The organism is Arcicella sp. (genome assembly GCF_964672035.1).
Genome location: NZ_CBABQS010000020.1, coordinates 1 through 57,671, shown reverse-complemented (window position 1 = coordinate 57,671; position 57,671 = coordinate 1). Strand labels below are relative to the sequence as shown.

General features: G+C 36.1%; 48 protein-coding genes (1 of these 48 running past the window's edge). 26 read left to right on the top strand and 22 right to left on the bottom strand.

Annotated features, from left to right (window positions below):
• From gloA2 to AC1W31_RS07975, 8 genes are all read left to right on the top strand, one after another.
• Positions 1-87 carry the end of an SMU1112c/YaeR family gloxylase I-like metalloprotein gene (gloA2, locus tag AC1W31_RS08010; protein ID WP_481733903.1) on the top strand. It extends 303 nt beyond the left edge of the window, so only the last 87 of its 390 coding nucleotides appear in the window; its start codon lies beyond the left edge, outside the window; it ends in the stop codon at positions 85-87.
• A 29-nt stretch (positions 88-116) separates the two neighbouring features.
• On the top strand, positions 117-461 hold the full coding sequence (locus tag AC1W31_RS08005) for an RsiV family protein (RefSeq protein WP_481733902.1): 345 nt from the start codon (positions 117-119) through the stop codon (positions 459-461).
• A 511-nt stretch (positions 462-972) separates the two neighbouring features.
• Positions 973-1,311, top strand: a complete 339-nt coding sequence (locus AC1W31_RS08000; protein WP_481733901.1) for a tRNA-binding protein — start codon at positions 973-975, stop codon at positions 1,309-1,311.
• 73 nt (positions 1,312-1,384) lie between these two features.
• On the top strand, positions 1,385-1,720 hold the full coding sequence (locus AC1W31_RS07995) for a hypothetical protein (RefSeq protein ID WP_481733900.1): 336 nt from the start codon (positions 1,385-1,387) through the stop codon (positions 1,718-1,720).
• Between the two features lie 218 nt (positions 1,721-1,938).
• Positions 1,939-2,691 carry a hypothetical protein gene (locus AC1W31_RS07990; RefSeq protein ID WP_481733899.1) on the top strand — a complete coding sequence of 251 codons (753 nt, stop codon included), beginning with the start codon at positions 1,939-1,941 and terminating at the stop codon, positions 2,689-2,691.
• Positions 2,692-2,770: 79 nt separating this feature from the next.
• Complete coding sequence (locus AC1W31_RS07985) at positions 2,771-3,205, top strand: SRPBCC family protein (protein WP_481733898.1); 435 nt, start codon at positions 2,771-2,773, stop codon at positions 3,203-3,205.
• A 74-nt stretch (positions 3,206-3,279) separates the two neighbouring features.
• Positions 3,280-4,515 carry a dicarboxylate/amino acid:cation symporter gene (locus AC1W31_RS07980; RefSeq protein WP_481733897.1) on the top strand — a complete coding sequence of 412 codons (1,236 nt, stop codon included), beginning with the start codon at positions 3,280-3,282 and terminating at the stop codon, positions 4,513-4,515.
• Between the two features lie 125 nt (positions 4,516-4,640).
• Entirely contained in the window at positions 4,641-5,312 is a 672-nt protein-coding gene (locus tag AC1W31_RS07975) for a thiamine diphosphokinase (RefSeq protein ID WP_481733896.1), read from the top strand.
• A gap of 75 nt (positions 5,313-5,387) precedes the next feature.
• On the opposite strand, the gene AC1W31_RS07970 is transcribed toward AC1W31_RS07975, so the two are convergent.
• The 3 genes from AC1W31_RS07970 to AC1W31_RS07960 all read right to left on the bottom strand — a co-directional run bounded on the left by AC1W31_RS07970 (position 5,388) and on the right by AC1W31_RS07960 (position 8,944).
• Positions 5,388-6,920, bottom strand: a complete 1,533-nt coding sequence (locus AC1W31_RS07970; protein ID WP_481733895.1) for a glycoside hydrolase family 32 protein — start codon at positions 6,918-6,920, stop codon at positions 5,388-5,390.
• A gap of 66 nt (positions 6,921-6,986) precedes the next feature.
• Entirely contained in the window at positions 6,987-7,781 is a 795-nt protein-coding gene (locus AC1W31_RS07965; RefSeq protein WP_481733894.1) for a UDP-2,3-diacylglucosamine diphosphatase, read from the bottom strand.
• A 134-nt stretch (positions 7,782-7,915) separates the two neighbouring features.
• Positions 7,916-8,944, bottom strand: a complete 1,029-nt coding sequence (locus AC1W31_RS07960; RefSeq protein WP_481733893.1) for a GntR family transcriptional regulator — start codon at positions 8,942-8,944, stop codon at positions 7,916-7,918.
• A 390-nt stretch (positions 8,945-9,334) separates the two neighbouring features.
• Here AC1W31_RS07960 and AC1W31_RS07955 point away from each other — a divergent pair, with 390 nt between their 5' ends.
• Both AC1W31_RS07955 and AC1W31_RS07950 read left to right on the top strand, forming a co-directional pair.
• Complete coding sequence (locus AC1W31_RS07955; protein WP_481733892.1) at positions 9,335-10,150, top strand: hypothetical protein; 816 nt, start codon at positions 9,335-9,337, stop codon at positions 10,148-10,150.
• A 31-nt stretch (positions 10,151-10,181) separates the two neighbouring features.
• Positions 10,182-11,351, top strand: coding sequence for a trans-sulfuration enzyme family protein (locus tag AC1W31_RS07950; RefSeq protein WP_481733891.1), 1,170 nt, complete (start codon positions 10,182-10,184; stop codon positions 11,349-11,351).
• 96 nt (positions 11,352-11,447) lie between these two features.
• Here the strand turns inward: AC1W31_RS07950 and AC1W31_RS07945 are convergent, their stop codons facing one another.
• Positions 11,448-12,866: an APC family permease gene (locus AC1W31_RS07945; RefSeq protein ID WP_481733890.1), complete on the bottom strand. Its 1,419-nt coding sequence runs from the start codon at positions 12,864-12,866 to the stop codon at positions 11,448-11,450.
• Between the two features lie 265 nt (positions 12,867-13,131).
• Between AC1W31_RS07945 and AC1W31_RS07940 the strand changes: the two genes are divergently transcribed.
• The 6 genes from AC1W31_RS07940 to AC1W31_RS07915 all read left to right on the top strand — a co-directional run bounded on the left by AC1W31_RS07940 (position 13,132) and on the right by AC1W31_RS07915 (position 20,113).
• Positions 13,132-15,342 carry a DUF5916 domain-containing protein gene (locus tag AC1W31_RS07940; protein WP_481733889.1) on the top strand — a complete coding sequence of 737 codons (2,211 nt, stop codon included), beginning with the start codon at positions 13,132-13,134 and terminating at the stop codon, positions 15,340-15,342.
• 74 nt (positions 15,343-15,416) lie between these two features.
• Complete coding sequence (locus AC1W31_RS07935; protein ID WP_481733888.1) at positions 15,417-16,724, top strand: 3-deoxy-D-manno-octulosonic acid transferase; 1,308 nt, start codon at positions 15,417-15,419, stop codon at positions 16,722-16,724.
• A 44-nt stretch (positions 16,725-16,768) separates the two neighbouring features.
• Positions 16,769-17,692, top strand: a complete 924-nt coding sequence (gene rsgA / locus AC1W31_RS07930; protein WP_481733887.1) for a ribosome small subunit-dependent GTPase A — start codon at positions 16,769-16,771, stop codon at positions 17,690-17,692.
• Positions 17,693-17,714: 22 nt separating this feature from the next.
• The gene (locus tag AC1W31_RS07925; protein WP_481733886.1) at positions 17,715-17,984 is read left to right on the top strand and encodes a DUF2934 domain-containing protein; all 270 of its coding nucleotides are present in this window, start codon (positions 17,715-17,717) and stop codon (positions 17,982-17,984) included.
• 60 nt (positions 17,985-18,044) lie between these two features.
• Complete coding sequence (locus AC1W31_RS07920) at positions 18,045-19,076, top strand: thioredoxin family protein (RefSeq protein WP_481733885.1); 1,032 nt, start codon at positions 18,045-18,047, stop codon at positions 19,074-19,076.
• 137 nt (positions 19,077-19,213) lie between these two features.
• Positions 19,214-20,113, top strand: a complete 900-nt coding sequence (locus tag AC1W31_RS07915) for an ROK family protein (RefSeq protein WP_481733884.1) — start codon at positions 19,214-19,216, stop codon at positions 20,111-20,113.
• 114 nt (positions 20,114-20,227) lie between these two features.
• Here AC1W31_RS07915 and AC1W31_RS07910 read toward each other — a convergent pair whose 3' ends face one another.
• On the bottom strand, positions 20,228-21,577 hold the full coding sequence (locus AC1W31_RS07910) for an ABC transporter permease (RefSeq protein WP_481733883.1): 1,350 nt from the start codon (positions 21,575-21,577) through the stop codon (positions 20,228-20,230).
• Between the two features lie 4 nt (positions 21,578-21,581).
• On the opposite strand from AC1W31_RS07910, the gene AC1W31_RS07905 reads away from it, so the two are divergent.
• The 4 genes from AC1W31_RS07905 (at position 21,582) to AC1W31_RS07890 (ending at position 26,231) form a co-directional block, all read left to right on the top strand.
• Positions 21,582-22,730 carry an exo-beta-N-acetylmuramidase NamZ family protein gene (locus AC1W31_RS07905; protein ID WP_481733882.1) on the top strand — a complete coding sequence of 383 codons (1,149 nt, stop codon included), beginning with the start codon at positions 21,582-21,584 and terminating at the stop codon, positions 22,728-22,730.
• A 72-nt stretch (positions 22,731-22,802) separates the two neighbouring features.
• Positions 22,803-23,756 (top strand): hypothetical protein, encoded by a 954-nt coding sequence (locus AC1W31_RS07900; RefSeq protein WP_481733881.1) that lies wholly within the window; start codon positions 22,803-22,805, stop codon positions 23,754-23,756.
• A gap of 71 nt (positions 23,757-23,827) precedes the next feature.
• A complete protein-coding gene (locus AC1W31_RS07895) occupies positions 23,828-24,766 on the top strand; it encodes a hypothetical protein (protein WP_481733880.1) in 939 nt (312 codons plus the stop codon).
• Positions 24,756-26,231, top strand: a complete 1,476-nt coding sequence (locus AC1W31_RS07890) for an MBOAT family O-acyltransferase (RefSeq protein WP_481733879.1) — start codon at positions 24,756-24,758, stop codon at positions 26,229-26,231. The genes AC1W31_RS07895 and AC1W31_RS07890 overlap by 11 nt, the downstream gene beginning before the upstream one ends.
• On the opposite strand, the gene AC1W31_RS07885 is transcribed toward AC1W31_RS07890, so the two are convergent.
• Both AC1W31_RS07885 and AC1W31_RS07880 read right to left on the bottom strand, forming a co-directional pair.
• Positions 26,212-26,598, bottom strand: a complete 387-nt coding sequence (locus AC1W31_RS07885) for a glyoxalase (RefSeq protein ID WP_481733878.1) — start codon at positions 26,596-26,598, stop codon at positions 26,212-26,214. The genes AC1W31_RS07890 and AC1W31_RS07885 overlap by 20 nt on opposite strands.
• Before the next feature lie 119 nt (positions 26,599-26,717).
• Positions 26,718-28,358 carry a sodium:solute symporter family transporter gene (locus tag AC1W31_RS07880; RefSeq protein ID WP_481733877.1) on the bottom strand — a complete coding sequence of 547 codons (1,641 nt, stop codon included), beginning with the start codon at positions 28,356-28,358 and terminating at the stop codon, positions 26,718-26,720.
• Between the two features lie 248 nt (positions 28,359-28,606).
• On the opposite strand from AC1W31_RS07880, the gene AC1W31_RS07875 reads away from it, so the two are divergent.
• Positions 28,607-29,239 carry a DUF4230 domain-containing protein gene (locus AC1W31_RS07875; RefSeq protein ID WP_481733876.1) on the top strand — a complete coding sequence of 211 codons (633 nt, stop codon included), beginning with the start codon at positions 28,607-28,609 and terminating at the stop codon, positions 29,237-29,239.
• Positions 29,240-29,421: 182 nt separating this feature from the next.
• Here AC1W31_RS07875 and AC1W31_RS07870 read toward each other — a convergent pair whose 3' ends face one another.
• The 7 genes from AC1W31_RS07870 to AC1W31_RS07840 all read right to left on the bottom strand — a co-directional run bounded on the left by AC1W31_RS07870 (position 29,422) and on the right by AC1W31_RS07840 (position 42,024).
• Positions 29,422-30,861 (bottom strand): TolC family protein, encoded by a 1,440-nt coding sequence (locus AC1W31_RS07870; RefSeq protein WP_481733875.1) that lies wholly within the window; start codon positions 30,859-30,861, stop codon positions 29,422-29,424.
• Positions 30,851-34,045: an efflux RND transporter permease subunit gene (locus AC1W31_RS07865; RefSeq protein WP_481733874.1), complete on the bottom strand. Its 3,195-nt coding sequence runs from the start codon at positions 34,043-34,045 to the stop codon at positions 30,851-30,853. The genes AC1W31_RS07870 and AC1W31_RS07865 overlap by 11 nt, the downstream gene beginning before the upstream one ends.
• 29 nt (positions 34,046-34,074) lie before the next feature.
• Positions 34,075-35,157, bottom strand: a complete 1,083-nt coding sequence (locus AC1W31_RS07860; RefSeq protein ID WP_481733873.1) for an efflux RND transporter periplasmic adaptor subunit — start codon at positions 35,155-35,157, stop codon at positions 34,075-34,077.
• 829 nt (positions 35,158-35,986) lie between these two features.
• Entirely contained in the window at positions 35,987-37,534 is a 1,548-nt protein-coding gene (locus AC1W31_RS07855) for an NFACT RNA binding domain-containing protein (RefSeq protein WP_481733872.1), read from the bottom strand.
• A 198-nt stretch (positions 37,535-37,732) separates the two neighbouring features.
• Complete coding sequence (gene porD / locus AC1W31_RS07850) at positions 37,733-38,644, bottom strand: type IX secretion system protein PorD (protein WP_481733871.1); 912 nt, start codon at positions 38,642-38,644, stop codon at positions 37,733-37,735.
• Positions 38,645-38,809: 165 nt separating this feature from the next.
• Positions 38,810-40,012: a bifunctional phosphopantothenoylcysteine decarboxylase/phosphopantothenate--cysteine ligase CoaBC gene (coaBC, locus tag AC1W31_RS07845; RefSeq protein ID WP_481733870.1), complete on the bottom strand. Its 1,203-nt coding sequence runs from the start codon at positions 40,010-40,012 to the stop codon at positions 38,810-38,812.
• A gap of 107 nt (positions 40,013-40,119) precedes the next feature.
• Positions 40,120-42,024, bottom strand: a complete 1,905-nt coding sequence (locus AC1W31_RS07840; RefSeq protein ID WP_481733869.1) for a beta-N-acetylhexosaminidase — start codon at positions 42,022-42,024, stop codon at positions 40,120-40,122.
• Between the two features lie 137 nt (positions 42,025-42,161).
• Here AC1W31_RS07840 and AC1W31_RS07835 point away from each other — a divergent pair, with 137 nt between their 5' ends.
• A complete protein-coding gene (locus AC1W31_RS07835; RefSeq protein WP_481733868.1) occupies positions 42,162-42,515 on the top strand; it encodes a BlaI/MecI/CopY family transcriptional regulator in 354 nt (117 codons plus the stop codon).
• Positions 42,516-42,622: 107 nt separating this feature from the next.
• Positions 42,623-44,566, top strand: a complete 1,944-nt coding sequence (locus tag AC1W31_RS07830) for a M56 family metallopeptidase (protein WP_481733867.1) — start codon at positions 42,623-42,625, stop codon at positions 44,564-44,566.
• Positions 44,567-44,633: 67 nt separating this feature from the next.
• Here the strand turns inward: AC1W31_RS07830 and lpdA are convergent, their stop codons facing one another.
• The 5 genes from lpdA to AC1W31_RS07805 form a co-directional block, all read right to left on the bottom strand.
• The gene (gene lpdA / locus AC1W31_RS07825; protein WP_481733866.1) at positions 44,634-46,034 is read right to left on the bottom strand and encodes a dihydrolipoyl dehydrogenase; all 1,401 of its coding nucleotides are present in this window, start codon (positions 46,032-46,034) and stop codon (positions 44,634-44,636) included.
• A 191-nt stretch (positions 46,035-46,225) separates the two neighbouring features.
• A complete protein-coding gene (locus AC1W31_RS07820; RefSeq protein ID WP_481733865.1) occupies positions 46,226-46,348 on the bottom strand; it encodes a hypothetical protein in 123 nt (40 codons plus the stop codon).
• A 65-nt stretch (positions 46,349-46,413) separates the two neighbouring features.
• Complete coding sequence (locus tag AC1W31_RS07815) at positions 46,414-46,638, bottom strand: hypothetical protein (protein WP_481733864.1); 225 nt, start codon at positions 46,636-46,638, stop codon at positions 46,414-46,416.
• A 69-nt stretch (positions 46,639-46,707) separates the two neighbouring features.
• Complete coding sequence (gene odhB / locus AC1W31_RS07810) at positions 46,708-48,288, bottom strand: 2-oxoglutarate dehydrogenase complex dihydrolipoyllysine-residue succinyltransferase (protein ID WP_481733863.1); 1,581 nt, start codon at positions 48,286-48,288, stop codon at positions 46,708-46,710.
• A 54-nt stretch (positions 48,289-48,342) separates the two neighbouring features.
• Positions 48,343-51,093: a 2-oxoglutarate dehydrogenase E1 component gene (locus AC1W31_RS07805; protein WP_481733862.1), complete on the bottom strand. Its 2,751-nt coding sequence runs from the start codon at positions 51,091-51,093 to the stop codon at positions 48,343-48,345.
• A gap of 249 nt (positions 51,094-51,342) precedes the next feature.
• Here AC1W31_RS07805 and AC1W31_RS07800 point away from each other — a divergent pair, with 249 nt between their 5' ends.
• On the top strand, positions 51,343-51,903 hold the full coding sequence (locus AC1W31_RS07800) for a hypothetical protein (RefSeq protein ID WP_481733861.1): 561 nt from the start codon (positions 51,343-51,345) through the stop codon (positions 51,901-51,903).
• Between the two features lie 56 nt (positions 51,904-51,959).
• Here AC1W31_RS07800 and AC1W31_RS07795 read toward each other — a convergent pair whose 3' ends face one another.
• Positions 51,960-52,412, bottom strand: a complete 453-nt coding sequence (locus tag AC1W31_RS07795; protein WP_481733860.1) for a DUF1801 domain-containing protein — start codon at positions 52,410-52,412, stop codon at positions 51,960-51,962.
• Positions 52,413-52,450: 38 nt separating this feature from the next.
• On the opposite strand from AC1W31_RS07795, the gene AC1W31_RS07790 reads away from it, so the two are divergent.
• Both AC1W31_RS07790 and AC1W31_RS07785 read left to right on the top strand, forming a co-directional pair.
• Positions 52,451-53,680, top strand: coding sequence for a thioredoxin family protein (locus AC1W31_RS07790; protein ID WP_481733859.1), 1,230 nt, complete (start codon positions 52,451-52,453; stop codon positions 53,678-53,680).
• A 157-nt stretch (positions 53,681-53,837) separates the two neighbouring features.
• Positions 53,838-55,178 (top strand): thioredoxin family protein, encoded by a 1,341-nt coding sequence (locus AC1W31_RS07785; protein ID WP_481733858.1) that lies wholly within the window; start codon positions 53,838-53,840, stop codon positions 55,176-55,178.
• An 84-nt stretch (positions 55,179-55,262) separates the two neighbouring features.
• Here the strand turns inward: AC1W31_RS07785 and AC1W31_RS07780 are convergent, their stop codons facing one another.
• Both AC1W31_RS07780 and AC1W31_RS07775 read right to left on the bottom strand, forming a co-directional pair.
• A complete protein-coding gene (locus tag AC1W31_RS07780; protein WP_481733857.1) occupies positions 55,263-56,261 on the bottom strand; it encodes an NADP-dependent oxidoreductase in 999 nt (332 codons plus the stop codon).
• An 88-nt stretch (positions 56,262-56,349) separates the two neighbouring features.
• The gene (locus AC1W31_RS07775; protein WP_481733912.1) at positions 56,350-57,600 is read right to left on the bottom strand and encodes an MFS transporter; all 1,251 of its coding nucleotides are present in this window, start codon (positions 57,598-57,600) and stop codon (positions 56,350-56,352) included.
• Positions 57,601-57,671 lie beyond the last annotated feature (71 nt).

Sequence of the window (57,671 nt, the reverse complement as noted above, 5' to 3'; positions counted from 1 at the left end):
GAGATTAGAATTGATGAATTTACGGAGAAAGCCTTCTTTTTTATTAATGACCCAGATAATTTACCAATTGAGTTTTATCAGAAGTAAATTGTTTGCCACTAAGCACCAATTTGTTTATGGGTGGAAATCATTCCATCACCATGGAATATTATTACGTGTATAATCGCAAAGAATTTAAAAGAATTACGTTGGATGATTTGTTTAAGAAAGGATACGACCAAAAAATTTTGATGATTGACGAAGAGAATTTTAGAAAACAAGAAGGGCTTAAACCTGCGGATAAATTAAGTGAAGAAGTAGGGTATTTCTTTGATAACCAGTGGTTTATCTTGAATGATAATTTCTTGCTTACTGAAAAAGGAATCAAATTTTTGTTTAATGTGTATGAAATAAAACCCTACGTTGCAGGAATTACGACTTTGGAAATTCCGTATCAACAATTGAAAGAAATCCTGAAATAAAAAAGAAATAAGCGGTAGTGTAATCATTTTGAAAGATTACACTACCGACTGTGTTGGTAAGCGGGAATTTAGGGTGAACAACTATTAATTTGCGATTTTAACACGTGAATGAAGGATTATAACTCGGATTCACTAAGTGCTTTCTGCTAAAAAAAGCGTTTTTTAGTAGAAAAAAATCTAATATTTATACCTAAGACATTCAGTAGAAGATATGCACCAAACGCTAAGAGACTGATAGCTAATATAGGAATGATGATATACATTTCTTAGAGATAAATTTATAATGCAAAGAAAACAACTTTTTTTAAAGAATTTTAGCGTAGAATTACCTAATTTACACTAAGAATATTAGCAAATAAATTATATTACCATTTGATAATTCTCAATCAGACAGTTAAGGATTGAACACTATACTTTCTTAAAAATTTGAGTGTCCGTTTTGAATAAAACCAGTAAAACGAATACATTCAGTTTGAAATTTATCTTTAATATTTTGTAAAAATTAATAAGCATGGAAATAATTACTTGGCAGGATTTTGAAAAAGTTGAACTTAGGGCAGGAACAATTATTGAGGTTAATGATTTTCCAAAAGCAAAAAAGCCAGCTTATCAGTTGAAAGTAGATTTGGGCGAAGAAATGGGTATTAAACAATCTTCCGCACAATTAACTAAACTTTATTCAAAAGAAGAACTTTTGGGCAGACAGATTTTATGCGTAACAAATTTTCCACCCAGACAAATTGCCAATTTTATTTCTGAAATCTTAGTAACAGGCTATATTTTACCAGAAGGTGAAGTTGTTTTATCATCTATTGAATGTGCCGTACCCAACGGTACAAGATTGGCGTAAAATTTCAGCATAAATTGTAACAATCTATTACTTAGTTAGTTATCTTTGCAGGAGATTTTAAACCTCAATTAAAATGAAACACAAACTGCTCTACACATTTTTCTTTTTTGTAATATTGACCACTACAACAGGCTTTGGTTTCTTGGAGTCTTCAACGATTATCCATGGACGTGAAAATCGTCAAATTAAAATTGATTCACTCAAAAATGCTTCCTACAATCTTCAATTTTCCAACCATCATTCTCTCGTAAAAAAAGAAGTTGAAAAACCTACAAGCGATCAAATTGCAAAATCTATTATCCAGTCGATTGTGAATTTGGTTAAAAATGTTACGCAAATCATAATTAATATTGTGGTTGAAGCGGGCAAGGTTATTTTAATGGCAATAATCAAGTTTTTTATTGGCTAAAACGCTTAATAACTCCTCTGTTTTTAGTTATAAAGCTTTCATAATCAAGATGGTGGCATGGAAATTGTAGTCTCTATTTGTTATGAGTCGTTTTGTCGTGTATCACGAAATAAGTTTCGTAAATTGGCGTTATTTCATGGGCAATAAGTTGTTAGTGTTGAGAAATACTTACTCTCTGAAACCAGTCAAAATTTATCATACACTAACATCACCGTTTTATGAAACTTCTATTTTCATATATATTGGTCATATACGTTACGTTCCCAATATTCGCTCAAAACCCCGAAGTTAAATTTGCTGGAGAACTTCGTAAAATAATGCTCGATGCTGATTTATCGACTAAAATTCGCTTAGATACACTCCCCCGAGAAAACCTTTTTGCTATCGGCGTAGTTGATAGTTTACAGGGAGAAATTTCCATTATCAATGGAAAAGCGCTTATCTCTTCGATAAAAGATACTTACATAAAAACGGATACTTCTTTGAATCATGGAGCGGCCATGTTGATATACGCTTATGTGAAAAATTGGAAAGTTATCACAATTGAACAAGATGTAAATGGTTTGGAAGAATTGGAATTATTAGTAAAAACATTGGCTTCTGAAAACGGAATTGATGCTTCCAGACCCTTCCCATTTATGGCAAAAACGTGGGTAAAAAATATGAGTTATCAGGTAATTGATTGGCAATCAGGCGTTTTACATACATCAGATACCCACAGTCAGTTTGCTCATGAATTGTGGCATTCTGCTTCTACTATCATGTTGGAGGGTTTTTATTCGGAGAATCATAAAGGAATTTATACAAATTACAATAGTAAAATTAATGTTCACGCAATTACCTCGGACCCGTTGACAGCAGGACATTTAGAAACGATTGAAACTTTTGGCAAGATTGCTATTTACTTTCCAGATTATTCTGGAATATCAAAGAATATTGCTGTAGAGGCGATGAAATTACAGGAATATTAAATGATTTGGGATTTTTGATTTAGCGATTTTGGATTTGCCATATATCGTTATTTAAAAATCGTAGATCGTAAATCAAAAAATGAACATAAAAATATCGACAAAAGTCAATCAGAGCCTTCCCAAAGTTTGGGAAGGCTTTAATTTAGCCTTATTTTCAAAATTAGCTCCGCCATTTCCTCCCGTAAAAGTCAAAGCATTTGGCGGATGTTTGAAAGGTGATAAAGTGCATTTGGAACTTAATTTTCTGCTTTTTAAGCAAGATTGGATTTCGGATATTATCGACCAAAAGCGAACAGAATCTGAAATTTATTTTATTGATGAAGGTACGAAGTTACCCTTCTTTTTGAGTTACTGGCATCATCGCCACGGCATGGTAAAAGATGGAGAAGGAACTATTATTATTGATGATATTACCTTCAAAACCCCCACTATCTTAACGGATTACCTATTTTTTCCATTGATGTATTTACAATTTTTATATCGAAAACCAATTTATCGTAAGGTTTTTGAGTAAAAACACTCGGTTTGCAGTACAAGCAGATAATGGTTATATTTGTTGAAATTAGCAATCAACCAATCTAAAAATCAATGAAATTAAACATTACCTGGAAAATCTTTATCGGCATGTCGCTTGGTATCATTGTTGGCTATATTCTCAACAAAACCTACCAAGACAATCCTGACTCGCTCAATTCTGCAAGTACTTATTTGAATCTTTTGAGTAAAATTTTCCTCAGAATGATTAAAATGATTATTGGACCACTAATTTTCTCAATTTTGACCGTTGGAATTGCCAAATTAGGCGATTTTAAATTAGTCGGAAGAATTGGCGCAAAAACGTTAGGGTATTTTTATTTCGCCACACTATTATCACTTTTGACTGGACTAATTGCCGTAAATATCCTTCGACCAGGCAGAATGATGCGCATTGATTTGCCATCGGTTGGAGCGGATACGGGAATTGAAGTGAAGAAAATGACGATGGAAAATTTTATTACGCACCTTTTCCCTCAAAGTTTTTTTGAAGCTTTAGCTACGAACGAAATTCTCCAAATTGTTGTATTTTCAGTATTCTTTGGAATTGCCACGGCTGCGATTGGCGACCACGGAAAAATCATCATCAAAGGGTTAGATGCCGTTTCGGAAGTGATGTTCAAAATTGTTTCTTACGTAATGGGATTTGCTCCTTATGGCGTTTTTGGTGCTGTGGCAGCGGTAATTGCCCAAAAAGGATTAGGCATTTTAGGTGGATATTTATATTTGATTGTTTGTTTTTTCGCTACGTTGGCTTTCTTTATTTTGGCAGTACTACCCACCATTTGTTTGTTCGTAAAAGTGCCTTATTGGAAACTTTTAGTTTATGTAAAAGACGCCCTTTTCTTATCTTTTAGTACCGCAAGTTCAGAGGCTTCAATGCCTTTGCAGATTGAGCAGTTAAAGAAATTTGGTGTATCTGAACGCATTGTGAGTTTCGTGTTGCCCTTAGGATATTCATTTAATTTGGATGGTTCGATGATGTACATGACCTTCGCTGTGGGCTTTATTGCACAGGCGTATGGCATTGAATTGACGATTGCGCAACAGGTTACGATGATGCTTACGCTCTTGGTAACGAGTAAAGGAATTGCGGGTGTGCCACGTGCTTCGCTGGTAGTTATTGCAGGAACGATGTCGATGTTTAATCTGCCTTCAGAGGGTTTAATTCTACTTTTTGCGGTGGATTGGTTATTGGATATGGGGCGTTCAGCAACCTCAGTAGCTGGAAATGCAGTAGCAACGGCAGTTGTAGCAAAGTGGGAAGGGGAATTGAATATGGTAGATTAAATATATAGCTCAAGTTAGACCACGGATTGTACAGATTTAACGGATTTACACGGATTAAGCATAAAAAATCTGTTGAAATCTGTTAAATCCGTGTCATCCGTGGTCTATTATTTTGTAAATAAAATATGTCATCACATCACGTTATACGGGACGAACAGGAGCCTGCTTTAATCATTGCCAATGGCGAAGCGTGCAGTTTTGAACTCATGGGCGAATTATTGGAATGGTCGCCGTTGGTGATTGTTTTGGACTCGGCGATTCATCGAGTATTAGAATTGAATATCAAGGTAGATGTGCTTTTAGGGGATTTTGATAGAGATTTTGATGCTGAAAATATTAGAAAAGAGCAGTATCCGATTGAAATCGTTTATACACCCGACCAAGACAAAACTGACCTTGAAAAAGCCTTTGAGTATCTTATCGGCCGTGGATTTCCTGCTGCAAATGTAGTTTGGGCAACGGGCCGACGAGCCGATCACACCATTACGAATATTACGAATATCGTCCGTTTCAGAGAGCAACTCAAAATTGTGATCATTGATGACTACTCGAAGATTTTTTTACTGCCGAAAACTTATGAAAAATGGTATCCAAAAGGTACGCCTATTTCATTAATACCCGTTGGAATAGCGACTGGAATTACAACTCAAAATTTAAAGTATTCTCTTGATAATGAAAACCTTACGATTGGTTATAGAACTGGAAGTAGCAATGAAGTTGAAGAAGATGGAATGATTAAAGTTATCTACGACGAAGGTGATTTATTGATGATGGAATGTGTGGATTTTGATGTTTGATGCGACCGTTGCACGGTTCGTAATTCGATGTTCATTTCCTGACATCGAACATCGAATTACGAACATCGAAAATCACTACTTCGATAAATCCATAATTTTCAAATATCTAACCTTCACTTTGCCGCCATTTGTAAACAAAGAAAAAATATTCGCTTTTTCGTCTGGATATATTAAACTCGTCATCGCAATTTGTCCATCATTGGCGAATACTTCTACCGATGATTTATCCACTAAAATCTTCAATTTCAAGGTTTTATCTTCAAATTTTAAATCAGCTTTTTCTATGGAAGGGAAATTTTCTTTAATAATTTGCCCCGATTTTCTTCGGTCAATGTATAATTGATGACTCACTACATCGTAACCAATAATGGTCTCTTGCAAATTTTTTTTATCATCCTTCTTGTCTTTTTTTTGTGCGATTTTTAATCCAAAATCTTTGGTAGATTTTATGCTAAATTCAACTTCAACCATGTAGGAATTATTGGCAAAAAGTGATGTGCCACTGATTTGCTTTTCTTTGGAAAGTACAAAATTTTCTTTCTCGAAAGTTAAATAATCTTTCTTCGGTTTTAAGGTTGTAATAGGTTCTTGAAAAAGCCTCAAACCACTGGGTGTTGACCGTAAATTTATATCTCTTGGAATGGCCATTTGCCCTTTCCAAGGAAATGTGGGCATCGCATCAGCATATTGCCAACTTGACATCCAGCCCAACAATATTTTCTGATTATTTGGAGCGTTGGTATAGGGAATTGCGGCATAAAAATCTTTGCCATAATCTACGTATAATTTCGTCTCGGGCGTATTGCTATTTTTGAATGTTGTTCCGTTAAATTCACCCACAAAATACTGCATTCCTTCAAATTTATCGTGTACGCCATTGGTTGAAACAAATAGTAACCATCTGGTATCTTGAGAATTACCATCGACTGGCATTTCAACTAAGGCAGGACATTCCCATATTTTACGCATCTCTCCCTGATTACCAAATTCACCCGTTCGAGTCCAATTTTTTAAGTTTTTTGAGGTAAAAAATATTACCTTAAATTCTTTTGGAAAAACTACACTCATTACCCATTGTTGGGTTTTTTCATGCCAAATTACGTGCGGGTCACGGAAGTCGGTCATTTGTAAATCGATGACTGGATTACCCGCATATTTGGTCCAAGTTGTACCATTGTCGTTGGAATAGGCAAGATATTGAGCCTCCTTTTTCCCATCGTGATAATCGGCCGTATAAAGGGCAACCCTACAAGGTTGATTACCTGTTTGAAAGCCACTTGAATTGTTCTTGTCAACCACCACACTTCCCGAAAAAATCCAAACGGAATCTTCTGGAATTGCCAAGGGAAGATGTTCCCAATCTACGAGATTTTTGCTTACAGCGTGTCCCCAACTCATGTGGCCCCAGTTATTTTTAAAAGGATTGTGTTGATAAAAAAGGTGATATTGTCCTTGATGATAAACTAAACCATTGGGGTCATTGGTCCAGTTTTTAAGGGGAGAAAAATGATAATTTGGTCGCCAATGCGGGGTTTCTTTGGGCGTTTGACTAAAAGACAAAAAGGGTAAAAAAGGTAAAAATAGGGAAAGTAGGTATGATTTTTTCATGTTAGATTTTACTCATGGCATGACTCAAAGTCATGCCATGAGTTGTTTAGTATTAAAGATTTACTTTTATAAATATTTTTCAACAACTAATTCTACCCCATCAAAAACCGCAAAATGATAGCTATTTTCATCATCATACGCCCACTGACCGAGGTTTATATATCGACTATTGTCACTCACGGGTAAATCTAACAACAAATGTCGATGCCCAAAAATGTAGAAATCGTGGTGTTTTAGGGCTTCTTGTTCTTTGGCAAAACTCCACAGCCATTCGCTATCACCCCTAAATTGCAATTCTCGTTTGATGCGTTCTTCGTCTTTTCTACTGCCCGACCACCACGTAGCCAACGAAATCCCTACTTGTGGGTGAATCCAGCCAAAAGCCCATTGCGAGAGTTTACTTTCAAATACTTTCTTTAAATATTTATAGCCAAAATCGCCAGGCCCTAAACCATCTCCGTGAACGATATAGAAAGTTTTGGGTAGAAGGCCTACATTACTGCCAACCGAATACTCCTGAAAATCTCGATAAACCTTTATGCCCATTTCTTTCGTAAAATAATCGAACATCCAAATATCGTGATTACCCGAAAAAATAATGATTTCTATCCTTAAATCTGATAATTCTGCCAATTTACCCAACAAACGGACGTAGCCTTTTGGAACAACATTTTTGTATTCGAACCAAAAATCAAAAATATCTCCTACTAAGAAAATGACTTGTGCATCATTTTTAATAGCCTCAAGCCAGGCAACGATTTTTCGTTCACGGGCGAGACTGGATTGATGGTCGGGATAGCCCAAATGGAAATCTGAGGCAAAATATATTTTTTTATCTTTCTGTAAATTAATAGAAGTCATACATTTTTTATGGCTAAAAACTGGATAATTGTCCAATCTTTCATGCCCAAAGATACGGAAATTTACTGGTGCATAAAAAAGGGAGATTTCGTAAAAACGAAACCTCCCGAATCATAACTTAAATAGGATTTTTTTTAAAGTGATTTTCTCAATATCATTTCCATCGAAACGTTCACACTTTGGCGTTTGCCACCGAGAATCATTTCTGCGGCTAATTTGCCAATTTCTTTTGGCTTTGAAGAAATAATACTGATTCCTCCCGCCAAAATTTCTTTATAACAAGAGTCATTCAACGAAATTATTCCTACTTGTTTTCCTAATTCAAATTCCTGATTTTGAACAGATTTGATGACTGCTACTAAATCGGCATCATCCATTGTGAGATAAACGTGGCCTTCTTCAACTTCTTCATCTTGGAAACCATCCAACACTTGAAAATCATAGTGATTGATTTCACAGAAATTTCTAAAACCTGTCATTAATGCTGAATCAAAATATTCTTCTTCCGTCAACACTAAGTTCAAAGTTTTATATTTTTTGAAATGTTTGGCATTTTGTTGTAAAACATTAAAAAGTTCATCCCCCGAATTACATAAAATAGAAGAATTTATATGTTGTAAAGCCGGCATTGATTGTTCAAGAAAAATCAATCTTTCGCCCGTAATCTTCTTTAAACACTTTATATTTTCTTCGGTTTCCTCAATTAGGTGAGGCATAATGACATAGTAATGATAATTGCCAAGATGATTATTGATGATTTCCCTAAAATTTTCGCTTTTATAATTGTACGTAAAAATATCAACGGCTACTTCTTTACCCGCAAAATTGACAAACGCATTGAAAATAGCTTTATTATTTTCCGTAATTTTTCCGACTAAAAACAAAATTTTGGTCTTGGTTTTAGCCGATTTTCCAGAAATAAAATATCCTTTTCTGAATATTGAAGTGATAACACCCAAGCGATGAAGCTCTGAGTATGCTCGCTCAACGGTATCACGTGAAAGATAACATTCCTCACTTGCTTCATTGATTGAAGGCAGTCTTTCACCAGTTTGTAAATTGCCTTTTTCAATATCTATCAATAAGGTATTCACTAATTGTTGATACTTTGGAGTTTTGGAATCTTGCTTTGCCTGAGCAAAGTTTCTGAATGTTGTTATCATAATAAAAGGGTCGTGTTGGTAAACTTTTGAAATTTATAAGGCAATTTTTACGAAGATTAAAAGCGATAAAAAAAACGATTGCGATGCTGGTAAATTTATAAAAAATACCTCGCAGGGCTAAAACATTATTGATTTTATCTATAAAAAAGGACTTTTAAAATTCATCAATTTTGTTAAATTTTATATTGAAATAATACAGTTTTTCTTATATAAAATTACGCCTAAAAAAATGAAACAATTAGCATATTTCTTTCAATCTTTAGTACAAATCTTGCAAAATCGCTTTAAATTGCCACTACTGTCCTGTTATACCCTGCTTTGAGGTATCTGTACAAGACAGGATATTTATCATTAGTACAAATTGTTATTTAGTTTTAAAATTATAATTCTGTGAATAATCCATTAGCCATTTCTATAAAAAATACCGAAAAAACTGTCTTGAAAGTGTTACTCATTTTCAATAGGCTCAGTGATTATCGCAATGAAATCTACGATGGATTTTTGTTACAGTTCGGCGGTAGAGCTTCGGTAGATTTATACATTCATTCTATTTCTAATCAAAACTCTTTGCACTTTGCCGAGGTCATTCGAGAGAAAAAAAATCATTATGATTTCGTGGCTATTATGTTGCACGCAACGCATATAAATGAAGATATTTTAAAGACGGTAAATAGTATTCCCAAAGAAAAATTATTGATTTTGGATAAGCGAAATGAGTTTATTCGGGGAAATTATGCTTGTGTTTATCAAGATTTTGAAGCGGATATTTATGAAGTACTTTCAAAAGCTGCCAACTTAATACTCAAGTACAAAACCTTGAACTTTGTCATTCAGGAAAAATATTTTTATTCGTTGGCAATCATGGAAGGCGTAACTCGCTTTGCCATTGAAAATAATTTAAGGTATAATATTTACACAGAAATAGACGCTGAAATAATCCGTAAAAATGAGGCTTATTTGGTTTTATCTGAACGCTTTTTAACGGAAATATTAAAGTATTGTCATGCTCAAAATCTGAAAATTGGGCTTGATATTGGCATTTTATCCTACAATGAAACGCCCGTAAAAGAAGTGCTTTCGGGCGGAATTACCGTGGTTACTACCGACCATTTTCAATTGGGAAAAACAGCCGCTGACCTTATTCTGAACGGTAAAAAAGAACATATCCGAAATCCGTTTTTGTTTATTCAGAGAAATTCCCTTTAATTGTGTTTTAATTTTAACACAATATCTTTCTGTGGACAATATCTCATTCATTATCAATCAATTAGCCGAAGACCGTGAGCAATATTTTAATGCGGTTGCTCCGCCAATTATTCAAACTTCCAACTTTGCTTTCAAAGATTTTAAATCACTCCGAGAAACTTTTGAAGATGAGTTTTCCGGCGAATATATTTACACAAAATCCAGAAATCCGACGGTTGATATTTTGCGAAAAAAAATAGCGGCCTTGCAAGGTTCAGAAGATGCTTTGGTGACAAATTCGGGAAGTTCAGCCATTTTTTGCAGTATTTTGGCCAATGTAAAAGCTGGCGACCATCTAATTTCCGTAGCCCAACCTTATTCATGGGCGGCACGAATGTTTGAAGTGGTTTTGCCAAGATTCAACATTACGCATACCTACGTGGATGGGCGGGATATTCAGAATTTTGTGGATGCTTGTCGGTCAAATACCACGCTGATTTATTTAGAATCGCCCAATTCATGGGACTATCAGCTGCAAGATTTACAAGCAGTTGCGGATTTTGCCAAGTCCAAAAATATTACAACAATCATTGATAATTCATACTGTTCACCGCTCTATCAAAAACCACATGAATTCGGTATTGATTTGTGCTTGCATTCTGCCACAAAATATATTGCTGGCCATTCGGACACGGTTGCTGGGGTAATTACTGGTTCAAAAGAACGAATTAAGAAGATTTTTGATTCGGAATTATCCAATTCTGGAACGAGCCTTTCGCCTTTCAATGCTTGGCTATTAATTCGGGGATTACGGACTTTGGAAATTCGATTACAACGCATTTCCGAAACGACTTTAAAGGTGGTAGATTTCTTGAAAAATCATCCTAAAATTGAGAGAGTTATTTTTCCATTCGATGAATCATTTCCGCAGTTTGAATTAGCGAAGAAACAAATGACTGGCGCTTGTGGATTATTAACGATTATTCTTCAACCAATCGATTGTCAGGATATTGAACTTTTTGTTGTATCCTTAAAAAACTTTTTATTAGCGATAAGTTGGGGAGGACACGAGTCTTTAATTATGCCCAAAGCTGCTGGAATGAAGCCCGAAGATTATGACAAAAATAACCCAAAACATCGGATGGTCAGGTTGTATATTGGCTTGGAAGATGCTGATTTTTTGATAGATGATTTGAAGAATGCGTTGGAGTTTATAAAGTAGGCAGTTTTGAGTAGGCAGTAGGCAATGAAATGGAACTCATCTAATTTAAAAGTTATTTTCACTGTCTACTGTCTACTGTCTACTGTCTACTGTCTACTAAATTTTCTCCTTACTTTTCCAATAAAAATAGAAAGGTAATCCCGTTGCCATTAATCCTAAACCAATTAAAGCTTCTTGTGGTTTTTGCATTAAGGTATTTATAATCAATGCAATACAGAATAAAATAAAAATCGCAGGTACAACTGGATAACCAATTACTTTGTAGGGACGGGGAGCATTTGGCATTTTTTTACGCAACACAAAAACGCCAAAAGCCGTTGCTCCATAGAAAATGAAAGCGGCAAAGACCAACATATCCGTCAGTTGGTCGAACGTACCCGAAAGCACCAGAAGCGAGGTCCATATTGCTTGAATAAATAAGGCTCTTGAAGGCGTATTATATTTTGGGTGAATGTAATCTACACTTTTGAAAAACATCTTATCGTTCGCCATCGCATAAAATAACCTCGAAGCCAAAAGAATAGTGGTACTCGTACAATTAAAAGTAGCAACTAAAATAAGGCAAGAAATTAAAAGCCCACCCGAAGAACCTAAAAAGTGATTCACAACGGCGACGGCAGCAATACCATTTTTGGATTCATAAATATTAATAAACTCATCAATTGGAAGAATATAGAGATAAACAAAATTCATCAGCAAGTAAATTGCCATGACTCCCAATGTTCCAACAATCAGTGCTAAGGGCAAATTACGTTGCGGATTCTTCATTTCTCCGCCAATAAATCCTACACTCGCCCAACCTTCATAACCCCAAAAGGCACTTAAACAAGCCAATGCCAAAGCCTTGAAAAGCGTTGAACCGTTCATCGCATTTGGGTCATATTTAATACTATTGGTGGTGATGTTATCTATGCTTCCAACGCTCGAAGTTAAGCCTAACACGATGATTATCAGCATGGTAAGAACCATTAAAGCGGTTAGGATTCTACTTAGGTTTTCCCCTAATTTTAAGCCCCTGTAATTAAAATAAGTCAGGATGAAAATCAAGGAAATGGCCACAAGTTTAACACTTAAATTATCGAAAAGATGCAAGCCCAAAAAGCTAAAATCAGCTAAGGCTTTAGCGGTTTCGGGGAAGGCAACTAAACTATTTAATGATTGTGAAAAAACGTAGGCAACAGAAGCAATGGAGGCGGTACGAATTACGGCAAAGTTTGTCCAACCAAAAAGGAAAGCGAAAAAGCGATTATAGATTTTACGAAAATAAACAAACTCTCCGCCCGAATCTGCAAGCATACTGGCAACTTCAGCATTAGAAAGTGTTCCCGCCAAACTAATCAAACCTGCCAATAGCCAAGCTACTAATACCAAAACGGGCGATTGCAATTCTGCCGACATTGCAGCAACTTTTTTGAAAACACCCGTCCCTATCACGGAACTGATAATGAGAACAATAGCGGAGGTTAATCCAATGGTGCGAACTAATTGTCCTTGATTTTCAGAAGATTTCTGCATGAAGTGGTTTTTGGGTTTATAAACGCTCATACAAATTAAGGATTTATCATGGCTTTACAAAACCCTTCTGGTTCATTTCGGTAATTTTCATCATTAAGTTTTATTACTTTCTCCCAACAGGTGTTTTCTCAATCTGAAAATTAGATAATTGTATAACACAAAATGCCGTGATAAGTATTTTTAAAAATTCAAACACTTATTTTAGTCATTAGATTATTTTTTACTAAATTTGTAACCAATAATAGACATCCATAGATTTATAAAAATGAGAAAACTACTACCTTTCATCTTCATTTTATATGCTTTCACCGCCATATCTCAGAAAATAAATGAGTCTTACCAGTTCCGTATTAAACCCATAACGTCTAACATAAATATTGATGGAATATTAGACGATGAGGCTTGGAAAAATACCGATGTAGCCAAAGATTTTTGGCTAAAATTTCCCACTGATACCGCTCGTGCCAACAATCAAACCGAAGTCAGATTGACTTACAATGACAATTTTTTGTACGTATCTGCCATTTGTTTTAAGGCGAATGATGGAAAACTTGCTACCGTTGAATCCATGAAAAGGGATTATGTAATTCAGAATAATGAAAGTTTTCAAATCATCCTTGAGCCTTTTAATGATTTGACCAATGGGATTATTTTTGGGGTAAATGCCGCTGGAGCTCAATTGGAAGGGCTTATCTCAGAAGGACAAGTTTTAAATTTGAATTGGGATAATAAGTGGTATTCTCAAACCAAATATCTTTCTGACCGTTGGATTGTTGAAATGGCAATTCCTTTCAAAACGTTGAGATATAAAAATGATGTTTCAAATTGGGGAATTAATTTTAGCCGAAATTATCCTAATCAAAAAGAGGTTTCTGTTTGGACAAAAGTGCCACGGCAATACAGTGCTTTGTCGCTTGCTTTCACGGGTATGATGGCGTGGGAAACGCTTCCTCCTTCGCCCAAAGCCAATATTTCGATTATTCCTTATGCACTTGGAGGCATTAACAAAGATTTTCAAAGTAATACAAATGCTACTTTCAGAAAAGATTTTGGCGGAGATGCTAAAATCGCACTTTCGTCAGCGTTGAATTTGGATTTAACCCTTAATCCCGATTTTTCCCAAGTGGACGTTGACCGACAAGTAACCAATTTGAGTCGTTTTGAATTGTTCTTTCCTGAACGCCGTCAGTTCTTTTTAGAAAATGCTGATTTGTTTAATAACTTTGGATTGGACGGTCTTCGTCCGTTCTTTTCCCGAAGAATTGGTTTGGGCGTTCCCATCACTTATGGCGTAAGAGTTAGCGGAAAACTCAATAGCAATCTTCGTATCGGAGCGATGAATATCCAAACGGGTTCGCAGGATTTGACCGATAGCACCAAGCGTCCTAATCAAAACTTTACGACTTTGGTTTTGCAACAAAAAGTTTTCAAACGTTCAAGCGTAGGAATGATGTTTTTGAACAAAGAATCTTTAAGTTTTAGGGAGAAAACAAATAGTGGATTCACCGATTTTAACCGAAATTTAGGCTTTGAATATAATTTAGCTTCTGCCAACAACGCATGGACGGGCAAGGCAATGCTGATGAAGTCTTTTAGTCCCAAAATAACGGGCGAAGATGTAATGCAGGGATATAATCTACAATATGCTTCTTTGCATTGGTTAGTGAATATTCAGCACGAAAATGTAGGAATAAATTATACACCAGAAATGGGTTATGTGCCACGCAGAGGATATTATCGGATTGCAGCACCCGAGATTACGTATATTCATTATACTAAAAATCCAGCTAATAAAGTTCTTTATCACGCTCCGATTTGTGCTTTCGATTATTACTGGAATACGAATGGAGAAAGGACTGATGCAATCAATATTTTTGCGTATCAATTTGCCACCAAAGGAGGAAGTCAATTATTTACGAGTTTACAAACCAATTATTATAAACTTCAATACGATTTTGACCCGACCAACGAAGGAAATATTGATGTACTAAAGGTAAATAGTGAACATCGTTACAAGACTTTTAGTATGGATTATATATCTTCCGCCCGAAAAAAATATACGACAAATTTCTCTGGTTCTTACGGTAGATATTTTGGAGATGGACAATTACTAACATTGTCCACAACGTTGGGTTATCGTTTTCAGCCTTACGTGAATATTTCAGCCAATATTAATTACGTGGATATTAGCGAGGTGAAAGTTCCAGTGGCTGGACAAGCGGATAAAGTTGTCAAAACGCACTTTTTCTTGGTGAGTCCCAAAATTGATGTCACGTTTACTAATAAATTATTCTGGACGATATTTGTTCAATATAACGAACAACGTCACAACATAAATATCAATAGTCGTGTGCAATGGCGCTACAAACCTGCTTCGGATATTTTCTTGGTTTATACGGACAATTATTTCCCGAATAGTTACGAAATTAAAAATCGTGCCTTGGTTTTGAAAATGACTTATTGGTTGAATCTTTGAAGAATTAATAGTTGATTTTGAATCGTTAATCGTTAGTTTTGGATTAATTTTACGGTAAATAAATCCAAAACATCTTGTCAGTACTTCTTTACAATCTCTCCATTTATGGGTATCAGTTCATCATTTGGCTGGTTAGTCCTTTTAATCAAAAGGCAAAACTACGGATTTCGGATTTGGGATTTTCGATTGCTGATTTTGAAAAAAAACTGAAAACAATATCGGCCACCGACTTAAATCTGAAATCTGAAATCGAAAATCCAAAATCTGTTGCTTGGTTTCACTGCGCATCTTTAGGCGAATTTGAACAAGGACGGCCCGTTATTGAAAAATTTAGAGAAACATTTCCGGCTTATAAAATCGTGCTGAGTTTCTTTTCGCCTTCTGGCTATGAAGTGCGTAAGGACTACGCAGGAGCTGATTTTATTTGTTACTTACCTTCGGATACACCTTCAAATGCAAAAGATTTTATCGAAAAAATAAATCCTTCCATTGTGTTTTTTGTGAAGTATGAATTTTGGTATAATTATCTCCGAATCCTTCACGAAAAGCAAATTCCCGTTATTTCTTTCTCCGCTATTTTCAGACCTAATCAAATATTTTTTAAATGGTACAGTGGTTTTTATCGAAATATTTTAACGTATTTTGATCATATTTTTGTGCAGAACCAAGCATCTTTAATATTATTGCAAAATATTGATATTCAGTATGTTACGGTAGGTGGCGATACTCGTTTTGACCGTGTAAAACAAATTGCGGATGCTCGAAAATCATTGCCGATTATTGAACAATTCAAGGATGGAAAACCTTTATTAATCATTGGTTCATGTTGGCAAGAAGATTTTGCGGTAATTGTTCCATTTTTGAATAATTTTACAAAAGATTTAAAAGTAATCATCGCCCCACACGAAATCCGTGAAGCGGAGATTGAACATTGGCGGAAAGAGTTGAAAGGAAGTAGTATTAGATATTCTGAGATTAGTGCGAATACCTTTTTTACGAACCCCCAAACACTAATCCCTAATACCTTATTTATCGACAATATTGGCATGTTATCCTCGCTTTATCAATACGCTGATTTTGCGTGGATTGGAGGGAGTTACGGCAAAGGATTGCATAATATTTTGGAAGCGGCAACGTTTGGATTACCAATATTTTTTGGCGATAAAAATTATCAAAAATTTCAAGAAGCTGTTGACTTAGAGAAACTTATGGGTGCAAAAACGATTGAGAATACCAATGAATTTTCGTTAGAATTTGAGAAATTATACGATGATACAGTCTTAAGAAATCAAAAATCGGATATTATTAAAAAATACGTGGAGGAGAATTTAGGCGGGACGGATAAGATTATTAAATATGTAAAGGGATTAGGGATTAAGTAAAAGAGATTGACGGTAAGAAATTAGATAAGCAGTATCCCAAAAATATGAAAGGATTAGTGATGCGTTCAACGGGTTCATGGTATGAAGTTTTAGACGAAAACAAACATACTTGGAAGTGCCGTTTGAGAGGGAAATTTAAAATAAAAGGACTCAAAACCTCCAACCCGATTGCGGTGGGAGACAGGGTATTATTTGACATTGAAGACAAGGTTGAAAATACAGGAATTATTCATGATATAACGCAAAGAGAAAATTATATTATTCGTAAATCTGTTCATAAAACGGCTCACGGGCATATTTTAGCGGCAAATCTCGACCAAGCCGTGGTGATTATGACGCTCAATTATCCAAGAACTTCTTTAGGATTTTTGGATAGATTTTTGGTTTCGGCGGAGTCATTTAGAATACCGACCATTATTGTTTTTAATAAAGTTGATTTACTTTCGGAAGAAGAAAAAGAGTATCTTGTGGACTTGGCAACGATGTATGATGAAATTGGCTATCCGTCTATTTTTACCTCGGCCACTGCCAACATCGGAATTCAAGAATTTGAGGATATTTTGAAGAATAAAATCTCCTTAATTTCGGGACATTCTGGCGTAGGGAAATCTACTTTAGTCAATCAGATTTCCCCTGATTTGGATTTGAAAACTAAAGAAATCTCTACTTTTGCCAATAAAGGTGTACACACCACAACATTCTCAACCATGTTTGAAATCTCCGAGAATTCTTACATTATTGACACGCCGGGCATTAAAGAATTAGGTTTAATTGACATTGAAAAAGCAGAATTATCTCACTTTTTTCCAGAGATGCGGGTGTTATTGAACAAGTGTAAATACCATAATTGCAAGCATATTAATGAGCCTCAATGTGCTGTAATACAGTCAGTTAAGGATGGAAATATACAAGCGAGTCGTTATGCGAGTTATTTGAGTATGATGGATGATGATGATAATAGGCGGTAAAAATGTTAACTAAATTTATCTTATGCCCTACGATATAACCATGTGTGTGGGCGAAGGTTGCCCCATCAAAAAAATGTGTTATCGGCACAATGCAGAAATCGAAGGACGGCAAGATTTCTTCGGAAACTTACCTTTTGATTTCAGTACAAACTCGTGTAATTCCTTTTGGAAAGATGAATTAGTGGATGAAAAAATCCGTTTAAGAGCCTACCAAATTTGGGAATCCCAAGGACGATATTCGGGAGATTTACTAATATATTGGCAACAGGCAGAAAAAGAATTTATGGTTTAATTTTTGCTTGTTTATGTGATGCAAATATTAAGTTTTATTTTATAAAATACGTTATAACGCATGTTAAAAACCATTCTTCTTTTCATCGCTTTTTTGTTTTCACAAGGTTTAACTGCTCAAATAAAAGGCGTTAAATTTGTAAAAACCAGTCTCAAAAATGCCTTTGAAATAGCCCAAAAGCAAAATAAGCCCGTTTTTGTGGAGATTTATGCCATCGGTTGTCCTCACTGCGAAAACTTCAAAAAAACGTTTGATACCAATCCAAATGTTGGGGCATATTTCAATCAAAAATTCGTATCGTATCAAGTGGAAGTGAATTCGCCCGAAGGTCGTGAATTTCGGAAGAAGCATAATATTTATGTGCTTTCAACGCCCATGATGTCTTTTTGGGATAAGGACGAAAATTTGATGCACATTCAAGTGTCGGGCGATGAACAAAATAATGAGAAATCGCTCAAAGACATGGCAGACCGTGCCACTGACCCAACTAAAAATTCGGCTTCGTGGAAGAACTATTTTCAGCAAGGTGTTCGGGATGATAATTTCCTGATTGAGTACGGCTACAATTGCAGAATGATATGCGATACAACTGGAAATATTGAAGCCATGAATGCGTTTGCGGAAAAACAACAAAGCACAAATTTTCAAAACCCCATCAATTTTTTAGTTTTGCAAAAAGTAGTTATCGACGATGAAAACCCTCTTTTTAAACACGTAGTCAATAATTTAGATACTTATTACGCCAAATATCCTAAAAAAGATGTTGTTTCCACGGTTGAAAATACGGTGATGTACAGCCTTTATAGTAGCCGTGCGAATAGTTTCTCTTTGGAAAAAATTCAAGAAATGAAAAAGACTTTACGCAAAATTGGCATTGATAAACAATCCATTGCAGGACGTTTTTTATTACCTGAGACAAAGGTTTTATTCAATACAAATCAACCCGAAAAAGCTATTGATTTGATTGATAGTTTTTACAAAGGATTGAAAAATATTGACAAAAAAGATGGTGAATTTATTGAAAAATACGTTCGAGGATTCACCCAAGATGAAGCAGTGTTAAGTAAAATTAATTGGATATATAAAAAATAGGGATTAGAGGCTTAGGATTAGGGAATTAAGGTTTTGTTATCGAATAATCATCAGATAAATCATTAAGCTGATTATTAACTTAATAATTACTTTCGACCCTAAACTCATAACTCATAATTTATAACTCGTAACTAACCATGAAACTTTGGGGTATTGATTTAGGAGGTACAAAAATTGAATGTGCCGTTTTAGATAGTGAAAATAATTTATCAGTAATTATCAGAAAACGTGTTCCAACGGAGGCGGATAAAGGCTATCAACATATTGTTAATCAGATAGTTAAGTTGGTTAATATGGTGTCGGAAGAATTGGGGGAAAGTCCAAATAAAATTGGTTTTGCTACGCCTGGCGTTCTCGACCCTGAAACACATTTGATGAAAAACTGCAATACTGTTTGTATGAATGGAAAACCGATGAACCAAGATTTGGAAAAAGCTTTGGGTATTTCCGTAAAATTGGCCAATGATGCCAATTGTTTTGCTTTGGCAGAAACATTGATGGGTGCAGGTAAAAATTACCCCAATGCCGAATTAGTTTTTGGCGTAATCATGGGAACGGGTGTCGGTGGAGGTTTGGTTGTGCATGGTAAAGTTATTGGTGGGCATCATGGTATTGGTGGCGAATGGGGGCATAATATCCTTGAAGAAGGCGGAGAATCTTGTTATTGTGGTAAATCTGGTTGTGCCGAAAAAGTCATTTCTGGCAGTGGATTAGAACATTTTTACGAAAAAAATACAGGGATTCACCTAAAATTGAAGGAAATACTGGAAAGGTACGAAGCCAAATCTGATTCAGTAGCTGAGGCTACGATTGACCGAATGTTAGAATTTTATGGTCGTGGAATATCAACATTAATTAACGTTCTCGACCCAGATTTAATCGTGATCGGTGGAGGCGTAGGTAATATAGATTTGCTATATACCGAAGGTTACGAAAGAATTAAAAAGTATATTTTTAATGATAAAAAATTAAGTACTCCCATCGTAAAACCGCTTTTGGGTGATAGCGCAGGGGTTTTTGGCGCAGCACTTCTTTAAAATTATGAATTATGAGCTATGAATTACTTGGAACTATAAATGTCAGAATCCAGCTTTTTCATAACTCATAACTCATAACTCATAACTCATAACTCATAACTCATAACTCATAACTCATTTCCGAAACACGATTGCTTTCACAGGTTCTATGCGGGTAATGACGAAGGTTGGAATAATTAAAACCAACACGACTAAAGAAATGGTGGCGAGATTTAACAGCAAAATTACCCACCAATTCAAACTAATCGGAACGGTGTTCATGTAATAATTTGCGGCATCTAAAGGAATGATTTTATAGTATTTTTGGATGAAACAGATGCCAATCCCGAAGAGATTTCCGTAGATTAATCCCTTAAAAATCATCGAGAAACCACTCCAAAGGAATATTTTCCTGATTTGCCAATCACTGCCTCCCAAAGCCTTCAAAACCCCAATCATGGGCGTGCGTTCCAACATCAAAACCAACAAAATTGAAATCATATTAAAGCACGCTACAAACAGAATTAGGGTTAAGAAAATTACCATATTTCTATCCAACATTCCCAACCAATCAAATAATCCCATAAAAGTATCGGTGATTTTCTCCAATTTCATATCGGGTTGTAATTTATCTTGAACCACTTTGGCGGTGGCATCTAATTGATCAAAATTTTTGACGTAAATCTCATAACTTCCCACCGAATCTGCTCCCCAACCGTTGATTCGCTGAATTAAACCCAAGTCGCCGATGATGAGATTTTTATCAAATTCTTCTAAACTGGTTTCGTAAATACCCTTAATTATTAATTTTCGTGGTCGGTCGGTGGCATTCAAAAAATATATTATGGGTGAATCTCCTACTTTTAATTGCAACTTATTAGCCACAATTTTACTGATTAAAATGTCTTTTGAGTAAGTAGAATCTGAAAATTCAATTTGTTTTCCTTCGATAATATTGGGTTGAAAACGCTCAAAATCGAAGTCTTTACTGATGCCTTTCATCACCACACCCATAATATCTTGGCGAGTTTTTAAGATGCCAGCTTTTTGGATAACGGTTTGTAAATGAGCAATTTCTGAAATATTTTTGTAATTTCTAAATAAATCCGTCTGCTTGGTTATAGGATACTCTTCGTAAGATTCATTGGCAGAAAACTTAGCAACTTTTAGATGACCAGCCAAGCTAAATATTTTCTGATTAATAGCATTTTTGAACCCAAACAATACCGCAAAAGCCAAAATCATTACGGCCAAACCTACGGCGATACTGCCCACGCCAATTTTGGTAACTGTGCCAGAAAAAGAAGAAGTTTTAGTATTTTGAATACGTTGAGAAATGAAATAGGGAAAATTCATGCGGTATTTTGTAAATTTGAATAATTGTTCTGTTTCTCGACGAAGCAAAACTGATTTTAATACAAAGTACGATGATTTTGCCAAAATGATATACAACATGAATTTAACTTTTATTAAAAATATATTCATTTTTTTGAATATTTGGGTCGCAACGGCCTGTGCTGTTTCTCAAATTGATTCCTCAAAAATCCTAAAAACGGGTGCGGAACAAACCAATCTATACATTTCTGACTTAAAAGGTAAAACGGTTGCTTTGGTCGTTAACCATACTTCTACGATTGGGAAAACGCATCTGGCGGATTCTTTGCTGTCATTAGGCATAAAAATTAAGACAATTTTTGCGCCCGAACACGGATTTAGGGGTACTGCAGATGCGGGTGAACACGTGGCAAATGGCGTAGATAAAAAGACTGGCTTACCGATTGTGTCTTTATACGGAGCTAATAAAAAGCCTTCTGCGGCTCAATTGGAAGGTATTGATGTGGTAATTTTTGATATTCAAGATGTGGGAGCGAGATTTTATACCTACACTTCCACGATGCACTATGTGATGGAAGCGTGTGCGGAACAATCGAAAAAAATGTTAATTCTGGATAGACCAAATCCTAACGGTCACTATGTGGATGGACCGATTTTAGATCAAAAATTTGCATCTTTTGTAGGCTTAAATCCTGTGCCTGTGGTGCATGGCTGCACGGTCGGAGAATTGGCTCAAATGATTAATGGTGAAGGTTGGTTGAGTGGAAATTTGAAATGTAATTTACAGATTATCAAATGTTTAGGCTATAAACATTCAACGGCTTATAATCCCCCAATTGCCACTTCGCCAAATTTGCCGAATTTGCAATCCATGCTTTTGTATCCGTCTATTTGTTTTTTTGAAGGCACAGACGTGAGTGTTGGACGTGGCACGGATAAGCAATTTCAAGTAATCGGTTCCCCAAATCCTAAGAATGGCAATTTTACTTTTACGCCTGAAGATAAACCTGGGGCAAAGAATCCTCCCCAAAAAGGAAAATTATGTTACGGCGAAGATTTGTCTAAAATTGATGCTCGTAAACAAGCATTTACTTTGAAATATATCATAGATTTCTACCAAAAATCCGACAATAAACCAAAGTTTTTTAGCAGCCCATCTTTCTTTGATAAATTGGCAGGCAGTGATTCGCTTCGTAAGCAAATTGTGGCTGGTTTGACTGAAAAGCAAATTCGGGCATCTTGGAAAACAGATTTAGATACGTATAAAAATATTCGTAAAAAATATTTATTGTATGAATTATAATTTTATGTCCTTAATTTTTCCCTAAGTAATTTTGTCGATAAAATGACCATACATTAATAACACAATAATCGATTGAAACTTATAAAATTTTTTACACGAATCATACTCATAGCTTTTGTGCCATTGCTATTGATTGACGGAATAAGACGAGCCGATTTAGCTTTCGCCCCGAGGTCAAAAAATGCTTACTTGGCAGCCCTAATAGACAAAATGCACCTGTTAGATTCGGTACCATCGCCCCGTTTGATTTTGATGAGCGGGTCGAGTATGGCGTTTGGCGTAGATAGCGATTTGCTGTCAAGAGAATTAGAAATTCCCGTGGTTAATGCCTCTTTACACTACAAATTAGGCAGTCGTTTTATGATGGATGAACTCAAAACATCGCTCAAAAAAGGAGATATTGTGCTGATTACTTTAGAATATGTGGTTACTTCTGAAGGGGACTGTAATGAGAAATTAATGGCCGCTGACTTTTATCCGCCAGCGAAAGATTGGCTTCATTTTGCCTCATTTTCTGAAGAAACAAGCGCTTATGCCATTCATAGATTATCTGATTTCAAACTTTTATTAGGAGAATTTTGGTCAGGAACTCGCAATAAACCGATTGATATTAGTGATACAACTTCGGTTTTTTTTAGAAAATGTTTCGCAAAAAATGGGGATTTATTGGGGCATTTAAATAATCCACAACCCGAATTTGCGGTGCCAGAAATGACAAATGATGTAGAATTTAGTAAGCAAATTAAAGATTTGAATGATTTTGAAGCCTTTGCAAAACAGAAAGGGGTTACCGTATTTTTCACCTTCCCAAGTTACGTTGAAAGTGGATATGAGAAAAATATAGCTGTAATCAAGAAGATTGAACAACAATATCGACATAATTTGAATTTTACCATTTTAGGAAGTGCTGAAAATTCAGTAATGGATGATGAATTTTTCTACGATAGCGTTTTTCATCCAAATGTTAAAGGTCGCAAAATATTTTCTTCGAGATTAATACAATTGTTAGAACAGGAAGGAATGTAAGTAGGCAGTAAACAGCAACGCTTAACTTTATTGATCAATCAAAATTCTAAAAATACTTACCCATAAACTCATTGACCACATTGCTTAATTTTTTCATAAAAATAGCTGCGTTAATTGCTTTAATTATTTCAACGATTGGTGGAATAATTATGGTTCAGAATGATATTGAAGAAAACTATTTTGCCGCCATTGCCGACAAACATAAATACGCTCAATCTATCCAAAAACGCAAAATTATTTTGGCTGGCGGTTCAAACTTAGCCTTTGGAATTGCTTCTGATTCAATCCAAAAAAAAGTTGGTGTTCCTGTCATAAATCTTGGTTTATACGTAGGTTTTGGACTTGATTTTATGTTGCAAGAAACCCTCTCAGAGGTCAAAAAAGGCGATTTGGTAGTATTAAGTATAGAATATTATCTCACAAAACCAGGGGACGATTATTCTAAACAAATGGCTGCTTTCGCCTATTCGCCAGCGTATGCGTATGTAGGGTATGAAAATTGGTTGGATGTTTTGGAGAAAAAAGCAGCGTTTTTTGCTCGTTATACTCGTAACTTGATTTTCTTTCCAAATCGAATAAAATCGCCCCAAATTGATGATAAAATTTCGGATTATTTCAGAAAAGGATTCTCGCAAAAAGGCGATTTATTAGCGCATCTAAACAACCCGCCCATCCGTCCACTTAATGATTTGGCCGGCCTTAAAAAACTAAATTATTCCGTTGAGATTCAAGCAATTAATCAATTTATTAATGAAGTTAGGGCAAAAGGAGGGGAGGTTTATTGGTTTTATTCTTGTTATTCGCAAACGGGATACGATATGAATAAAGAGGCCTTAGAACATTACGAAAAACAAATTGAAAAAAATGTTAATTGCCTTAAAATCAATCATTTGAAAGACGGAATTTATCCAGATGATTGTTTTTATGATACGCATTTTCACCTTTTTGGAAATTGCAGAATTGAGCGTACACAAAAATTAATTGATACAATAAAAAATCATGCTTTTTAACTCCTTACAATTCTTACTCTTCTTTCCCATTGTTACGATTCTATATTTCGTACTACCTTATCGTTTCCGTTGGGCTTTGCTTTTGATAGCGAGTTGCTACTTCTACATGGTTTTTAAACCCATTTATATCCTAATTCTGGGCTTCACCATTGTCATTGACTATTTTGCGGGGATTTATATTGAGCAATCGGAAGGCAAAAAACGCAAATTATATCTTACCTTGAGCCTCATTGCCAACATTGGCGTATTAGCAATATTCAAATATTTTAATTTTCTGAACCTCAATTTTACGTGGCTTTTAGAAGGTTTTGACCTTAAAAACCCAATTCCATTTCTTCAAATATTGCTTCCGATTGGTCTTTCTTTTCATACTTTTCAGGCAATGTCATACACGATTGAAGTCTATCGTGGGAATCAAAAAGCGGAACATCATTTCGGAATTTATGCCTTGTATGTGATGTTTTATCCGCAATTAGTGGCTGGACCAATTGAACGTCCACAAAATGTAATTCATCAGTTTTATGAAAAGCATGACTTTGATTATCAGCGAGTTACGGATGGTTTGAAATTGATGGCTTGGGGAATGTTCAAGAAAGTTGTCATCGCCGATCGCCTTTCTGTGATGGTTGAAGAGGTTTATAAATATCCGTATAATTACACGGGAATTCCCTTAATTGTATCTACTGTTTTCTTTTCTATCCAAATATTTTGTGATTTTTCGGGTTATTCAGATATTGCCCTCGGTTCGGCCCAAGTGATGGGATTTAAATTGATGAAAAACTTCGACCGACCATATTTTTCCAAAACAATTTCTGAATTTTGGCGACGTTGGCATATCTCATTATCCTCTTGGTTCAGAGATTATTTATACATTTCCTTAGGGGGAAATCGGGTTTCAAAATGGCGAAGAGAATATAATCTTTTTATCGTTTTTTTGGTTTCTGGCATTTGGCACGGAGCAAGTTGGACGTTTGTAATTTGGGGTTCAATTCACGGTTTTTATCTGGTTTTCGCCAATTTAACGGTGAATTTTAGAAATAAAATTATTGAGATTATCGGTATTAAAAAGTTGCCAAACTTATACAAATTAATTCAAATTTTTACGGTTTTTTGTCTGGTTGCTTTCGCTTGGATTTTCTTTCGTGCTTCCAAGATTCAAGAAGCTACTTACATTGCCTCTCATCTGTTTACGGGTTTCGGTGAACAATTGCAACAACTTGGTAATAAGCAGTTTATCGAAAAAAATATCTTTTTAGGAAAAGGAATTACCAATTTTGCCATGGTTGCCTTTGCTATGTTTGTGATGGAAATGGTTCATTTAAAACAACGTGGAAGAAGCCTCAGAGAATTATTACATCAAAGTCCTTTATTAGTTCGTTGGGTGCTTTATTACGGAATCATTTTGGCCATTTTATTCTTGGGAATGTACGACGAACCCGCACAATTTATTTACTTTCAGTTTTAAATTGACTTTGCAATCTTTGCACCAATAGATTAATCATCCTTTTGGTTAATTCTTCTTCGTTTTCCATGAATTTTAAATATTCTTCCAACGTAAACATCCCCGTGATGATACCTTCAAGATAATGTTTGAATTTCATATCTTTCCGAACGGCTTGGTCGATGTAAACCGATTTTTCTTTTTCTGAAAATTTATTAAATGTGCCTTTCCGCTTGGTGCAGTAGGTTTTGAATACTTCGAGGAGTAAGTCATTTTGTAATTTTAAAATTGGGCGTAATACCTCGTTTTGAAATTTTTCAAAATCACTTTCTGCTTCTTTTTCAAAAGTGAGGGTTGGGCGGATGGATTGTATTGTATTCTCTCGGTTCATGTTGTTCTAACTTAATAAAGTACATTTTAGTTTTGCTAATTTCGAGCATTTGAGTGTAAATAAAAATGGCATCAAATTTCTTTGACACCATTTTTTGAATAAAATTAAAGAAAATATTATTACCAGAAATATGCGTATAAACTAATCAAGGTCACTACTACAATGGTAGCACCGATGGCAAATCCTCTGGTTGTTTTGAACATTGAAGCATCAATTTCCAAGCCTTTTTTCTCGTCAGGTAATACAAGACTTAAAACAAACATTACTGAAACACAGATTACAAAAACCCATCCCATACGGTCGAGGAATGGAACTTGTGTCCAATCTGTCCCTGGAAGCCAGTTGTTGTGCATTGAAATAGCAATTAAAAAACCACCTACAATCGCAAAAAATGCACCGGCTGAATTGGTTTTTTTCCAGAAAAAGCCCATGATGAATGCCGCAAAAATTCCTGGAGATAGAAGCCCCGTCATTTCTTGAATAAATTGAAAACCACCTTTTTTGTCAATGCCCATGAAAGGAGAAACAACGATTGCTAAAACCATCGCCACAACAATCACAACTCTTCCAACCCAAACCAATTGCTTTTCCGACATATCTTTGGCAAAATACGGTCTGAAAACATCAAGCGTGAAAATCGTTGAAATACTGTTGGCTTTTCCTGCTAAAGAAGCAACCACTGCCGCTGTAAGTGCCGCAAAAGATAGACCTTTCAAACCCGCTGGCAATAAATTTAACAATACAGGATAGGCTCTATCTTGGTTGAAAACGCCCGTTGCATCTAACATTTCTTTTTGAAACATTCCTTTCTGGTACAAAGCATAAGCCGCAATTCCGGGCAAAGTAACGATAACTGGCATTAATATTTTCAAGAAAGCTGCAAATAATAGTCCTTTACGAGCGGTATCCAAGTCTGCACCCAAGGCACGTTGCGTGATGTATTGATTACAACCCCAGTAGTTTAAATTTACAATCCACATACCACCAAATAACACCGTAAGTCCTGGCAATGACATATAATTTGAGTGGGCGTGTGCATCGGCTCCATCTCTATAAATCATGTGGAAATGGTCGTCGTGATTTTGGGTCATCATTTTGAAACCGTCCACCAAACCGCTCAATCCATCCGTTCCCGAAACCAATGTAACCGCTAAATAAGTAGCCGCTAAACCACCAATTACCAAGAAAAACACTTGAATAACGTCTGTAAAACCAATTACTTTCATTCCTCCAATAGTAATTATTACCGCAAAAACCGCTAATAATATCATACAAGTATAGAATGAAATACCCGAAATTTCGGAAACTGCTAAAGCTCCTAAATAAAGAATAGCCGTTAAATTTACCGTAATATAAAGAATCAACCAGAAAATTGCCATGATTAAACTCACCGTTTTGTTATATCGTTGGCTCAAAAACTGTGGCATGGTCGAGATTTTATTTTTCAGATAAATCGGCATGAAAAATATTGCAACTACTAATAATGTTGCTGCTGCCATCCATTCATAGGTAGAAATTCCGAGTCCCATTGAGAAACCATTACCCGACATTCCAATCATCTGCTCGGCAGAAATATTTGAGGCGATAAGTGAAGCACCAATTGCCCACCAAGTAAGAGAACCTTCCGCTAAGAAGAAATCTTGCGTGTTTGTTTCTTTTGCTTTTTTCTTATTGTAAATCCAGTAACCATAGCTTGATACGAGGATAAAATAGAAGAGAAATACTAAATAGTCAAAAGTTTGTAATCCTTGTTGTTGCATGGGGTTAATGTGTTTTAATTAGTTTTTAGGGAATAAATATGAATTATTTGATTAATTTCGACATCAAAATTACCATTTTTTTACTATTATTTCTAATAAAATGTATATTTCGATTACTTATAAATTTGAGCTGATAAAAATTTTATTTGGTTTGACCTTTATAAATTAGAATTTAATTACTGTTTTTAAGAAATTTGCGAAATATATTTCTAAATCGTTCTCCTTTACAATTTTAAACTTTTCATCTAATGTTATCAATCTTCAATATCGTGTTCTGTTTCATTGGAATTGCTGCTGGTTTTGGCATTTTTTTCGTGTATAATAATTTTACAACTAAACAGGGAACGCTCATCAAAAATGAGTCAACTGTGGTATTAGAAAAAATTGAAAAAGTCTTTAAAGTAGTTTTAGCGGAAGGGCATTTCTCAGAAATATATGACCATAGTTCTGAAAAAGAGGTTTTATTTGGATTAGCAACCATGAATAAGAAAGCCTTAATCGTGGCGAATGCCAAGGTTTTAGTAGGATTTGATTTTGCCAAAGTGAAAATTCGTTGGCAAGAAGGTACTCGCACGATGATTATTGAAGAATTTCCCGAACCCGAAATTTTAAGCACCGATTCTGATTATAAATTTTATGACATCGACCAAGGACTTTTCAATAAATTCAAGAATGAAGAATACACTGCCTTACTTGCGGATGCCAAACAGACCATGCAAACGAAGGCCATTGCCAGTGAATTACCCAAAATTGCTAAGAAACAAGCGGTGGTAATGTTGAGCCAAATGGCAGGAGCAATGGGTTGGAATATTGATTTTCAATTGCCAGCAAAAGAAGAACAGCGACTATTGAGTGAAAAGATTGGTTTTGAGAAACTATAGTGTTCTCGTAGGGGAAGAAGGTGTAACCAAGTTAATCGAAATCGTTAGGGCTATTTTAAGACTGAGTTATATAAAATTTGGCAAAAACACACGTACAGATATCAGTGAGTTTTTGCCAAATTTTAGTTTCGTCTGAAGAAGTATTTTATCAAACTATATTTTGTACAATTGTACATCTTCAATTAATTCCAACCGCCGCCCAATGCTCGGTAAGTATTCACCAAAACATTCATTTGCTTCATGCGGGTTTCAACCAATTCCATTCTTGATTCCAATACATCACGCTGCGTCAACAATACTTCCATATAATCGGCACGGGCAGATTTGAATAACTTGAGCGAAATGTCAGTCGATTGCGTAAGTGCTTGTACCTGATTATTTTTCATGTCGTACTTTCTCCCTAAGTTATCAATATTCGACAACTGATTTGACACTTCAATATAAGCATTCAGAATTGTTCGTTCATAATCATAAACCGCTTGAATCTGTTTTGAATTGGCACTTTTGTATGTGGCAATGATAGCGTTTTTATTGATAACTGGTCCAACCAAATCACCTGCTAACGATGCCATCAATGACGCTGGAAGATTGGCTAATAATAATGGATTGAAAGACCTAAAACCCAAGGCAGCTCCTAACCTCAAAGAAGGATAAAAATTAGCTTTAGTAACGGTTACATTCAATTTGGCCGCTTCCAATTTCAATTCAGCTTGTCTAATATCAGGACGATTTTCTATCAACTGCGATGGAATTCCGGTATAAACTTTATTCGGCATTAACTCATTAAATCGCTGTGAGTTTCTTTGAATATGTTGCGGAAATCTACCCACCAAGAAGTTAATACGGTTTTCAGTCTCGACAATTTTTTGCTGAATGTCGTATTGAAGACTTTGAGTTTTATAGACCTCCGCTTCAAACCTACGAACTGCCAGTTCTGTAACCTTTGCGGCATCCTTTTCTTGTCTAATGATTGAAAGGGCATTATTGAGAATCACGATATTTTTTCTAATAATATCCAATTCATTATCAAGTGCCATCAATTCATAATAAGAATTGGCAATTTCAGCAACAATGTTGGTAACCAAGAAATTTTTCCCTTCAATCGAAGATAAATAATTAGTAACTGCCACTTTACGGGCGTTACGCAGTTTATGCCAAATATCGACTTCCCAACTGGCAAATGCCCCAAAATAGGTATTTGGCAAAACATCGGGCGTTGCTGTTCCAGGTTTAATTTCAGTAGCAGCATCACTCGCACCTTGACTTGTGTATCTCGAAACTTTTTCGATACCAGCTCCTCCGCCTACATTTAGGAAAGGTAAATATTCTCCTTTTCTGGCTTGTATTTCATTTCTGGAAATCTCAATTTCCTGTAAAGTAATATTTAATTCCTGATTGTTATGTAAAGCCGTATCAATCAGACCCAACAGATTTGGGTCTGTAAAATATTCCTTCCAGATGGTTTTTGCCGTATTGGTACTGTCCTGAGCGTTGTTGAAACGCTCAGGAACCGACTTATTTTCATTTTTATTCATCAGAACCAATGATTTTGGTACACAGGCTGACATCAGTAATAATATTCCGAATATTATTGACTTATTTTTCATTCTTTTATTTTTCATTGTCTGATTGCTTAAAGTTGTCGATTGCGTGAACAAATTCTTCTGACAACGGACTTTCATCTTCATCTTTAATCATTTTTCTACCATCGGCCAAACTACCAAATATAAAATATAAGCCTGGGATAATGATAACGCCGAAGATAGTACCGAATAACATACCACCAAGCGCCGAAGAACCAATGGTACGGTTACCAATCGCTCCTGCACCAGTAGCGGTAATCAAAGGAATTAATCCTGCCACGAAAGCAAAGGAAGTCATTAAGATAGGACGGAAACGTACTCTGGCTCCCTCAATCGCTGCATTCAGAATTGTTTCTCCTTGTTGGCGTTTTTGTACGGCAAATTCCACGATTAGAACGGCATTTTTACCTAACAGACCCACCAACATGATAAGCCCAATTTGTGCATAAATGTTGTTTTCTAATCCCATCAATTTCAACAACAAAAACGAACCAAATACCCCAACGGGTAAGGATAATACTACTGCTAAAGGAATGATAAAACTTTCATACTGAGCGGCTAAAACAAAGTAAACGAATGCCAAAACAATCAAGAATACGTACAGCGCCTCATTCCCACGATTCGCTTCATCATAAGAAAGACCTTCAAATGCGATATCGTAACCTTTGGGAAGTGTTTTTGCGGAAACTTCTCGGATCGCTTGTATGGCATCAGCCGTAGTATAACCTTTTGCGGGAAGTCCCTGTATCGCCGCTGAATTGTATAAATTGAAACGGGTAATTTCATTGGGACCTTGACCTTTTTTAAGCGTCATAAATGATGAATAAGGTACCATTTCTCCTGCTTCGTTTTTAACAAAAAGCTTTAAAAGATCAGTGGGAAGTCTTCTAAAACTTGGGTCAGACTGTACATATACTTTGAAGAACTGGTTGAATTTCGTAAACCCTTGTTCGTAAGTACTACCAATCAAAATATTGAGGTTATTCATCGCCTTGCCGATAGAAACGCCTTTTTGCATCGCCAACTTATTATCAATCTCAAGTTCATATTGAGGGTAATTCGCCGCAAAAAATGTAAATAAACCCGTGAGTTCTTTACGTTTGCTCAAATTAGCCATGAACTCCTTGTTGATTTTATCAAATTCACGGTAATCCGTATCGGTTGTTTTATCTAATAATCGCATCGAAAATCCGCCCGAAGTACCAAAGCCAGGAATGGCAGGTGGTTCAAAGAATTCAACCGTAGCGCCCAAATTCCTTGTTTTTCCTTCCAATTCTTCCATGATTTCTTTTACGTTTTTGTCACGATCCGACCAAGATTTAAGGTTAATCAAACAAGTACCAGCGTTTGACCCACGTCCCTCGGTCATAATTTCGTAACCTGCCAAAGAAGATACGGATTCGATTCCCTTCACTTCTTCACAAATTTTCTGAAGTCGTCGGGAAACTTCATTGGTTTTTTCTAAGGTCGAGCCAGGAGGGGTTTGTATAATAGCATAAATTGTACTCTGATCTTCATTTGGAATAAATCCCGATGGCAGAATTTTACTTTCGTAGGCTATTCCAGCACAGAATACCAATAATATTATCAACGTAAGCGCTCTTCGATTAACAATTAATTTTAACAAATCTACGTACCATCCTGTCAATTTATCAAAACCTTGGTTGAATTTATCGAGAGATTTGGATAGAATGTTTTTCTTTTTGACTTGCCCATGATTATTTTTCAAAAGCATAGCACAAAGCACTGGCGTAAGTGTGAGGGCTATCAAAGCTGAAATCACAATAGAACTTGCCATTGTAATAGAGAATTGTCGATAGAAGGTACCCACTGGCCCGGACATAAATGAAATAGGAAGAAATACCGACACCATTACCGCCGTAATTGCGATAATCGCCCCACTAATCTCGCCAAGCACTTTTTTGGTGGCCATAAACGGTGTGAGATGTGGCTCTTCTTCCATTTTGGCATGAACCGCCTCCACGACGACAATGGCATCATCTACTACTATACCAATTGCCAAAACAAGGGCAAAAAGTGTAATTAAGTTGATGGAAAGGCCAAAAGCCTGAATAACAAAAAACGCCCCAATTAAGGATACTGGAACCGCCAGAATCGGGATTAAGGTAGAACGCCAATCGCCAAGGAAAATAAAAACAACCAAAGCTACCAGAATAAATGCGTCCCTCAGCGTATCAATTACTTGCTCAATAGACGCATCCAAAAATTTCGATACATCATAACTGATTTTATAATCCACTCCCGGAGGAAAAGACTTTTTCATGATATCGAGTTTCTCTTTTACTTGCGCAATTACTTCATTGGCATTACTACCATAGTTTTGTCTCAATACAATAGCGGCCGAAGCTTTACCATCAAGATTTGAATAAATATCAAAGAATTCACTTCCCAACTCTACTTTGGCAACATCCTTTAAATGAATGCTTTCACCTTGGGCGTTGGCTCTGATAATAATATCTTCGTATTCTTTCGGATCGCTATACCTTCCTTTGTAGGTAAGTACATATTCAAGTGATTGGGCAGCAATTCCAGAACTTTGTCCAATCCGACCGGGGCGACCAATAATACTTTGCTCGCCAATGGCTTTCATCACTTCCTCCGTAGAAATACTATACGCACGCATACGCTCTGGGTTTAGCCAAACACGCATCGCATATCTCCGACTCCCCAATATTTGCGCTCTGGCAACCCCTTTGGTTCGCTGTAGCTCAGGAATCATTTTAACGGTTGCGTAGTTAAACAAAAACTTTTCATCAATGCTTTTTTCCTTGGAATAAAGATTGACATACATGAGCATACTTGGTTGAACAGGTGAAATGATAACTCCTTCACGCTGAACTAATTCAGGTAAGAGTGGCATAACCTGATCCACCCTTGTTTTTACCCTGATAACGGCAATATTTGGATCAGTCCCAGGTTCAAAAATAATCCTAAGCGTGGCCTCACCAGCACTGGTTGCATCAGTAGCAATATATCGCATATCCTGAACGCCGTTGATGGCCTGTTCCAAGGTAATCAGGGTTGATTTGACCAATACATCAGCACTGGCTCCAGGATAGGCTATAAATATATTAACTGTTGTTGGGGCAATATCAGGGAATTGTGAAGTAGGCAATTTCTTGATTGCCAACAAACCGACAAACACAATCATGATTGATATCACAATGGCGAATACTGGTCTTCGTATGAATTGATTAAACATATCTTTTATTATTTAGATGAAATAAATAGCTATTCGGCATACAAACTTAAATGTGATATAACAGAATCAGGTTGTAAGAATTTGTACTGAATTTTTTGGTTTTCACTCACCTGACGTAAACCTTCCAACAGGATTTTGTCACCCTCTTTTAGACCACTCTGAACGGCAAATATGTTGGGAAGTTCGGCAGCTATCTTAATTTCTCTCGACCGAATCACATTGTTTTTATCTACCACATAGACATATTTCTTTTCCAGTACCTCGAAAGTAGCTTTTTGTGGAATTAATAATGCCGAGTTTAGGGGTTGTGTAATGATGATACTCCCCGTTTCTCCATGTCTCAAAAGTCCTTCTGGATTAGGGAAAGTTGCTCGGAAAGCAATATTTCCAGTTTCGTTATTAAAATCTGCCTCAACAGTTTGAACAATACCGGGAAACTTAAACATCTGATTATTAGCCATCAAAAGTTTTACGTTCAACATATCTTCTTTATTCTGATGGGTTTTAATGTTCAGATATTCGGCTTCTGGAACGTTGAAATAAACCCACATTTTGCTATTATCCGACATCGTTGTCAGTAAGTCACCTTCGTTAACAAGACTGCCAAGCCTTACCTGAAAATGATCCATAATCCCGCTAAAGGGAGCTTTTATGGACGTAAAACCTAAATGAACTTGCGCAATTGCCATTTCGGCTTTTGCTTTATTCAATTTTGCTTTGGCCAAAGCCAATTCATTTTTTGAAACAATATTGCTATCGGCGAGGGATTTCGTGTTGAGATATTCTCTTTCAGCGAAGTTGGCTTCTGCTTCAGCTTTGTTGAATTCTGCATTGTACATAGCGGGCATAATTTGAAACATTAATTGCCCTTGTTTTACGTACTTTCCTTCATCCACATAAATCTTCTCCAAATAGCCTTTTTCTAAAGCTCTCAATTCGATGTGCTGAATCGCCCGAATTTGACAAACATAATTAGCTAAAACCACCGTGTCTTTCTTTAAAGGACTGGTAACAAGGAAGGTAACTTGTTCTTGTTTTTCTTCCTTTTTTGATTCACAACTGGCAAGGCACAACAAAGCACCAACACCCGCAAGGATGAGATTTTTTTTCATGATCATTTTCTTTGTAATGAAGTGTTCGGTAGAATTAGACACAACAAGACTGAAAGCCGTTGTTAATAGCCAATTACACTTTACAATTTTAAATAAAATTTGTTGGGAGATGATTAGGGCAAAGATTAATTGCCGCTAATAGTACACCTGTTTAAACAGGTGCAATGTCAAATCATATTCTGAATACTTGGAATACAATGAATAACTTATGGTAGGAGAAATGAGATAAATGCTTACTGAAATGTAAGACTTTAATATTACTGAGAAAGAAAAATTTGTTGTACCAACTGTAAAAAAGCGCAGAAGAAATATGAGCATTCTCTACATTCTTTTTTTGTGATATGATACTACCTTTTCTATCTTCTTCAATTTTTTCATCGTAATCAAAAAGTATATTTTCGCTACCATCGGATAAAGTAGATGAGAAAGCAACATTAAAATAACGTTGGAGATTACCAATATTGTCATCAGGGGAAGCATGATGTTTTTCTATTGGATGATGAGAAGCACATTGTCTGTACACATTAGCATCGAGTTGACCGCTAAAGTTCAACACGAGAATGCATAGAGTAATCAGATATTTGATGTGTGCTTTTATCATTGAAACGCCAAAAGTACTTCACGTTATAAACACAAGCAAAATTTTTAATCCTAAATTTTCACTTAAAATGAAAAATTCTTTTATTTATTATATTATTTCTTTTATTATTGAAAAATAAGTAAGCAAATAAAAATAATATTCTGAAAATTTAAAACTTTTGAATGCGTAAGAGTTTGTATATAGTTGTTTGGGAATGGTAAAATAAATTGTAAATAGTTACGAAATAAATTACAACATTGGCTCAATCATAATCACTTCTTCTTTCTCCACAATCACTTGCCCATCACCCAAATCACGGGTTTTTCTGACGAATTTTTTGGGCGTAACAATCACTGGACAAAGTGTGTCGCTCTTTCGTTTGGAAAAATAGGCGGCCAATCCTGCGGCACGTTCAATCACATTTATCGGAAAATTTCTGCCTGCTTGTTTACGTATCACCACGTGCGAACCGGCCACATCACGGGCGTGAAGCCATAAATCATCTTTTCGAGCGTAGCGTTGGGTGAGTAAATCATTATTTTTAGAATTTCTTCCCACCAAAATCTCGTAGCCTTCAAACTTGAAATATTTGAATAAATCCTGAACTGTTTCTACATTTTTCTGAGAAGTTTCCAATTGATTGGCTTTCTGAAATTTTCTGAATTCTTTGAGGGTTTCAACCGCTTCAATCGCTTGAATTTGCTGGTCGATCTGGCTGGAATCTTCTTCTTTCGCCTCAATATTCTCCATGAGTTTTTGGATTTCTATCTTCTCATTTTTTGATTTTCGGTAATAATTTTCTGCGTTTTTTTGGGGGGAATAATCTGGCTTTAGTCTTATTTTCAGTGGTTTATCTCTATAGAAATCATATAATTCAATGACTTCTGTTCGTTCGGGAATGACATGTAGATTTGCCATAATAATATTGGCAATTTCATCGTGTTTCACACCCGTATCTATGCTTGAAAGCTGTTGGTAATTTTTATCAATATAAATCTGACAACGTGTTTTTTGCTTCAATAAAGCCTTAATTAGTACGGCTTTTTCCTTATCAAAAACATTAATCCGAGTGAAGGCATAATAAAAATTATTACTCGCTTCAATCGGGTCTTCAAACGTTTTTTGAATCTCTCCACCTTCTTTAATTAAGGATAAAACAGGCTGAAAATCGAGTGTTTTTAGGTAAAAAGTAGGATTGTTTAATTGATTCAAAAGTGTCTGAATATCGTCCCAAGTAGGGTTTGGAATGGTCTTTAAATATTGGGTGATTTCTTTGCCAAAAGTAGGAAAAGTGGTTTTCAAACCATTCAATAAAAAGCCTTCTTTACTTTGGTCAATCTCACGGTCGAGGGTATCAAGGTCAAGGTTATTATCGGCTATTAATTTGTTATGGAGCAGGTCAATCACTTTATTTTCATGTAGAAGAATGAGATTAGAACGATTGCCATACATCTTGAAAAGTAATACAAAATCGTTCTCAAAATAAATGCCAAAGGCTCTTTCATTCAAAAATTGTCGAACGCTAATCACCTTTAAATCAATGAGTTCCTTGAACAAATTAGCAGAATTTCGTCCCGCTCTTTTGAAATCATTGGGGAAATTTAGACAGGCAAAATCTGGATGAAGAACTGCTTTGATATAAAAATCTTTTTGCTGTTTCCATTGTTTTCCATCGGTACAAAAACCAATCAAAAGCTCATCTTTTTCTTGCGAAAAACACTCTGCCATCACCATGCCAACTAATTCAGTTTCAAGGCGTTTTGATAATTGACGGAGGAAATAATAATTAGTTTGCATTGTTTTAGGGATTAGGTGGTTAGGAAATTAGGAATTGGGAAAATTGAAGAGTACGTAAATTAGTGATTGGCTAATTGGTGATGATGCAAATTAGGGATTAAGCAACTAATAGACTAAATATCTTATAATTAAATAACTTAAAGAGTTGAAAGTGGATTTTCCCTAATCCCTAATCCCTAATCCCTATTTCCCTAATCCCTATTTCCCTAATTTTCGATATGCCTCAGAATTATTGGGGTCGAGGGAAGATAGGAGTGGGACAATTTTCTTGCGTTCATCCAATGGTGCATCACCATAAATATTAATTAATTCTGGGAATTTTGCTTCAAAAAATAAACGATACCAAATTTGTCCAGGACGAGATTGACTTATTTGTTTAATCTGATTCAAATAGTCCGTAATTTGCTTTCTCCCACCAGCTGGATTAGTGGAATAATTATCCATCGCCATCCGATGATACGTATAAAAACCTTCTCTGAGTGGCTGTAATTGCTGATTTAGTAAATTTTCCGAAACCCAATAACGGTTACGAATATCATTAGAAGCCGTCCAAGCACCACCAGCTGATTGCGCTAAATTGACTACATTCAAGGCTTTTTGAGCATAATTTGTTCCTCCCATTTTTCCGAAAGAATCATAGTCAAAAGCCAACGCTACGTATGCGTAAAAAGCCAATATTTGCGTAAGATTATCGTTGAAATTATTATCATTATACGTTAGAGGTGTACCAGCAACGTATTTAAAATTAAAACTTTTATCAATATAGTTTAACAAAACGGTTTCATAATTTGTCCCATAAACGGGTCTGCGAACTTGAAAATCGGCATTGGCTTCATAATCACCTCCTGCCGTTGCTTTAGTCATAATAATGGCTAACGAGCAATTGATTTTTTCTTCCGTCGAAAAATTATCATTTGACCATCTTCTATTATTCAAAAATTCTTGAATAACATTCTGAATTTCTGGATAGATCGTTGTCGCTCCACGTTGCTCATTTACCTGCAATTGGTCAGTCGAAATGCTTACTTTGCAATTCAATTCTTGAGCAAAAAGCTTTGAGTTTTGAGCAATGAGCAATGAGAGAAAAATGAGTAAATTGTATTTTTTCATATTCTGTTCAGCCCGAAGGCTGTTTGTTTATTCCAGTTGAAATCTGGTGACGTTGAGCCTGGAGGCTCTTTTTATTCAAACGTGGACGTTTAAACCAGTTGCGTAAAATCTATTAAAAAATCTGTCCAAATGCGTCTAATCTGTGTTATCCGTAGTCTAATTGTTTTAGTAAGACAATACTCTTGTCACTTCATCCACAATATCCATCGCTACATCTTGCTTAGATTTTAAATCAAAATTAATCATTGTGCCATCTCTTTTAATAATGCAGATTTTGTTGGTATCATGCCCAAAACCTGCCCCCGAATTTTGTAGCGAATTCAACACAATCATGTCCAAATTCTTTGATTTTATTTTACCAATGGCATTTTCAACTTCATTATCCGTTTCCAAAGCGAAGCCTACCATCAATTGTTCTGGGCGTTTTAAAGCGCCTAAAGTTTTGGCAATATCAGTTGTCTTGGTTAGTTCAATAGTAAACGTATCTTCCTTCTTCTTTATTTTCTTATCGGCTACCACGGCAGGTGTATAATCAGCTACGGCAGCGGATAAAATAATAATATCGGCTTCATCAAAATATAGTTGAGTTGCTTCATACATTTCTTTTGCCGAGCGAACTTCTACTAAATTAATGCTTGTATCGGGTGATTTTAAGGCAACTTGCCCACTTACCAGCGTAACATCGGCACCCGCTTTGGCAAATTTATCTGCAATGGCATAGCCCATTTTTCCCGTTGAATGATTACTGATAAAACGAACTGGATCAATCGGTTCTTGGGTTGGTCCAGCGGTAATCAATACTTTTTTGCCCTTCAAAATAGGGTTTCCTGAGAAATATTTTGTCAGAATTTCCACTAATTCTTCGGGTTCAGCCATTCTTCCTTCGCCTACCAAACCGCTCGCCAATTCTCCAAAATTTGATTTAATGAGTTGATTACCAAAAGATTGCAATTTTCTAAGATTCTCAATCGTACTTGGATGTTGATACATATCCAAATCCATGGCAGGGGCAAACATCACTGGACATTTTGCTGAAAGATAAACTGCCGTTAATAAATCATCACAAATGCCATTCGCACATTTTGCGAGCGTATGAGCCGTTGCGGGGGCAATCAAAATGAGATCTGCCCACAATCCCAAGTCCACGTGATTGTTCCAAGTTCCCGTTTGGTCTTTCACAAATTCCGAAAGGACAGGTTTTTTAGAAAGCGTTGATAATGTTAAAGGTGTAATAAATTCCTTTGCCGCTTGAGTCATAACTATTTGAATTTCAACCCCTTCTTTGACTAAAAGTCGAGTCAAAAATGCAATTTTATATGCCGCAATGCTGCCAGAAATTCCGAGGAGGATTTTTTTATTTTTTAACATTGGTAAATTATTTTGGTTCTACTACGATTTATACGGTATGATAGGTTTTCAACCTGTTAATGGATTCCGTTTGACAGGTTGAAAATCTGTGTCCTACCGTAGAACCATTATTTCCTAACTCGTTTCTCCAAATCAGCCCTCGGAATACTCAATATTCTGCCCAAAGGTTGTCCGTTTCTTAAAGTAATCACTTTCAAAGTAACTGGACCCGACGGAATTTCAATCGGAGCGGTATATTTTGGTGAAAATTTATCGGGAAAAGAATCATCCGTTGTATAGAAAATATCCACGCCTTGAAGGTCGTTACTCATTTCACAAATCAATTTTTCTCCATCTTTTTTGGTGGTAACGATGGCATCATAAACCGCTTTTGAAACCTTCAAATTAGCCGCATCAAAACGCTGAAAATGATTTTCAGTTCTTGTCATAAAGCCATCCCAATCTTTCTTTTCCTTCGGACTCCAAGTTGTTTCCGCAATCGCAAATGCTCTCGGATACGTCATATACAAAGCATGACGGTAGTTCTGAATTTGTTCGGTCCAAAGGTTTCCTTGCGCACCCAAAATGTATTTTGCGTCTGTACTATCAGGAACTGGCTCAAACGAATAGGTTTTTCTCAAAGATAAACTGGCATAAATTGGCTTCTCAACGGTTGGGTCACCTTGCATATAATCTAAATAGGCAAAAGTAGAGGGCGACATCACCACATCATGTTTTTGTTTGGCTGCTTCAATGCCACCCTTCATGCCTCTCCATGACATTACAGTGGCGTTGGGAGCCAGTCCGCCTTCCAAAATTTCATCCCAACCAATCATTACCTTGCCTTTTTTATTGATAATTTTCTCTACTCTTTTTACAAAATAACTCTGTAATTCATGGGTGTCTTTCAAATTATTCTTCTTCATAAATGCCTGACAACCAGCATCTTCTTCCCAATATCCGTGATAACATTCATCACCACCCATGTGAATATATTTGTTTGGAAATAATGGGGCTATTTCCGTAAAAACTTTATCCAAAAACTCATAAACTTTTTCATCCGACGGATTTAAAGTGTTTTCAATGTTCATTTTGAAAGTACCATTTGGAAACCAATCAGCGAAATTTGTCCCTGGGTTTACGTATCTTTTCAAATCTTTTTTGGTGGATAATTCTGGATAAGCCGCCAAAACGGCCATACTATGTCCAGGCACATCAATTTCTGGCACAATCGTCACGTTTCTTTCCTTGGCATAAGCCACAATTTCTTTCACATCCTCTTGGGTATAAAATCCTCCATACGTAGCAGGTTCACCTTCTTTAGGGTCATCACGATTCCCAAAACCGCCATTTCTAACCACTCGCCATGCTCCAATTTCAGTCAATTTTGGTAAAGATTTTATCTCAATTCTCCAACCATTATCATCCGCCAAATGCCAGTGAAAAGTATTTAATTTATAACGAGCCATCAAATCAATGTAACTTTTAACTTCTTCTTTCGTGAAAAAATGACGGCTTACATCCAACATTAAACCTCTCCAACCAAAACGTGGATAATCCGTTATTTTACAACCCATTATCGGAAATATTCCCATCGAAAATTCCTTGTTTTTAGCCTGTGTAGGCATCATTTGGCGGAGCGATTGGATGGCATAAAATAGTCCTGCGGGTTTATTGGCAGTCATTTTAATGGTTTCGCCCGTAACTTCGAGCGTGTAACCTTCATTGCCTAATTGAGCGTTTGGCGTTTTATTAATGGTAAAAATAATGACTTTATCCTGCATCGTCGGCTTCTCAACTTTCTTAAAAATAGGCTTTTGTCCACCCATAAATCCCAAGGAATTCACAAAGTTCTCGGCAATTTTCTTAGCATCTGCATTATCATCCGTCACATCAATACTAATGCGGGAATCTAACATAAACATATTCATTCCGCCCGTGGTAGAAACCTCGAAACTTACAGGAGCAGGAATGATATTATTCTGGGCAAAAGTGGTAATGGAAGTCAGTAATAGAAATAGTATTTTTTTCATTGTTTTTGTTGATTTGTTGGTATTTATAAAATTCATGTAAAGATAGCTTTTTCATGAATATAAACTAAAACTGAAAAATACGTTAAATAACTTAATAAATAGTTTTGCAACTGAAAAATAAGTTATACATTTGAAGTATGGAAGAATTAACAAGAACAGAGGAACGAATTATGCAAACATTTTGGCAATTGGGAACCGCCTTTGTCAAGGATATTATTGAGCATATTGACGAAGACCCGAAGCCACCGTACAACACTATTTCATCGGTCGTGAGGATTTTGGAAAAGAAAGGCTACGTTGGTTATAAAGCTTACGGAAAGACGTATGAGTATTTCCCAATTATCACGAAAGAAGAATATGCGAAACAGTCATTCAGAAAAATTTTGAACAATTATTTTGATAACTCAGCTACAAATTTGATGTCTTTTTTAGTGAAAGAAGAACAACTTTCGGAGGAGGAATTGGAGGCTTTACGGAAAATTATAGGCTGAAAAAAGTGAGGAGTTATAAACGATGAGTGATGAGTTTTACGTGAAAGAACTCAAAACTTATGCCTCAAAACTTATCACTCATCATTCATAACTCATCGCTCAAAAACATGAACTACTTACTCGAATCCACTGTCTGTATAACGATATTTTACGGACTTTACTATTTGATTTTCAAACGATTAACTTTCATAAGGCTTAATCGGATATACTTGCTTTCGAGTTTAGTAATCGGGCTTTCTTTGCCTTTGATTTCGTATCAAATTAAAGAAGTTGTAAAGATTTCTGTGACTGTGGAATATGAAGAAACAAGTCTTGTTCCATTAGTCATGAATAGTTCTACGCCCTTAATCTCAAACACTCCAATCGAAGAAACTTTTGACTGGAATATTATTTTTCAAGGAATTTATGTTTTAGGAATTTTATTTATGGTGATGAAATTTTCAATAATTATCTATAAACTATTGAAAATCAAAAGTATATCATCGGGAAATGATTTCATTTCAACCCAAAGTAAATACGCTAATTCTTCATTTTTTAACTTGATTTTTATTGATGATTCTAACCTTTCGGAGAATGAAATCAATCAAATTTTGGAACACGAAAAATGGCATATTCGGCTTCTGCATTCTTATGATTTATTATTTGTCGAAATCTTGAAAATCGTTTTCTGGTTCAATCCTATTTTATGGTTGTATCAACGTTCACTCTCAGAAATTCATGAATATGAGGTAGATACCCGCATGATACAGTCGTATAATCCACAGTTGTACGCTCATTTATTGTTAAAATTAGCAAATCCGACCACCCAATCGGCGACCCATCAGTTCAGTCGCAAACCTTTGACCGACCGTATTCATTTTTTATTCACTAAACAAAAATCCGTACCTATGAAACGATTAGCGTATTTGTCCGTTCTGCCCATTTTAGGAGCATTTTTCATGGCTTTTTCTGTGGAGAAAGTAATTGATTATCAAGAGGTTGAAGAGAGTTCTAAGTATTTTAAGATTGTGCGGAATACAGATTATGATGGGTTTCCAGATTTGAGCGTTAAAGAAAATAAAGTTATCTCAACTTTATATCTTAACAACGGGAAAATTGCTTTTGTAATTAATCCAAATAAAGTTTCAGAAGAAGCTGTAAATGATGCTGCGAAGTATTTTAAGGATTATGGTTTTACGCTAAAAGTATTGAGTAAGCAATTAAATGCTACGAAGAAAGATTTAGCGAAGATGGAAATTGGTTTAACCGAAGACGAAAGCAATAAGAAAGCGAGGCTGAAAAATAAAGTGAGTGCTAAAACAGATTTACCAGAAAAATTTAATTTCGATTTGGTAAAAATGAGAAAAAAGTCAGGGAAAAGGTTAGATGCAATTATAACCATTTTGGCGGTGAAGTCTTCGGGGTTACATTTTGTATCGTCTTTAGCACCTCCGCCGCCGCCCCCAGTTCCTCCTTTGCCGCCTAAAAATATGCCACCAGAACCGCCCAAACCACCTTTACCACCTGTAAAAGTTGGATTAAATTATAGAAATAACTATGCAGAAGATTTAATCGATAGAGCTTTTGCAGAAGTTTTTGATGGAACAAGATCTACAATTAATGTACCTTATAAGAACATTAACTATCTTATTTTTGAAGGAAACAAATTACAAAGAAATATATTTATTAGTAAAGTTGTCACTCAAAAAGATTGGCAGTCCTATTTAGATTTTACAAATAAAGATAATTATTTTTCAAATGAGTTTAGAAGCAAAATGATTCCTGATAATTGGGCAAGAGTCATAGTAAAATCCGATAAAAGCCCCGTTGAATTTGTTTCTTTTGAACAGGCAAGTGAATATTGTAAATGGAAGACTGAATTTTTTAATGGTCAATTCAAAGATAAAAAATATAATTACCAACAGATGGTTTTATTTAATTCTAAGAATGGTAAAAAATATAAGTTTAGATTACCAAATGAGAAAGAATGGCAAACAGCCTTAAGTAAAAAAATAAATCGTAGTACTAAATTTAGTTCGGTTGGATTTTGTTATATTTTAGAGAAAGTGTAGATTTTATTAAACATCAAAAAAGGCTTCTGAATCACCTCAGAAGCCTTTTTTGTAAATATCTCAACCATTAAGCGTGCAAAGCCCGATTCTCAGTAGCTGCCAAACAAGCCTCTTTCATTGCTTCCGTATAAGTTGGGTGAGCATGAGACATCCGTGCAACATCTTCTGCCGAAGCACGGTATTCCATCGCTACCACTGCCTCCGCAATCATGTCAGCGGCTCTTGCACCAATGATATGAACGCCCAAAATTTCGTCCGTAGTTTTATCAGCCAAAACCTTCACTAAACCGTCGGTATCCATCGAAGCCGTGGCACGTCCCAATGCTTTGAAAGGGAATGAACCAGTTTTATAAGCAATACCAGCCGTTTTTAATTCCTCTTCTGTTTTTCCAACTGAAGCCACTTCTGGCCAAGTATAAACAACGCCTGGAATCAAATTATAATTAATATGAGGTTTTTGTCCTGCAATAGTTTCAGCCACAAAAACGCCTTCTTCTTCTGCTTTATGCGCCAACATTGCTCCACGAATTAAATCTCCAATAGCGTAAATATTTGGTACATTCGTTTGTAAAGTATGTTCATCAACCACTACTTTTCCTCTATCCATATTGATGCCTACGGCTTCTAAATTTAAGCCTTCGGTGTACGGACGACGGCCAATACATACTAACACATATTCACCAGTCAATTTCACTTCTTCACCCGCTGAATTAGTTGCTGTAACGGTGGCATCATCTCCATTGTTAACAACATTCGTTACTTTATGAGAGAAATAATAATCAACGCCTAACTTTTTGATTGATTTCTGCAATTCTTTTCCCATCGTTTTATCCATCGTTGGAATCATCGAATCGGCAAATTCTACAAAGCTAACCTTCGTACCCAAACGTGCATAAACAGAACCTAACTCTGCTCCAATTACACCTGCACCAATGACAACCATTGTTTTTGGAACTTCTGTTAAATTCAAGGCTTCCGTTGAAGTGATAACTCGTTTTTTATCAACGGGCATCGAAGGCAAAACGGTTGGTTTTGAACCCGTAGCGATGATGATATTTTTCGATGTTAAATCCTCCGATGTACCATCTGCTTTTGTGACTTTAACGGTATTTTTATCAACAAAAGAACCAAGACCATTATAAGTCGTGATTTTATTTTTTTTCATCAAAAACGTAATACCATCGTTCATTTTTTTCACAACGCCCGATTTACGATTAATCATTTGCGTCATATTTGCCACAGGAGCAGAGATTTCAATTCCGTGTTCTGCAAAAGTATGAGCGGCATTATAAAAATGCTCTGATGAATCCAAAAGTGCTTTTGAAGGAATACAACCCACATTTAGGCAAGTTCCGCCCAAGACACTATATTTTTCGATGATGGCAGTTTTCATGCCTAATTGTGCTGCACGAATGGCGGCTACATATCCACCAGGTCCTGAACCAATTACTATTACGTCGTATTGCATTGTTATAAATTTTCGATTATTCTAAATTATTATCCAGCTTGTCCATCACCATCAAGGTCAAAACCTGTTTTGCGATATTCACTAACGGTATTTGCATTGCCAATTTTCTTAAAAATAAATGAAACTTGGGTTGTCGTTCCGCCCGAATTGATGGAAGTAGTATTTACTAATTCCCAACCTTCAGTGCCAAATTATGCCAGCATTTTATTGACTACCTTTGCATCCAGTCCATATTTTCCATTGCCATTGGCATCAAAAATAGTAGGATTTACATCTGCAATTACGGTAAGATAGTCCCATTTAATTAAGCTCATATTTTAGGAAATGGTTATCTCTAATTCTTAAATTTTCCGTCTTATCATTACTCCAATTCTACGTTTTAGAAGCAATATGCCTTGCCTGTATAAACACAAGTAGCTGTATTGAAGGATTTTCTCCAATCAGAGCAATTCAAAGCAAGTTCTATTTTATCTTTATTGTGAGCAACAACATTGGCAAAGAGTATAGGAGTATGATTTTTACCGTATTCAGGATTTCCTAAAAGCACCCACTTATTTGGAAAAAGCTTTTTTATTTCCTTAAAACTCAAAACTTGATTTTCCATATTTATTTAGGGATTGGGAATTAGGGATTTGGGTTTACTACTAATCCCTAATTACCAATCCCTGATTTTCTATACATCCAATAACAAACGTGTTGGGTCTTCCAACAATTGTTTTACTCTTACCAAGAACGAAACGGATTCCTTACCATCAACAATTCTATGGTCGTAAGAAAGTGCTACGTACATAATTGGACGGATAACTATCTGCCCATCAACTACTACGGCACGTTCAACGATATTGTGCATTCCCAAAATCGCTACCTGTGGAGCATTAATAATTGGCGTTGATAACATTGAACCAAATACACCACCGTTAGTAATTGTGAATGTTCCACCTGACATTTCTTGTAAAGTCAACTTATTGTTTTTAGCCAAAGTAGCCAGGCGTACAACTTCACTTTCGATGCCTGCCAATGATAAGTTTTCAGCATTTCTGATAACAGGGACTACTAAACCTTTTGGAGCAGAAACGGCAATTGAAATGTCACAGTAATCATTATAAACAATTTCTTCACCATCGATTGAACCATTCACGGCGGGATATTCTTTCAAAGCAACACAAACTGCTTTCGTGAAAAATGACATAAAGCCTAAACCAACGCCATGCTTTTCTTTGAATTTATCTTTGTATTTTCCTCTCAAATCCATGATTGGCTTCATGTCAACTTCATTGAAAGTTGTTAACATGGCAGTTTCATTTTTCACTTGAACCAAACGACGAGCCACTGTTTTACGCAATGACGTCATTTTTTCACGACGTTGATTACGATTTCCTGAGGTTGAAACCACTGGAGTTGGAGTAGCAACGGCAGGAGCCGAAGGTGTTGGTATTGCTACTGGAGCTGGTTTTACAGCACCGTTAGCATCTTCTTTTGTGATACGTCCACCCACGCCAGTACCTGACACGGTATTTGCATCAATTCCTTTTTCTGCCAGAGCTTTAGCAGCGGCTGGCGATGCGTGTCCTGCGGCATAATTGTTTGTTTGCGTAGGTGTTTCAACAGTTGCTTGTGGCGTTGAAACGGGTGCAATACTTGGCGTAACTGCCGCACCTGCACCAACTGTAATCGTTGCTACCACAGCACCGATGGCTAAAACAGAACCTTCGGCGGCTACGATATGAAGAATTCCAGCAGATTCGGCAGGAAGTTCGAAAGTGGCTTTGTCTGATTCTAATTCACATAAAACTTCATCCATTTTCACAGCATCTCCTTCTTTTTTACTCCAAGCTGAAATGGTTACTTCCGTGATCGATTCACCAACGGCAGGAACTTTAATTTCAATAACTTGTGCGCTTGCATTTGACACAGGGGCAGGCGCAACTGGTGGAGCAGGAGCTTCAACTGGTACTGGCGCTTCTGCGGGTGCAGGAGTACTAACAACAGGTGCTGGTGTTGGCGTTGAAGTGGATGCTCCAACTGGTTCAATTGTACAAATAACAGCTCCAATTGGAAGTGTATCACCTTCTTTGGCAACGATTTTCAAGACTCCTTCTGCTTCAGCAGGAAGTTCAAAAGTGGCTTTGTCTGATTCTAATTCACACAAAACTTCGTCCATTTTTACTACATCGCCATCTTTCTTATTCCAAGTAGCGATAGTTACTTCGGTTATTGATTCGCCTACTGGCGGAACTTTCATTTCAATTGCCATATCTCAATGCTGGATTGTTTTTATCCTTTTGTAATGTATTTTAATAAAATATTTTTATGCAAACGCTCTTTCCATCAACTCAGCTTGCTCAATAACATGAACTTTCAAGAAACCTGTGGCTGGCGAAGCTGATTTTTTACGAGCTACTAAACTATCAAAAATTTTCCAACCAAATTCTCTAATTATAAACGACCAATATCCCATATTTTCTGGTTCTTCTTGTACCCATAAAACTTTAGCTTTTGGATATTTATCTAATTCTGCTTGTACTTTTTTGGCTGGGAAAGGATGTAATTGCTCTACTCGCACAATGGCTACGTCTGAACGTTTTTCTTTTTCTTGTTTTTCTTGCAAATCATAGAAAATTTTTCCAGAACATAATAATACTTTTTTTACTTTCTTTGCTTCTGCGTAAGTATCACCATAAACTTCTTGAAATGAGCCATCCATAAATTCTGAAATTGGCGACATTACTTTTGGATTACGGAATAATGATTTTGGCGACATTATGATTAAAGGCTTACGGAATCTCCAAGTTAATTGACGGCGTAAAGCATGGAAAATATTGGCTGGTGTTGTCAAATTTGCTACGATCATATTTTCCTCGGCCGCTAATTGTAAAAATCTTTCAGGACGTGCATTTGAATGTTCAGGTCCTTGTCCTTCGTAACCGTGCGGTAAAAGCATGACCAAACCATTCATTGTTCCCCATTTAGATTCTTGAGAAGCAATAAATTGGTCAATCATCGTTTGAGCACCGTTGGCAAAATCACCAAATTGTGCTTCCCAAATTACTAAAGTATCTGGATTGGCAAGCGCATATCCAAATTCAAAACCTAAAACCGCATACTCAGAAAGTAACGAATTATAGATTTGTAATTGTTCTTGGTCTGCTTGAATATGATTTAATGAAATGTATGATTCATTCGTATTTGCTTCGTGCAACACTGCATGACGGTGCGAGAATGTTCCTCTCTGCACATCTTGACCAGATACACGTACAGGATTTCCGTCAACCAATAACGAACCATACGCCAAAGCCTCGGCAGTTGCCCAGTTTAATGAACCATTTTCAAAATAAGCTTTTCTATCGGCTAATACTTTTTCAATTTGTTTTAAGGCGGCAAAACCTTCTGGTAATTTTGAAAGTGCAATGGCAATTTTATCAATTGATTCTTTTGAAATGCCCGTTTTAGGAGAATTTTCAAAATCACCGTCTTGTGCATAACGTAATTCAGCCCAACGATTATCCAATTTTAAGGGATGATATTCTGGACGAATTTTTTGTTTAATCAAATCTAAACGAGCTTGTAATTCTGCTTTAAATTCAGAATCCATTTCACCCGCTAATTTTGCGTCAATATCTCCACGAGCAATCAATTTTTGATTATATAACTCTCTTGGATTCAAGTGGTTAGTAATATTGGCGTATAAAGTTGGTTGGGTAAATCGTGGTTCATCAGACTCATTGTGTCCGTTTCTACGATAACAAACCATGTCAATAAACACATCACGATTGAATTGCTGACGGAATTCTGCTGCCATTTTCGAAACAAAAACAACTGCTTCTGGATCATCACCGTTTACGTGGAAAACGGGCGCATCAATAATTTTGGCAACGTCTGTACAATAAATTGCTGAACGAGCATCTTCAAAATCTGTGGTGAAACCTACTTGATTATTAATGACAAAATGGATTGTTCCACCTACTTCATAACCTTTTAACTTCGCCATTTGGGTCACTTCATACACAATTCCTTGTCCCGCCACAGCCGCATCTCCGTGAATTAATATTGGAAGAATTTTGTCGTAATCACCTTCATAATGCGCATCAGCTCTGGCTCTACAAAAACCAATTACCAAAGGATTTACAGCCTCTAAGTGCGAAGGATTTGGCGCTAATTTCATCGACACTTCAGCTCCTGATGGAGTGATGTGTTTTGAAGAATAACCCAAATGATATTTTACGTCACCATCGCCATGAATTTGGTCGGGAAGATTGCCTTCGAAACCGTCAAAAATAGCATCATACGATTTGTGCATGATGTTGGCAAGTACGTTCAAACGGCCACGGTGAGCCATTCCAATCATCACTTCTTGAACACCTAAATCAGCTGACCGATTCACGATAGCATCAAGGGCTGGAATGGTAGTTTCGCCACCTTCCAAACCGAATCTTTTTTGACCCAAATATTTAGTACCCAAGAAGTTCTCAAAAACTACAGCTTCATTGAGTTTCTCTAAAATCTGTTTCTTTTCCGCAATAGAAGGATTGAAAGCCAGAGCTTCTTTTTCAATTTTTGCTCGTAACCATTCCTTCACTTCTGGCTCACGAATGTACATATATTCAAAGCCAACTGAGCCAGCATATATTGTATTAAGTGATTCAAGAATTTTACGCAAAGACACGGCCCCAATTCCTAAAAAAACACCCGCTTGAAATTCCGTATCCAAATCAGCCTCTGAAAGTGCATAATCTTTCAAATCTAACCTCGGACGACGGTCTTTTCGATCACGAATAGGATTGGTTTTTGCCAATAAATGTCCACGAGAACGAAAGGCTTTGATAAGACTAATGACCGCCATTTCTTTTTGAATCATCGAAGAATCAACCAGAGAAGTGGTAGTTGCTTTCGACTGACCATTTGAAACTCCATCTGAGCCATTCCAAGCGGCATGAAAGTCGAAGCCTTTAAAGAAGTTTTGCCAGCTAATATCTACTGAATTTGAATCTTGCAAATACGATTCGTAGAGGTCGGAAATCGCTGCTGTATCGGCGTTGGCAATATATGAAAATTGATCCATTATAAATTTTACGTAAATCGTTGTGTTTGTAAGTCAGATTTTACGTTTTGATTTCAAAAATGATTACAGATGGCAAAGTTAAGCTATGCTTACAAAATAAAGTGCCTTTTTTATTTGTTTTTTAGTATTAATTGCCAAATTTATATAGCTTATAAAATACGACTTTGAAAAGATTTGATTTCTTTGCAAAATACAAATGAAACTTTGTTCGTTGCTCTTATTTAGCAATTACCTCAAAATTCAGTAACTGTGAAAACTTTACTTTTATTCATATTCTTATTTTTTTCAAAATCTTTCAAAGAAAAAGAAGGTGATATTCAGTTTACAAAAGCCTACGAATTTGTCAATAAATTCGCCAAAAATGATGTTTCGTTGGCGGTTTGTCAGCATAATAACAAAACCAAAAAGGTTATCGTTTCCCCTCAACAAATCCCTTTTAGTTTAGTGAACGTAACGTGTAATTTTATCCAAAAGCGATATAAAAAAGAAGCCATGTCATGTTCGCAAATCAACATGAAAGAAGGTAGATTGATTCAAATTTCTTCCGATTCTGTTTATAAAGTAACTTCCACCGTCAAACCAATTCCGTTCAATCAAAGCGTGATGTACGAAAAAGCTCATGAACCTGAAATTGGCTATGTGACGATGTTTTCGGATGTCTATAAAAACTGCGTGATGATTGAATTACGTTATTTTTGCAACGATTCAACGGGAAATCCTTGGGGGAAAAAAGCCATGATTTTTTTGGTTGAATTTGATGCCAAGAATGAAATTAAAACGGTGTATCAAAATGAAAAGATGTATCGGTAAATGTCAGGAGAAAGGGAGAGAAGAAGGCAGGAGAAAGTGATATCGAAGGTGATAATTTATAATAGATTACTATTTTTCTCGCTCCCTTGCTGCTTTTTTCCTGTTTCCTTTTTAACAACCATATTATAAAACTTAATTTCAGGATTCATTTCATTCAATAAAATTGCTTCTTGTAATATTTCCATAAAAGCTTCTTCTTTTTCTTCATAATCCGCCAAACTTGTAAAGGTAATTCCTTTAATTAATTTACGAGCTTTGGCGTCTAAAAGTCCAGATTCATTGCTCAAATGAAAACCCTTGGCAAAGCAAACTTCCAAGCCTTTTGTTTTCTTGGAAACACTCAGATAACATAGATAATCAAAACAATAAAAAAAAGGCAAACTCCAAGATATTTGCTCACGAATATTGGGATGAGCAAGCATAATAACCTTGCGGATTTGTACAAGAAGAGGTTGTAATGATTTATCTTTACTTTCAATATAATCGTCGATATCAAAATATTTAGGCATAGGTATTGATTGATTAAGCTTTTAAAATATCCTTAAATATGACTGCAAAATTCTCAAATTTCAAAACCATACTTTTCCTTTTCCTACTAACACAATACGAAACGAATGCCCAAGGAATTCAATGGCAAACGGGCAGTTTTGAAAGTGTTTTGAATAAAGCAAAAGTCCAAAAAAAACTTATCTACGTAGATATTTATACGACTTGGTGTACACCCTGCAAACAAATGGATGCGGAGGTTTTTACGAATGCGAATGTAGGAAAAATATTTAATGAAAATTTTATCAATTATAAAATTGATGGCGAAAAGGGCGAAGGAAAAGATTTGGTAGAATATTTTGAATTAGATTCTTATCCAACGTCAATGTTTATTGATGCAGAATGGAATATAATTCAAAAATTGGAAGGCTTCCGCCCCGTTGAAAGACTGTTGGAATCAGCCGAAAAAATGAAGGAGCGCAGTAAAATAAGTGGATCGGATGATGACTTGGAACAGGCTTATTTGAAAGGTGGGAGAGATGCTCCGTTTTTATTGGAATATATCAAAGTCAGACAGCTCCAAAAAATTGATAATGGCGTTATTTTAGACGAATATTTATCAAAATTATCAGCCCAAGAATTAACTACTGAAACAACGCTGAAACTTATTATCGAAAATGTGTCTCAATTGCGTGGTAAGGCATTCGACTATTTAATGAGCCGTAAAAATGAACCCGTAATTGAACGGAAAATTAAAGGAATTATTTCTCAAAATCTTACGAGAGCTGGGAATCAAAAAAATGAAAAATTATTAATGGAAGTATTAGCTACCAATGGTCGTTTAAGCAGAACTTTTGCCGAAGCGAATGAATGGAATACAGAGGCAAAAATGAATTATTTTATGCTCACCAACCAAGCGAATAAGTTCTTTACCACGGCTGATTTTTTTATGGATACTTACTTTTTGAAAAAGGATTTATCTCCGATTAAAAACCAACCCGATTTACGAGAAATTTATACGCAAAAGTTAAGAAGAGCGTCAAAATTTGTATTGGATCATTATACTGAACGTGAAAAGTTAGAAAAAGCAGTTGTTTGGGCAAAAAAATCGTTGGAAATCGAAGAAAAGTCCGCTAATAATGAGATTTATTCCAGACTTTTGTTTACTTTGGGGAATAAAATTGAGGCTATCAAGCTGATGAAGAGAGCTTTAGTATTAGCAAAGCAGGAAAAAGCCGAAAGTAGTCAGCTTGAATTTTTAACCCATGAATTAATAAAAATGCAACGATAATTCTGCAGTTTAACGTAGAGCGTTATCAGCCGATAAAATGTGTTCAAATTACCAAATTAATCAAAATTGGTATCTTTTTTGTAATTATGTTGGTTTAAATAGATTGTTTTACCGCCAAAAACTTCGCCCATGAATTCATCAAACCCATTTAGAAAAAATGAAAAGATTTTACTTGTCACTGATCTGTCTGATTGTCAGTATGTTGGCTATAAATTTGACCTTTTCACAAGGAATTAATTTCCGACAAGATGATTGGCAAAATGTTCTGATGCAAGCGAAAGCTCAGAAAAAATTAATCTTTGTTGACATCTACACTGTCTGGTGTGGCCCCTGCAAGGAAATGGACAAAAAGACATTTACGGATGTTTCGGTTGGCGACAAATTTAATGCCAGATTCATCAATTACAAGGTTGATGCAGAAAAAGGCTTTGGGATAAATCTGGCAAAACGCTATAATGTTACGTCCTATCCAACAGTCCTATTTGTTGATGCTTCTGAAAATATCATGCTTAAACAGGAGGGACTTTTAAGAGCTTCCGACCTAATAAAAGAAGCGGATATCGTTTTGAATAATCAAACTAATGCTAAACCTCGTTGGGCATTAGAGAAATTGTATAATGAAGGTCGTAGAGATTCTGAGTTTTTAGCTGAATTTATTTCTGTGAATTCATTATTTACGATTGACAACAGAGATTTGGTTGAAGATTATATAAAATCACTAACTCCCATTCAATATTCATCTGATAAAACCCTTCGAATTATTGTCAATAATGGTTTTAAAATTGATGGTAAAGCTTTCGATTTATTGTTGAAATTTCGCGAAAAAGCGGAAAGCCTATTTGAAGGGGGTATTGAAAAAGTTAACAGATCATTCTCTCAAAGTATTAATGAAGTGTTTAGCGATGCTTTAAAAGCTAAAAATCAGATATTGTTTGATAAGGCATTAGCGGCTAATTTGAAGGCCCTTCCCAATACAGCCGACCGTGTAAATGATAAAAATAAATTGGCGTTTTATTTAGCCCTGAAGGACGTTAATAAGTTCTCGGAAGCGGCAGAACAATATCTTGACCAGTACGTAATGTTTGTGCAGATTGAAAGTATTCGTAAACAAGATTTGTGGGAATACGAGAAAATTATGCAGAATTATAAGTTAGGTATTCGTGATTCGGTGGGCGCAGGAGCAGCGATGTATCAAAACTTGAAAGTGAATGCTAAAAATACCATGGCTCGTTTGACTTCGGCAGAATTGAACGAAGTGGTAAAAGCATTTTATGACCAAGTGGAGGATAAAGCAAAATTAATGAAAGCAACAGAATGGGCAAAACGTTCATTAGAGTTAGTTGAAACGCCCGATGGTTATCATTCTTACGCACAATTGATGTTGAAGTTAGGAGATAGACAAATGGCCATGGATATTGAACAAAAGGCTTACGATATTGCGATTCGAGAGAAATTGGATACGCAGAAGTTTACAGCGGCTTTGGAGAAAATGAGATAGATAATTGATAATTATAAATTGGCAATTGATAATAAAAATGGTCTTTGAAATTTGTTTCAAAGACCATTTTTACTATCAATATCTTTATTCCGTTTCCAAAAGCAACTTCCCGAAATTCTTTCCAGAAAACAACATCATTAAAGTCGGCAAGAAATTTTTGATACCTTTTTCGATATGTACTTTTGAATGAAGTTTTCCTTCTTTAATCCAACCTGCCATTTCAACCGCCGCTTTTCCGTAGTTGGCTGCATTGTCAAAAACAACGATTCCTTCCATTTTGGCACGATTTACCAATAATGAAAGGTAGTTTGCGGGGCCATTTACGGGTTCGGTATTATTGTATTGTGATATTGCTCCACAGATAACAATTCTGGCTCTCAATCGGATCTGTCCTAAAACAATATCCAAAATCTCACCACCCACATTGTCAAAATAAACATCAATTCCTTCTGGGCAAGCAACTCGAAGGGCTTTTCTAACGTCTTCAGTTTTATAATTTATACAGGCATCGAAGCCTAATTCATTCACACAATAATCGCATTTTTCTTGGTCGCCCGCAATACCAACAACTTTGCAACCTTTGATTTTAGCAATCTGTCCAACCACACTTCCTACCGCTCCCGATGCTCCCGAAACCACGACTGTTTCGCCTTCTTTAGGCATTCCAGTATTCAAAAGGCCAAAATAAGCGGTCAAGCCCGGCATTCCTAATGTTGCCATGTAAGTTGTCAAAGGAGCAATATTTGTGTCCACTTTTACCAAATCTTTACCCGTTGAAACGCCAAATTCTTGAACGCCCCAGCCGCCAGTTACGTAATCGCCAATGGCAAAATCGGGATTATTTGATTCCACAATTTGTCCTGCCGTACCTGCTCTGAAAACTTCCCCAATTTGAATGGGTTTGATGTAAGATTTTGCATCATTCATCCAACCACGCATAGCAGGGTCGAGGGAAATGTATTTTGTTTTGATGAGAACTTCGTCTTCCTGAATCGTTGGAATGGCAGTTTCTTCGATAGAAAAATCGCTGTCTTTTGGGTTTCCCACGGGACGAGCCGCTAATTTTATTTGTGTATTTGTCATGTTTTGGGAGTTATAAATTATGAATTATAAATTATGAGTTATGAATTATAAATGAGTTAATTCATTCGAGAATTCATAACTTATAACGCTATTTATCAAATTTTAAATTAAATAATTCTTTAGACCTAAACCAGACGATGGTAACAATAATCATGGTCATTGCTCCACCAAAAATTACTGACGGAACTGTTCCCATTAATTTGGCCATAAGTCCCGATTCAAATGCTCCTAATTCGTTGGAAGAGCTTACGAAAATTCCATTTACCGATGATACTCGTCCACGCATTTCATCGGGTGTAAAAAATCGAATTACGGTCTGGCGGATGATTACGCTGACACTGTCAAACGCTCCTGTGAGGAATAATGCCCCCGCCGAAAGCCAAATATTTGTTGAAACGGCAAAGACTAACGTAGCAATCCCAAAACCTGCAATGGCAAATAATAAATTTCGCCAAGCATGATTGAGCGGAGGAAAATAAACCATCAAAAGCATCGTTAAAACTGCCCCGATGGATGGCGCTGCCCGAAGAATACCTAAACCTTCCGCACCAACGTGTAGAATATCCTCGGAATAGATTGGTAATAAAGCAATTACACCGCCAAATAATACAGAAAACAAATCTAACGAAATAGAATAGAGAATCACTTTTGTTTTGAAAACATAGGCAATTCCTTCTCGAAGCGAATAAAAAATATTGACTTTTTGCTCGTTTTGAACGGGAATAGGAGGGGAGGTGATGGTTGAAAGCAATATCATTACCAACATGAAAAGTCCAACGACAATCCAAAGGGTATTCGTTAATCCCAAATAGGCGTATAAAAATCCTGCCAATCCAGGGCCTAAAATTGCGCCTGCTTGCCAAAATGAACTTTGCCAGGTGGCAGCATTTGCAAAAACTTCTTTAGGAATTAAAAAGGGATTCAATGAACCCGAAGCGGGACTATAAAAACCTCTTGAAAACCCAATCAGCATGATTACCCCGTAAACAACGGTCAGCATTTGTGTTTGGGTAAGTCCAGATGTGGGCGATGTTGCCCAAATTAATATTAGTGAGCCTACAATAATGAATGCCAAACTGGCTTGCATCAAGGTTTTTTTATTGCGCCGATCGGCTAAGTGTCCGCCAAAAAGCGCCAATGAAATATAGGGTAAAGCCTCTGCCAACCCAATTAATCCAAGTGCCAAGGGGTCGTGCGTGATTTTGTAAATGGAATATCCCAACACTACTTCTTGAATCAAAATAGCAACAGTAACAAAACTATTGGCAAAAATAAAGGCGACAAATTGTGGATATTTGAGAGCTGCGTATGGTGATTGTTTGGTTTCTAAGTCTGTCATTTGAAAATTAGCTACGAAATAATTAATAAAGGTAGTAAAAAAATGCCGTCCCCAACCCAACGATAGCGGTC

Coding starts and splice junctions, on each gene's coding strand:
- AC1W31_RS07815 (WP_481733864.1), bottom strand. CDS start 46,638: ATGGAAAATCAAGTTTTGAGTTTTAAGGAAATAAAAAAGCTTTTTCCA.
- porD (WP_481733871.1), bottom strand. CDS start 38,644: ATGAAAAAATACAATTTACTCATTTTTCTCTCATTGCTCATTGCTCAA.
- AC1W31_RS07980 (WP_481733897.1), top strand. CDS start 3,280: ATGAAATTAAACATTACCTGGAAAATCTTTATCGGCATGTCGCTTGGT.
- AC1W31_RS07920 (WP_481733885.1), top strand. CDS start 18,045: ATGTTAAAAACCATTCTTCTTTTCATCGCTTTTTTGTTTTCACAAGGT.
- AC1W31_RS07890 (WP_481733879.1), top strand. CDS start 24,756: ATGCTTTTTAACTCCTTACAATTCTTACTCTTCTTTCCCATTGTTACG.
- AC1W31_RS07805 (WP_481733862.1), bottom strand. CDS start 51,093: ATGGATCAATTTTCATATATTGCCAACGCCGATACAGCAGCGATTTCC.
- AC1W31_RS07985 (WP_481733898.1), top strand. CDS start 2,771: ATGAACATAAAAATATCGACAAAAGTCAATCAGAGCCTTCCCAAAGTT.
- AC1W31_RS07925 (WP_481733886.1), top strand. CDS start 17,715: ATGCCCTACGATATAACCATGTGTGTGGGCGAAGGTTGCCCCATCAAA.
- AC1W31_RS07830 (WP_481733867.1), top strand. CDS start 42,623: ATGAACTACTTACTCGAATCCACTGTCTGTATAACGATATTTTACGGA.
- AC1W31_RS07780 (WP_481733857.1), bottom strand. CDS start 56,261: ATGACAAATACACAAATAAAATTAGCGGCTCGTCCCGTGGGAAACCCA.
- AC1W31_RS07875 (WP_481733876.1), top strand. CDS start 28,607: ATGTTATCAATCTTCAATATCGTGTTCTGTTTCATTGGAATTGCTGCT.
- AC1W31_RS07785 (WP_481733858.1), top strand. CDS start 53,838: ATGAAAAGATTTTACTTGTCACTGATCTGTCTGATTGTCAGTATGTTG.
- AC1W31_RS07975 (WP_481733896.1), top strand. CDS start 4,641: ATGTCATCACATCACGTTATACGGGACGAACAGGAGCCTGCTTTAATC.
- AC1W31_RS07840 (WP_481733869.1), bottom strand. CDS start 42,024: ATGAAAAAAATACTATTTCTATTACTGACTTCCATTACCACTTTTGCC.
- AC1W31_RS07880 (WP_481733877.1), bottom strand. CDS start 28,358: ATGCAACAACAAGGATTACAAACTTTTGACTATTTAGTATTTCTCTTC.
- coaBC (WP_481733870.1), bottom strand. CDS start 40,012: ATGTTAAAAAATAAAAAAATCCTCCTCGGAATTTCTGGCAGCATTGCG.
- AC1W31_RS08005 (WP_481733902.1), top strand. CDS start 117: ATGGGTGGAAATCATTCCATCACCATGGAATATTATTACGTGTATAAT.
- AC1W31_RS07775 (WP_481733912.1), bottom strand. CDS start 57,600: ATGACAGACTTAGAAACCAAACAATCACCATACGCAGCTCTCAAATAT.
- AC1W31_RS07910 (WP_481733883.1), bottom strand. CDS start 21,577: ATGAATATATTTTTAATAAAAGTTAAATTCATGTTGTATATCATTTTG.
- AC1W31_RS07860 (WP_481733873.1), bottom strand. CDS start 35,157: ATGAAAAAAAATCTCATCCTTGCGGGTGTTGGTGCTTTGTTGTGCCTT.
- AC1W31_RS07990 (WP_481733899.1), top strand. CDS start 1,939: ATGAAACTTCTATTTTCATATATATTGGTCATATACGTTACGTTCCCA.
- AC1W31_RS07820 (WP_481733865.1), bottom strand. CDS start 46,348: ATGAGCTTAATTAAATGGGACTATCTTACCGTAATTGCAGATGTAAAT.
- AC1W31_RS07790 (WP_481733859.1), top strand. CDS start 52,451: ATGACTGCAAAATTCTCAAATTTCAAAACCATACTTTTCCTTTTCCTA.
- AC1W31_RS07945 (WP_481733890.1), bottom strand. CDS start 12,866: ATGCAGAAATCTTCTGAAAATCAAGGACAATTAGTTCGCACCATTGGA.
- AC1W31_RS07915 (WP_481733884.1), top strand. CDS start 19,214: ATGAAACTTTGGGGTATTGATTTAGGAGGTACAAAAATTGAATGTGCC.
- AC1W31_RS07995 (WP_481733900.1), top strand. CDS start 1,385: ATGAAACACAAACTGCTCTACACATTTTTCTTTTTTGTAATATTGACC.
- AC1W31_RS07960 (WP_481733893.1), bottom strand. CDS start 8,944: ATGATAACAACATTCAGAAACTTTGCTCAGGCAAAGCAAGATTCCAAA.
- AC1W31_RS07795 (WP_481733860.1), bottom strand. CDS start 52,412: ATGCCTAAATATTTTGATATCGACGATTATATTGAAAGTAAAGATAAA.
- AC1W31_RS07965 (WP_481733894.1), bottom strand. CDS start 7,781: ATGACTTCTATTAATTTACAGAAAGATAAAAAAATATATTTTGCCTCA.
- lpdA (WP_481733866.1), bottom strand. CDS start 46,034: ATGCAATACGACGTAATAGTAATTGGTTCAGGACCTGGTGGATATGTA.
- AC1W31_RS07865 (WP_481733874.1), bottom strand. CDS start 34,045: ATGTTTAATCAATTCATACGAAGACCAGTATTCGCCATTGTGATATCA.
- AC1W31_RS07870 (WP_481733875.1), bottom strand. CDS start 30,861: ATGAAAAATAAAAGAATGAAAAATAAGTCAATAATATTCGGAATATTA.
- odhB (WP_481733863.1), bottom strand. CDS start 48,288: ATGGCAATTGAAATGAAAGTTCCGCCAGTAGGCGAATCAATAACCGAA.
- rsgA (WP_481733887.1), top strand. CDS start 16,769: ATGAAAGGATTAGTGATGCGTTCAACGGGTTCATGGTATGAAGTTTTA.
- AC1W31_RS07940 (WP_481733889.1), top strand. CDS start 13,132: ATGAGAAAACTACTACCTTTCATCTTCATTTTATATGCTTTCACCGCC.
- AC1W31_RS08000 (WP_481733901.1), top strand. CDS start 973: ATGGAAATAATTACTTGGCAGGATTTTGAAAAAGTTGAACTTAGGGCA.
- AC1W31_RS07855 (WP_481733872.1), bottom strand. CDS start 37,534: ATGCAAACTAATTATTATTTCCTCCGTCAATTATCAAAACGCCTTGAA.
- AC1W31_RS07885 (WP_481733878.1), bottom strand. CDS start 26,598: ATGAACCGAGAGAATACAATACAATCCATCCGCCCAACCCTCACTTTT.
- AC1W31_RS07970 (WP_481733895.1), bottom strand. CDS start 6,920: ATGAAAAAATCATACCTACTTTCCCTATTTTTACCTTTTTTACCCTTT.
- AC1W31_RS07835 (WP_481733868.1), top strand. CDS start 42,162: ATGGAAGAATTAACAAGAACAGAGGAACGAATTATGCAAACATTTTGG.